Annotated in this window: 48 protein-coding genes and 1 pseudogene (2 of these 49 cut by a window edge); 24 read left to right on the top strand and 25 right to left on the bottom strand. The window is 74.3% G+C overall.

The window, feature by feature from the left end; translation table 11 throughout:
- From ABIC30_RS20110 to ABIC30_RS20100, 3 genes are all read left to right on the top strand, one after another.
- A protein-coding gene (locus tag ABIC30_RS20110; RefSeq protein ID WP_354456018.1) for a hypothetical protein crosses the window boundary here: on the top strand, nt 1-266 show its 3' portion. The gene continues 1 nt to the left of window position 1, outside the view; the window shows 266 of its 267 coding nt (coding positions 2-267); only part of the start codon is in view: it crosses the left edge, with 2 bases visible at nt 1-2; the stop codon is at nt 264-266.
- A 54-nt stretch (nt 267-320) separates the two neighbouring features.
- Nucleotides 321-977, top strand: coding sequence for a lysozyme inhibitor LprI family protein (locus ABIC30_RS20105; RefSeq protein ID WP_354456017.1), 657 nt, complete (start codon nt 321-323; stop codon nt 975-977).
- Between the two features lie 148 nt (nt 978-1,125).
- Entirely contained in the window at nt 1,126-1,656 is a 531-nt protein-coding gene (locus ABIC30_RS20100; RefSeq protein ID WP_354456016.1) for a lysozyme inhibitor LprI family protein, read from the top strand.
- A gap of 249 nt (nt 1,657-1,905) precedes the next feature.
- Here the strand turns inward: ABIC30_RS20100 and ABIC30_RS20095 are convergent.
- Nucleotides 1,906-3,156, bottom strand: a pseudogene (locus tag ABIC30_RS20095) (IS3 family transposase); the annotation flags it as partial.
- A 394-nt stretch (nt 3,157-3,550) separates the two neighbouring features.
- Here ABIC30_RS20095 and ABIC30_RS20090 point away from each other — a divergent pair.
- Complete coding sequence (locus ABIC30_RS20090; protein ID WP_091977381.1) at nt 3,551-4,651, top strand: adenylate/guanylate cyclase domain-containing protein; 1,101 nt, start codon at nt 3,551-3,553, stop codon at nt 4,649-4,651.
- 32 nt (nt 4,652-4,683) lie between these two features.
- Here the strand turns inward: ABIC30_RS20090 and ABIC30_RS20085 are convergent, their stop codons facing one another.
- The 11 genes from ABIC30_RS20085 to ABIC30_RS20035 form a co-directional block, all read right to left on the bottom strand.
- Complete coding sequence (locus tag ABIC30_RS20085) at nt 4,684-5,082, bottom strand: hypothetical protein (protein ID WP_091977383.1); 399 nt, start codon at nt 5,080-5,082, stop codon at nt 4,684-4,686.
- Nucleotides 5,079-5,819, bottom strand: a complete 741-nt coding sequence (locus ABIC30_RS20080; protein ID WP_091977385.1) for a hypothetical protein — start codon at nt 5,817-5,819, stop codon at nt 5,079-5,081. The genes ABIC30_RS20085 and ABIC30_RS20080 overlap by 4 nt, the downstream gene beginning before the upstream one ends.
- Nucleotides 5,816-7,666 (bottom strand): reverse transcriptase family protein, encoded by a 1,851-nt coding sequence (locus ABIC30_RS20075; RefSeq protein WP_354456015.1) that lies wholly within the window; start codon nt 7,664-7,666, stop codon nt 5,816-5,818. The genes ABIC30_RS20080 and ABIC30_RS20075 overlap by 4 nt, the downstream gene beginning before the upstream one ends.
- Before the next feature lie 310 nt (nt 7,667-7,976).
- Entirely contained in the window at nt 7,977-9,641 is a 1,665-nt protein-coding gene (locus tag ABIC30_RS20070) for an SWIM zinc finger family protein (protein ID WP_354456014.1), read from the bottom strand.
- Nucleotides 9,638-12,760, bottom strand: coding sequence for a hypothetical protein (locus ABIC30_RS20065; protein ID WP_354456013.1), 3,123 nt, complete (start codon nt 12,758-12,760; stop codon nt 9,638-9,640). The genes ABIC30_RS20070 and ABIC30_RS20065 overlap by 4 nt, the downstream gene beginning before the upstream one ends.
- Nucleotides 12,761-12,956: 196 nt before the next feature.
- Nucleotides 12,957-14,942: a YehQ family protein gene (locus ABIC30_RS20060; RefSeq protein ID WP_354456012.1), complete on the bottom strand. Its 1,986-nt coding sequence runs from the start codon at nt 14,940-14,942 to the stop codon at nt 12,957-12,959.
- 9 nt (nt 14,943-14,951) lie between these two features.
- On the bottom strand, nt 14,952-16,082 hold the full coding sequence (locus ABIC30_RS20055) for a VWA domain-containing protein (RefSeq protein WP_042671530.1): 1,131 nt from the start codon (nt 16,080-16,082) through the stop codon (nt 14,952-14,954).
- The gene (locus tag ABIC30_RS20050) at nt 16,079-19,924 is read right to left on the bottom strand and encodes a DUF4132 domain-containing protein (protein ID WP_354456011.1); all 3,846 of its coding nucleotides are present in this window, start codon (nt 19,922-19,924) and stop codon (nt 16,079-16,081) included. Before ABIC30_RS20050 ends, ABIC30_RS20055 begins: the two co-directional genes overlap by 4 nt.
- Nucleotides 19,925-19,938: 14 nt before the next feature.
- On the bottom strand, nt 19,939-23,835 hold the full coding sequence (locus ABIC30_RS20045; protein ID WP_354456010.1) for a DUF4132 domain-containing protein: 3,897 nt from the start codon (nt 23,833-23,835) through the stop codon (nt 19,939-19,941).
- 47 nt (nt 23,836-23,882) lie between these two features.
- Complete coding sequence (locus ABIC30_RS20040) at nt 23,883-26,138, bottom strand: DUF5682 family protein (RefSeq protein WP_354456009.1); 2,256 nt, start codon at nt 26,136-26,138, stop codon at nt 23,883-23,885.
- A gap of 53 nt (nt 26,139-26,191) precedes the next feature.
- Nucleotides 26,192-27,301, bottom strand: coding sequence for an ATP-binding protein (locus ABIC30_RS20035; RefSeq protein ID WP_020095097.1), 1,110 nt, complete (start codon nt 27,299-27,301; stop codon nt 26,192-26,194).
- A 614-nt stretch (nt 27,302-27,915) separates the two neighbouring features.
- On the opposite strand from ABIC30_RS20035, the gene ABIC30_RS20030 reads away from it, so the two are divergent.
- From ABIC30_RS20030 to ABIC30_RS20020, 3 genes are all read left to right on the top strand, one after another.
- Entirely contained in the window at nt 27,916-28,227 is a 312-nt protein-coding gene (locus tag ABIC30_RS20030; RefSeq protein WP_354456008.1) for a hypothetical protein, read from the top strand.
- A gap of 129 nt (nt 28,228-28,356) precedes the next feature.
- The gene (locus ABIC30_RS20025; RefSeq protein WP_354456007.1) at nt 28,357-28,569 is read left to right on the top strand and encodes a TOBE domain-containing protein; all 213 of its coding nucleotides are present in this window, start codon (nt 28,357-28,359) and stop codon (nt 28,567-28,569) included.
- A 94-nt stretch (nt 28,570-28,663) separates the two neighbouring features.
- Nucleotides 28,664-28,807, top strand: a complete 144-nt coding sequence (locus tag ABIC30_RS20020; RefSeq protein ID WP_354456006.1) for a hypothetical protein — start codon at nt 28,664-28,666, stop codon at nt 28,805-28,807.
- Nucleotides 28,808-28,848: 41 nt separating this feature from the next.
- On the opposite strand, the gene ABIC30_RS20015 is transcribed toward ABIC30_RS20020, so the two are convergent.
- From ABIC30_RS20015 to ABIC30_RS19995, 5 genes are all read right to left on the bottom strand, one after another.
- On the bottom strand, nt 28,849-32,088 hold the full coding sequence (locus ABIC30_RS20015; protein WP_354456005.1) for an efflux RND transporter permease subunit: 3,240 nt from the start codon (nt 32,086-32,088) through the stop codon (nt 28,849-28,851).
- An 11-nt stretch (nt 32,089-32,099) separates the two neighbouring features.
- The gene (locus ABIC30_RS20010) at nt 32,100-33,509 is read right to left on the bottom strand and encodes an efflux RND transporter periplasmic adaptor subunit (RefSeq protein ID WP_354456004.1); all 1,410 of its coding nucleotides are present in this window, start codon (nt 33,507-33,509) and stop codon (nt 32,100-32,102) included.
- A 134-nt stretch (nt 33,510-33,643) separates the two neighbouring features.
- Nucleotides 33,644-34,015 carry a hypothetical protein gene (locus tag ABIC30_RS20005; protein WP_020095104.1) on the bottom strand — a complete coding sequence of 124 codons (372 nt, stop codon included), beginning with the start codon at nt 34,013-34,015 and terminating at the stop codon, nt 33,644-33,646.
- A gap of 63 nt (nt 34,016-34,078) precedes the next feature.
- Nucleotides 34,079-35,119: an AraC-like ligand-binding domain-containing protein gene (locus ABIC30_RS20000; RefSeq protein ID WP_103985818.1), complete on the bottom strand. Its 1,041-nt coding sequence runs from the start codon at nt 35,117-35,119 to the stop codon at nt 34,079-34,081.
- A gap of 276 nt (nt 35,120-35,395) precedes the next feature.
- Entirely contained in the window at nt 35,396-35,575 is a 180-nt protein-coding gene (locus ABIC30_RS19995; RefSeq protein ID WP_354456003.1) for a hypothetical protein, read from the bottom strand.
- Nucleotides 35,576-35,783: 208 nt separating this feature from the next.
- Between ABIC30_RS19995 and ABIC30_RS19990 the strand changes: the two genes are divergently transcribed.
- The 4 genes from ABIC30_RS19990 to ABIC30_RS19975 all read left to right on the top strand — a co-directional run bounded on the left by ABIC30_RS19990 (nt 35,784) and on the right by ABIC30_RS19975 (nt 37,384).
- Entirely contained in the window at nt 35,784-35,960 is a 177-nt protein-coding gene (locus tag ABIC30_RS19990) for a hypothetical protein (RefSeq protein WP_020095107.1), read from the top strand.
- Nucleotides 35,961-35,996: 36 nt separating this feature from the next.
- A complete protein-coding gene (locus tag ABIC30_RS19985; protein ID WP_354456002.1) occupies nt 35,997-36,239 on the top strand; it encodes a hypothetical protein in 243 nt (80 codons plus the stop codon).
- 173 nt (nt 36,240-36,412) lie between these two features.
- Nucleotides 36,413-36,787, top strand: coding sequence for a hypothetical protein (locus ABIC30_RS19980; protein WP_042671492.1), 375 nt, complete (start codon nt 36,413-36,415; stop codon nt 36,785-36,787).
- 336 nt (nt 36,788-37,123) lie between these two features.
- The gene (locus ABIC30_RS19975) at nt 37,124-37,384 is read left to right on the top strand and encodes a hypothetical protein (RefSeq protein ID WP_205833558.1); all 261 of its coding nucleotides are present in this window, start codon (nt 37,124-37,126) and stop codon (nt 37,382-37,384) included.
- Nucleotides 37,385-37,403: 19 nt separating this feature from the next.
- Here ABIC30_RS19975 and ABIC30_RS19970 read toward each other — a convergent pair whose 3' ends face one another.
- Both ABIC30_RS19970 and ABIC30_RS19965 read right to left on the bottom strand, forming a co-directional pair.
- Nucleotides 37,404-37,583: a hypothetical protein gene (locus ABIC30_RS19970; protein ID WP_020095111.1), complete on the bottom strand. Its 180-nt coding sequence runs from the start codon at nt 37,581-37,583 to the stop codon at nt 37,404-37,406.
- Nucleotides 37,584-37,805: 222 nt separating this feature from the next.
- Nucleotides 37,806-38,288, bottom strand: coding sequence for a DUF2721 domain-containing protein (locus ABIC30_RS19965; RefSeq protein WP_020095112.1), 483 nt, complete (start codon nt 38,286-38,288; stop codon nt 37,806-37,808).
- A gap of 1,009 nt (nt 38,289-39,297) precedes the next feature.
- Here ABIC30_RS19965 and ABIC30_RS19960 point away from each other — a divergent pair.
- Nucleotides 39,298-40,128 (top strand): outer membrane protein, encoded by an 831-nt coding sequence (locus tag ABIC30_RS19960; protein ID WP_020095114.1) that lies wholly within the window; start codon nt 39,298-39,300, stop codon nt 40,126-40,128.
- 178 nt (nt 40,129-40,306) lie between these two features.
- Here ABIC30_RS19960 and ABIC30_RS19955 read toward each other — a convergent pair whose 3' ends face one another.
- Nucleotides 40,307-40,888: a hypothetical protein gene (locus tag ABIC30_RS19955; protein ID WP_205833559.1), complete on the bottom strand. Its 582-nt coding sequence runs from the start codon at nt 40,886-40,888 to the stop codon at nt 40,307-40,309.
- Nucleotides 40,889-41,080: 192 nt separating this feature from the next.
- On the opposite strand from ABIC30_RS19955, the gene ABIC30_RS19950 reads away from it, so the two are divergent.
- The 8 genes from ABIC30_RS19950 to ABIC30_RS19915 all read left to right on the top strand — a co-directional run bounded on the left by ABIC30_RS19950 (nt 41,081) and on the right by ABIC30_RS19915 (nt 45,862).
- Nucleotides 41,081-41,296, top strand: coding sequence for a hypothetical protein (locus ABIC30_RS19950; protein ID WP_170855188.1), 216 nt, complete (start codon nt 41,081-41,083; stop codon nt 41,294-41,296).
- 41 nt (nt 41,297-41,337) lie between these two features.
- Nucleotides 41,338-42,342, top strand: coding sequence for an SDR family oxidoreductase (locus ABIC30_RS19945; RefSeq protein ID WP_205833560.1), 1,005 nt, complete (start codon nt 41,338-41,340; stop codon nt 42,340-42,342).
- A 156-nt stretch (nt 42,343-42,498) separates the two neighbouring features.
- Nucleotides 42,499-42,765, top strand: coding sequence for a GCG_CRPN prefix-to-repeats domain-containing protein (locus ABIC30_RS19940; protein ID WP_042675167.1), 267 nt, complete (start codon nt 42,499-42,501; stop codon nt 42,763-42,765).
- 194 nt (nt 42,766-42,959) lie between these two features.
- Complete coding sequence (locus tag ABIC30_RS19935; RefSeq protein ID WP_246757390.1) at nt 42,960-43,187, top strand: hypothetical protein; 228 nt, start codon at nt 42,960-42,962, stop codon at nt 43,185-43,187.
- Nucleotides 43,188-43,352: 165 nt separating this feature from the next.
- On the top strand, nt 43,353-43,895 hold the full coding sequence (locus ABIC30_RS19930; RefSeq protein ID WP_020095120.1) for a sigma-70 family RNA polymerase sigma factor: 543 nt from the start codon (nt 43,353-43,355) through the stop codon (nt 43,893-43,895).
- Nucleotides 43,892-44,734, top strand: coding sequence for an anti-sigma factor family protein (locus tag ABIC30_RS19925; RefSeq protein ID WP_354456001.1), 843 nt, complete (start codon nt 43,892-43,894; stop codon nt 44,732-44,734). Before ABIC30_RS19930 ends, ABIC30_RS19925 begins: the two co-directional genes overlap by 4 nt.
- Nucleotides 44,735-44,804: 70 nt before the next feature.
- Nucleotides 44,805-45,497, top strand: coding sequence for a helix-turn-helix transcriptional regulator (locus ABIC30_RS19920; RefSeq protein ID WP_091681452.1), 693 nt, complete (start codon nt 44,805-44,807; stop codon nt 45,495-45,497).
- A gap of 137 nt (nt 45,498-45,634) precedes the next feature.
- On the top strand, nt 45,635-45,862 hold the full coding sequence (locus ABIC30_RS19915; protein WP_354456000.1) for a DUF1127 domain-containing protein: 228 nt from the start codon (nt 45,635-45,637) through the stop codon (nt 45,860-45,862).
- A 48-nt stretch (nt 45,863-45,910) separates the two neighbouring features.
- Here the strand turns inward: ABIC30_RS19915 and ABIC30_RS19910 are convergent, their stop codons facing one another.
- The gene (locus tag ABIC30_RS19910; protein ID WP_354455999.1) at nt 45,911-46,930 is read right to left on the bottom strand and encodes a zinc-dependent alcohol dehydrogenase family protein; all 1,020 of its coding nucleotides are present in this window, start codon (nt 46,928-46,930) and stop codon (nt 45,911-45,913) included.
- 215 nt (nt 46,931-47,145) lie between these two features.
- On the opposite strand from ABIC30_RS19910, the gene serA reads away from it, so the two are divergent.
- Entirely contained in the window at nt 47,146-48,366 is a 1,221-nt protein-coding gene (serA, locus tag ABIC30_RS19905; protein WP_082558002.1) for a phosphoglycerate dehydrogenase, read from the top strand.
- A 112-nt stretch (nt 48,367-48,478) separates the two neighbouring features.
- On the opposite strand, the gene ABIC30_RS19900 is transcribed toward serA, so the two are convergent.
- From ABIC30_RS19900 to cysE, 3 genes are all read right to left on the bottom strand, one after another.
- Nucleotides 48,479-50,473 carry a family 2A encapsulin nanocompartment cargo protein cysteine desulfurase gene (locus ABIC30_RS19900; protein ID WP_354455998.1) on the bottom strand — a complete coding sequence of 665 codons (1,995 nt, stop codon included), beginning with the start codon at nt 50,471-50,473 and terminating at the stop codon, nt 48,479-48,481.
- Nucleotides 50,460-51,857 (bottom strand): family 2B encapsulin nanocompartment shell protein, encoded by a 1,398-nt coding sequence (locus ABIC30_RS19895; protein WP_354455997.1) that lies wholly within the window; start codon nt 51,855-51,857, stop codon nt 50,460-50,462. The genes ABIC30_RS19900 and ABIC30_RS19895 overlap by 14 nt, the downstream gene beginning before the upstream one ends.
- A 429-nt stretch (nt 51,858-52,286) precedes the next feature.
- On the bottom strand, nt 52,287-53,159 hold the full coding sequence (gene cysE / locus ABIC30_RS19890) for a serine O-acetyltransferase (RefSeq protein ID WP_020095129.1): 873 nt from the start codon (nt 53,157-53,159) through the stop codon (nt 52,287-52,289).
- A gap of 640 nt (nt 53,160-53,799) precedes the next feature.
- On the opposite strand from cysE, the gene ABIC30_RS19885 reads away from it, so the two are divergent.
- The 3 genes from ABIC30_RS19885 to ABIC30_RS19875 all read left to right on the top strand — a co-directional run bounded on the left by ABIC30_RS19885 (nt 53,800) and on the right by ABIC30_RS19875 (nt 55,704).
- Complete coding sequence (locus ABIC30_RS19885) at nt 53,800-54,078, top strand: hypothetical protein (protein WP_020095131.1); 279 nt, start codon at nt 53,800-53,802, stop codon at nt 54,076-54,078.
- 55 nt (nt 54,079-54,133) lie between these two features.
- Entirely contained in the window at nt 54,134-55,384 is a 1,251-nt protein-coding gene (locus tag ABIC30_RS19880) for a hypothetical protein (RefSeq protein ID WP_354455996.1), read from the top strand.
- Nucleotides 55,385-55,482: 98 nt separating this feature from the next.
- Complete coding sequence (locus tag ABIC30_RS19875; protein ID WP_091681463.1) at nt 55,483-55,704, top strand: hypothetical protein; 222 nt, start codon at nt 55,483-55,485, stop codon at nt 55,702-55,704.
- A gap of 27 nt (nt 55,705-55,731) precedes the next feature.
- Here ABIC30_RS19875 and ABIC30_RS19870 read toward each other — a convergent pair whose 3' ends face one another.
- A protein-coding gene (locus ABIC30_RS19870) for an ABC transporter ATP-binding protein (protein ID WP_354455995.1) crosses the window boundary here: on the bottom strand, nt 55,732-55,837 show its 3' portion. Its footprint extends 695 nt past the window's final position; the window shows 106 of its 801 coding nt (coding positions 696-801); its start codon lies off the right edge, out of view; the stop codon is at nt 55,732-55,734.

Genomic DNA, 55,837 nt, shown 5'->3' with positions numbered 1-55,837 from the left:
TGAAGTCCATTGTTGTTGCCGCAGCCCTTTCGATCGCCTCGATCGGCGCAGCAAATGCGGGACCTATTATCGCCCTGGATAAGGAACTCACAACCTCCGATCAGCCCCTCGTGTCCAACGTCGCTTGGCTCAGCCGCTACGGCAAACTCTGCTATCACGGCACGAGGTGGATCCCCGCTTGCCATGCTACCAATCGGCCGGTTGGCTACATGAGAGGTCACTGGAACGCGACCCGTACTCGCTTCATTCCGGGGCGTTACTATTGAGGCTCCGGAAACCAAGTGATCCAACCTGCGCCTCATGTGAGGCGCGGTCCGGCCATGTGGCAATTGCAGCAATCGCAGCTCGTGCTTCGAGATCGCAAATTCTGCACGATCAACACACCTCAACATTACGGTCCGAAATCTGTGGTTTTTTGCAGTATTACAGTCAGATCAGGTAGCAGTATGAGCAAGGCCGCTCTTCGCACCCTTGCCGGTGCATTTGCTGGCGCAGTGGCCAGCGTGACTTTCGTGCCCATGGCCCTTGCAGCGCCAAGTGCGCCCGCCGCTGAGACATGTGACTCGGACGACCCAACCTCATGCCTGAGCCGCCATGGCGAAGCGGCTGGGAATATGTTGTCTAAGGCTTACGCCGACGCATCCAAAAAGGTCGCTCCGATGTGCTTAGAGGTGATCGGCCCGGCTATCGGCGATTGCTTGGAGCGTACTCGACGAGTCGCGGACAAGGAGCTCAATGAGACCTACGCCCGTGCGATGAAGTCGATAGGCAGCGACGATGACGCGGCCCGCAAATGGCGCGAAAGACTCAAGCTCGCACAACAGGCTTGGCTTCGATTTCGGGATGCCGACTGCGGCGATGTCATATCATTCGAGTGGATGGACGGTACAGGCGCCGGTCCAGCGGGATCAGCCTGTCTGGTCGCGCATACCATAGAGCGAGCAGCAGAACTTAAGCGGCGCTACGACCGCGAATAGATTTGTGGCGCGGACTTTGGGCCCCTCCTGGCCTTAAGGTCCCCGTTTCTCGCCCTCGATGAATTTAGTTTGAGATTGATATACACCCGCGCCGGATGAATTGGCGAATACGCTAAGGCAGCACCCGCAGAATATAAAGGCGTCGACGATGAAGGATCTCGCTCTCTCTATTGTTTTATCTGCCGGATTTCTTAGCGCGGCATACGCTGCGCCGAATGATACGGCGCCATCAGCCTCGAAAGAACCGCCGCCCTTGGCCTGCATGGATGACAATACAATAGACGCCTGTCTGAACCGTCATGGTGAGGATGCAGCGAAGGCGCTGTCGAAGGCCTACGTAGATGTTGCGGGCAAACTCGATGCTGCCTGTTCTGAGGTAATCAGCCCAGGGATGACCGCCTGCCTGGGTCGAGCCCAGGAAATCGCAGATAAGAAATTGAACGCGACTTACGCACGCGCCATGAAGGCGATCAGCAGCGAGGATAACGGTAAGAAGTGGCAGGAGGAGCTCAGACTTGCTCAACAGACTTGGATGCGCTTCCGCGATGCCGACTGCGGCGATCTCATCACCGATGAGTGGCATGGCGGTACAGGGACTTATCCAGCTATCGCCACCTGCTTACTCGGGCATACGGAAGCGCGAACCGCGGAGCTTAAGCGGCGCTATGACCGCTGGTAAACGCTAGCGTTCTTCTCCCGGTGATAGCTCTAGTGGTTTGAGTTAAAAGAGGTTTGACAGTTTAGTCGGGTGGGCGGATCGTTAGGTGCTTCCTGATGGAGGTGCGCCATGTTGCGTGGCTCAAAGGCCGTCTCTCTCGATCTCAGCGAGCAGGAGCAAGGTGAGATCCAGCGCCTGCTGCGGCGACACGAGACCGGGCAGGCGCTGGTTTCGCGCCTGCGTATCATCCTGGCCTGTTGTTGTTGCCCCCTAAAGACCGGACAGGGTCTCCTTGGTTGATCGGGTGATGAACTCGCGCGGCGAGCGGTAGCCCAGCGCGCGATGAGGATGAAGGTCGTTATAGTGCGCCAGCCAGACAGGAAGCTGGCGCAGCACGCTCTCGGCGTCCGGTAGTACCGAGACACGCACGTAGTCGCGTTTCAAGGTTCGCACGAACGCCTCGGCCATGCCGTTGCTCTGCGGGCTCTCCAGCGGCGTCGTTTTTGGCACCAAACCAAGGTCGCGGGCGAAGCGGCGCGTGTCGCGGGCTACGTAGCAACTGCCGTTGTCAGTCAGCCACTCGATCAGGCTCGGCAATTGGTTGACCGGCCCGAAGCGGTGTTCGACGGCGGCCACCATCAGGTCGCGGACGTCCTCGCCCGTGATGCCCGCCGTGGTCGCCACGTAGCTCATTGCCTCCCGATCGTAGCAGTCGAGCGCGAAGGCGACCCGCACACGCTCACCGTTCTCTGCCGCGATCTCCAGCCCGTCCGAGCAGCGGGCATGCCACCCGGTCGGAGACCGGGCGGGGACCCGCCCAGCGCGTGTTGCGCACGGCCACCGCCACCTTGCCCTCGTGGCGGCGCGTCTCGGCTCCGCCCGCATGTCGCTGGAGCAGGAGGCCGTGCACCTTCATGACCCGGTAGACCCGCTTGGCGTTCGGCGCAGGCCGCCCATCCCGCTCGGCCTGCCGGCGCAGAAGGGCATGGACGCGCCGATAGCCGTAGGTCGGCAGATCGGCGATGAGCGCCTGGATCGCGCCGAGCAACGCGGCGTCGGGTGCAGGCGGACGGCCCCGTCGGCGCATGGGCTTCCGGACGGTGGAGGCCTGCCTGGACGAGGCGAGGTGCGGGCGCGACACGCTCAATGCTGCGGCCACCGCGCTCACCGGCCGCCCCCGGCCACGAGGTCACGCGCGAGGTCAACTTTTTGGGGGCGGCGACCCGCTCCATCGCCTCGCGCAGGATCTCGGTCTCGAGCGTCTTCTTGCCCAGGAGCCGCTGCAGCTCACGGATCTGTGGCTCAGGCATCACGAAGCTCAGAGGCTGGCACCACCTCTTCACCGGCACCGGCGGCCGTGAACGCGCCGCGCTCCATCAGCCGACGCCACGTGAACAGCTGGTTGGCGTTCAGCCCGTGGCGGGGGGCGACGAGCGAGACGGACTGACCGGGCAGATAGGTCTCCTCGACGAGGCGCGCCTTCTCCTTTGTAGTCCAGTGCCGCCGGCGCTGGACGGAGGTGGTCCTGCAAGCGTTCCCCGGTCTTCAGGTCTCGGACCGAGGTCCTGAATATCCCGTCCTTGAGCACGATGCGCATCCGGCAGGCTCGTCCGTCCGAGGCCTTCCCTTCGTGGACTAGAACGTAGGCCTCTGCCCGGAAGACGGCGTAGAGGCTGCAGAAATGACGGTTGCCCCACGCCGTCCTCATACGGACATAGGCCTCCCCGCGGCCGTAGGGCACGATCTCCAGCGTGCTCTCGACGGCGCGAATCGCTCCGGATCGGTCACGGGCGACCGGCCAGCCCGAGGGCGCCGGCCCGACCCACCTGTCGCGGCGCCCCCCTCTCGCCTTCGCCCCCCGCCATCGCGTAGGTCCAATCGTGCCCACCGCCACGCTCGACCCCGCCGACCGCCCATGCTCCCACAGTACCGCTGGCTCTGGGCCCTGACCCTTCTCCTCGCCTCCGGCGGGGCGGGCCTCCTCTACAACCTGCTCTTCGTCGGCGGGGCCTCGATGCTCGCCGGCCTGGTCTACGCCCTGGCGGTGGGCGGGACGGTGCTGGCTTTCGTGCCCGGCCTGGCACTGTCGGGCGTCCAGACGCGGCTACGCCGCCTGCCGGCGCTGGTCTACATGCTGGCCGCCGAACTGCTCTACGTGGTGCTGATCACGCTCGGCTGCGCGCTCGGCGGCCTGGTCGTCTGGACCTTCGGCCTCACCGACGACAGCCTGTCCACGGCGGTGCGGATCACGCCACGGTTCCTCGCCTACTCGCTGGCCGTGTCGGCCCTGCTGGTCTTCGTCATGCGAATGCGCGACCTGATCGGCGGCGAGGTGTTCGTGAACTTCATGATCGGCCGCTATCACAAGCCGGTGCAGGAGGAGCGGATCTTCCTGTTCCTCGACGTGGTCGGCTCCACGGCCTTCGCGGAGACCCACGGCGACCTGCGTGCCCAGGAGTATCTCAGCACCGTGTTCGCGACGCTCGCCGAGCCGGTGCGGCGCAACGCCGGCTCCACGGACGACTTCATCGGCGACCTCGCGATGATCACGTGGCCGATGAAGCGCGGCCTCAAGGACGCGCGCTGCGTGACCTGCGTGTTCGCGGTGCTCGACCGGATCGAGGCCGACGCCGCGGCCTGGCAAGCCCGGTTCGGGACGGTCCCGCGGCTCCGGGCGGCGCTGCACGGCGGTCCGGTGGTCACGGCCGAAGTCGGGGTCGACCGCCACAAGATCGCGTATTTCGGCGACGCCGTGAACGTGACGGCGCGGATCGAGGCCCTGTGCCGCCCGCTGGGTGTCGACATCCTGATCTCGCAGGATCTCCTCGACCGGCTGGACCGGCTGCCCGACGGCGTCCGCGCCCGCGCGCTGGGGACGCACGCCCTGCGCGGCCGCGGCGCGCCCCTGGCGGTCGCCACCCTCGAGCGCGGCGCGGCGCCGGACCGGCTGATCCCGGAGCAGAGGCCGGCGCCGCCGGTGCTGGACCGCGCCGAGGCCGTCGCGGAACCGCGCTAGGCTCCCCATCTCGGCCGCGTGTCGGTCGCGTCTCAGCGGCGGCGGACCCAGCGCTCCCACCAGCGCTCCCACCCGTGCTCCCAGAGGCGCCGGCCTCGCGCGCTCGCCGCGCGCCACGGGGCTGCGGCCGGGCCGGCCCAGTCGGAGGTTGCCCCGAGCGCCGCCGGCAGGGTGGCGATGAGCGCCGCCGGCCCCTCGATGTCCCAGCCGATCACGCAGCAGCCGCAGCCGGTGCTGCGCACGCGGGTGAGCCGGCCGGCATGGGCCAGCATCCAGCGCTCGGCGGCGGCGACGTCGTCCCAGTCGCCCACGTCCACGCACAGGGAGGCGCGGGCGTGGCCCGGGGCCGGCGGCCCCTCGGGCTCCGGGTCGACCCGCCCGTAGAGGGCACGCAGGGCGTCGGAATCCGGTCCGGCGTCGCCGGCGCTCACGGCGCGCCCATCTCGGCCAGCTGCCGCTTGGCGAAGGTGCAGGCCGCGAAGTCCGGGTTGATCGCGCAGGCCATGTCGAACGCCGCCCGGGCCCGGGACGCCTCGGCGGCGACGCCCTCGCCGAGGCGATAGGCTTGGCCGAGCATGGCGCAGCCCCAGGCGCCGCGCCGGTCGCAATCGAGGCGGAAGCTCCGGGCGAGGCAGGCATCCGTGTCGGCGCGCGGCGCGTCGCGGAAGGGATCCTCCGCGTAGCCGCCGTTCCGGATCCCGGCCGCCCGGTTGGTGCAGCCCGCCGGGAACCCGCCCGCGCAGGCGAGGGCGTAGAGCCGCTCCTTGTCGAGGATGTCGGCGACGTCGAGGGAGTGGTGCTCCAGGGCGAGGGCGAGATCGAAGCAGGCCGGCGCGTTCGACCACCGGGTGCAGAGCGCGTAGCAGGAAGCGGGCTCGCGCGCGCAGCGGCGCTCGGTGGGCCGGCGGGGCGCGAACGCCCACCGCCAGAGCGGGCGCTCCCGCGCGAAGGTGTCGGCCGGGCAGGTGCCGAAGCTGCGCAGCAAGGCCGGGTCCTGCCGCAGCGGCGCCGCGATCTCCGCAGCCTCGGCCTTGTTGAAGACGGGTGCGGCGGGCGCCTCGTCGGCCCGGGACGCCCCCGGTCCGAGCGAGAGGACCGGGGCCAGGGCGAAGAGCGCGGCGAGGCTGGTCCGGAGGTGCCCGGCCGGGAGGCTCCGGGCCGGGCTCATCGGCGCCGTCGCCAGCGGCGCAGCAGGCGTCGCAGGCCGAGGAGCAGGGCCACCGCGAGGACCAGAAGCCCGAGCGCCGGGTGCAGCAGGGCGGCCGCCTGGAACAGGACGAAGATCCCCAGGACGACCTTCCAGGGCTTCATCGGGGCGTCGTCGGGCTCGGCGCCCGCGTCCGGCGCGGCCTCCGCGCGGGAGGCCGGTTCCGGGGCGCCGAGGCGCGGGCGCCCCGAGGCCGGCACGCCGCTGCGGCCCGGCATCGGCGCGGCCGCGCGGGCCGCGATCTCGGCCGCCTCCCGGGCGGCGGCCGCCTCGGCCTCGGCCAGGATCGGGTCCGGCTCGGGCGCGGGGCGGGGGGCCGGCACCCACCAGCGGGCGAGGGGCACCTCGCCCCGCGCGGACCGGGCGCGGAAGTCCGGCTGCCGGGGCGCCGTCGCCGGGGCCGAATGGCGGTCCGCGAGGGCGCGGGCCTGCGCGACAAGCGGCGCGCCTGTCTCCGGCGTGACCATCCGGACGAACTGGGCGAAGCCGACCGCGGCGCGGAGCACGCCCGCCTCGCCGGCCGCGCCCCAGCGGCGCCCGGCCGGCCCGTGCCGCTCGAGCCCGTGCAGGAGGGCGCGGAAGCGGCGCAGGGTCTCGCGGGGCACGCCAACCCCCTCGTTGACGGTGAGCCCGGTCACCTCCTGGTGCCGGCCGCGGCGCATCACGCGGGTCTTGTCCGGATGGACGGTGAAGCCCTCCCCGGCAACGATGGCGTGGACGTATTTGAGCAGCGCGCCGACCTTGCCGGCGGCCTCGCCGGAGGCCGAGAAGGTCAGGTCGTCGGCGTAGCGCGTGTAGGTGAAACCGAGGCTGCCGGCGAGGCCGGCGAGCCGGGCGTCGAGCCGGGTGCAGACGAGGTTGGTGAGCGCGGGGCTCGTCGGCGCGCCCTGCGGCAGCCGGCGCGGCCCCCGGGCGGCGTAGAGGCGGGCGCCGTCGATCTCGACCGCGTCCACGTCCGGCTCGGTGCAGAGCAGCGCCAGCACGGTCGCCACCGGCTCGGCGTAGCCCAGGCCCCGGAACTTCCCCTTGATCCGCCGGTAGTCGAGGCTCGGGAAGAAATCCTTGAGGTCGAGATTGACCACGACGTCCCGCCCGACATGGGCGGCGGCGTTGGTGACGATCGAGCGGCCGGGCACGAAGCCGTGGGCCGCCGCGTGCACGGGGACGCGGGCGAGGAGTGCGTCGAGGATCCAGTACTGCGCCCGCTTCAGGCGCGGCATCGGCGCCGAGATGCGGCGCAGGCCGCCGGCCTTCTTGGGGATGGTGAAGCGCCGGTAATGGCTCACCGCGCTGAGCGCCCGGTCGTAGGCGAGGAAGCGCAGCTCGCCGAGGCCGATCCCCATGGCCTCGGCCAGCGCCTTCGGGCTCGTCAGGGGCGGGAGACCGGGGGCGGGCCCCCGCCCCGGAGCGTCCGCGTGCGCGAGGCCGGCCGAGACGCCGTCGCCGAGATGGAGGATCTCCGCCTCCCGGCGCGCGTGCCATGCCTGCGCCCGCGCGTGGCGGTCGCGGGCGTTGCGCAGCCGCGTCTCGCGCCGCCGCTCCAGCGCCGCCTTCTTGCGGCGGCGATGCATCTCCTTGAGGGCGGCCTCCGGGTCGCGCCACGCCGCCTCCCGCCGGTGCAGGTCGGCGAGGGCGCGGGCGATCTCGCCGCGGCGGCGGATCAGGTCGTCCGGCGGGTTGGGCTGCGCTTCCCCGTCCGGCCAGAAGCCGAGCCGGATCATCTCCTCGAGGATGACCTCGTCCTTCGAGCTCTCGCGGATCCGGTCGTAGAGCTGCTGGCGGGTCAGGCTGCCGGGCTGCTGGCTCATCGGCGGCCTCCGGCACGGGCAGGAGGCGTGACGGGGGACGTCGGCCGGGATGCCTTCGTCAAGTCTCGGGACTGGCCCGGTCCACTCGACGCCGGCACGACCACCGGTGCGCGTTTGGGTTCAGCGAACCCAAACCGCGAACGCGCACCGGTGGTCAGTGCCGGCCCAGTGAAGAGCGGGCCAGTGACGCTTTGCCGGGCAGGGTGCAGGGACGGCGAATCGCCGCCCGAAATGCAAGGTCCGCCCCGGCCGACGCCCCTCGTCGCGGGGAGGATAGGCCAGGCGCGCGGCCGCATCAATCGGGTCCGTCTCACGCCTGCCACCGCACCGGCTTGCCCTCGACCTGGGCGTGGACGAGGCGGCGCACGGCCAGCATGTGCTCGCAGGGGCCCCGGGTCAGCCGGTTGTGGGTGTAGAACCCGCACTGGCAGCTGCCGCCGACCATGCGGTCGTCGGAATCGAGCTCCACCGCGGGCGTCAGGCTCCGGCCGTCGTCCAGCACGGTCCCGCTCAGGCGCCGCCTGTCGCCGGCCTGCTCGACGGGCCCGAGGGTGACCAGTCCGGCCGCCAGGAACCGGTCGGCCTTGGCCTCCTGCTCGGAGGCGAAGCGCAGGGCGCCCGGCGCCAGCGGCTCCCGGGTCAGCTCCCGCAGGCGGTAGACCCGCTTGTCGAGGTCGAACATGGCGCGGCCCGCCTGCACGTAGCCGCCGAGCGCCGCCTCCACGGTGGACCGGTCGAGGCCGGTCTCGGCGGCGAGTTGCCCGGTGTCGGCGGCGTGGTGGCGCCGGAGCGCCGCGAAGACCCGGGCGGCGGTGTCGGCGTCGACGTCGGCCCGGGGCGCGAGCAGGTCGAACTGCCCGGCCCGGGACCAGTCGTTGGCGGTCCAGCCCGACAGGCCGAGCGTGAAGCGCAGGCCGCCGAAATCCACCACCGCGAAGGCGGGGAGCCCGGTGCCGAGGAGGTGCAGCCGCACCGACCGGGCGAGCGGCAGGGTCCGGGCCAGGATCGCGAGCCGCCGCCGGCCCCATAGGCGGATCTCCGCCGTCTCGCCCCCGCGGTAGATCGAGCGCCGGAAGGTCAGCCGCTCGTTCCAGGGCTCGATCAGCACGCTGACCGGCCGGCCGGGCTCGAGCAGGAACCGCAGGGAGCGCGGGCCGTGGCGCTCCCGGCGCGCGGCGAGGCGGGTCAGGATCGCGTGCATGTCGACCGGGTGCAGGTCCACCACGTGGGCGGGCTGCGCCATGGCGCTCGACACCTGCAGGAAGCCCCGCATCCAGGAATCGGGCAGGTCGATCTTGTCCTCGCGATAGGCGGCCTCGCCGGAGGTCTGGACCGCGAAGCCGGTCGGGTCGATCGCCAGCTCGGTGTCGCGGTAGCTGCGGATCTTCTGGAACTCGTCGTAGAGGGCGTGGCTGTAGTCGATGTTGGTCGTGCCGCAGGCCATGTCGCCGATGCGCGCGAACGTGTCGTGGTCGCAGGACAGGCGCCCGTAGCTCGATTCGTCGAGGCTGAACGCCTCGAAGAAGATCTCGTCCGGATGGACCGTGATGACTGGGTCGAGCACGATCCAGGCGTCGAGGTTCTCCCGGTAGAGATAGTCGAAGTACCGCTTCCGCGCGTCGTAGAACGACCGCATCACCGCGTCGGAGCGGGCCGCGATGTCCCGGGACTCGGCGCGCAGCGCCTCGATCTCGGCGCGCAGGCTGTCCTTCTCGGCGAGGGCCTCGGCCAGGAGTTCCTGCTCGTGGGCCTGGAGCCACGCGAAGTAGGCGGTGCGGTCCTTCGGCTTGAAGCGCAGGTCCGACACGACGACGTGGTGCAGGGCGGAGATCGCCTCCCGGAACGGCAGGTGCCGCGCCACCGTCCCGGCGAAGTAGGTCGGCTCGCGCAGGGTGTCGGGGACGAAGCCGAGCCGGGTCGCGTCCGCATCCGAGACGGCCCGGCTCTCGCCGAGGTAGCGATGGACGAAGTTCATCGGGCCTCTTCCGAGACGGAGACGGGTCCCCGCGCCTCCGGCGGGCGCCGGACGAGGGGCACGGCGAGATCGGGATGCGCGTCGGCGACGTCGCGCAGGGCCAGGATCGCGGCGCTGCGGTCCCGGGCCGTGCCGCTCAGGGTCAGGTCGGCGAGGAGCGGCAGCAGCGCCTCGGCGCGGGCGCGGCTGCGCAGGGCCTCGGCCCGGAGGAAGGCGGCCATCCGGTCCTTGGCGACCCGGCCGCGCAGCACCTGCAGCATCACGATGCGGGCGAGGGGGATCAGCCGCGCGAAGGCCGCCTCGCTCGCCACGGCCTGCTCGGTGAGGAGTTCGGTGAGCAGGAGGTGCATCGACGGGGCGGGGTGCTCCAGGAGACGCAGGACCTGCGCCTCCGCGTCCTCGGGCCGGAGCCGGCTGCGCAGGAGATGGCGGGCGAGGGCCAGGACCTCCGGCTTGACACTGTCGGTGACGACGGCGAGCGCCTCGGGCGTCCAGGCGGTCTCCGGCCACGCGTCGAACAGGCCGCGGGCGAAGGCGAGGGTGTCGGGCCAGTCGCTCTCCACGAGGAGGACGGCCTCGGCCGCCGCGGCCTGGAACCGGGGCGGATCGGCCGCGAAGGCCGCCGTCGCCCAGTCCCGCACCGCCCGGTACGGGTGGCTGCCGAGGCGGGCGATCTGGCGGACGCTGAGGGCCTCGGGGCGCCGGTCGGGCAGGAGGGCGGCGCCGAGGCGGCGGGCGCCGTCGGCCCGCGCCTGGAGCAGGCGCCACAGGGTGCCGTCGTCGAGGGCGGCGCATTCCCCCGGCAGGGCCTCGCGCAGCAGGGCCACGGTGTCGGCCGCGTAGGCGTCGTCGGGCGCCGCGCGGAACAGGCTGCCGATCAGCTCCCGGGCGAGGCGGGGAGCGAGGCCCGGATCCGCCGCCGCGAGGCGCGCCACAAGGGGCCGGGCGGCTCGCCGGACGGCGCTGTCGGGCCCGCTGGCGAAGGCGACGATCCGGTCCGCGTAGAGCCCGAGCCGCGCGTCGTCGAGGCGCGCCAGCAGGACGAGGGCGGCGATCCGGATGTCCTCGGATTCCGCGCCGATCAGCGCGTCCCAGCTCTCCGGCGGCAGGCCGGCGGCCCCGGCCTCGGACTGCGCCAGGAGGGCGAGGCCGGCGGACCGGACCGCGGCGGACGGGTGGGCGATCAGGGCGGCGGCGGTCTCGGACGCGACCGGCAGGTCGCGGTCCGGCCACAGGAAGGGCAGGGCGGCGCGCAGGCCCCGGATCGCGGTCGTCGCGGCCGCGTCGGGCTCCGGCGGCATCGCCCGCAGCCACGCCACCAGCCGCGCCACCAGGGGCGCCGCGAGCCCGGTGGGCAGCGCCCGCGCCCCGGCGAGGCCGGGGAGGGCCGCCTGGACGTCCGGCTCCGGGCTCGTGAGCAGCGCGGCGGCGAGGTCGGGATCCGACCAGACGATCGGCGCCTCCGCCTCGAGGCGCCGCAGGGCCAGCGCCCGCGCCTCCGGCTCCGGGCTCGCGAGCAGCGCCGCCACCAGGGCGGCGAGTTCGGCAGGCTCGGCGATCCCGGCGGCGAGACGCGCCTGGGCGGTCCGGAACGCGAAGGTCCGCACGGCGTCGTGCGGGGAGGCCAGCAGGCGCCCGATCTCGCTGGCCGTCAGGGCCGCGCAGGCCCGCGGGTCCGCGCGCAGCACCCGCAGGCCCAGCCGCGCCACCGGCTCGATCCGCCCCTCCGCGGCGAGGCGGAGCGCCAGGTCCGGGCGGGCGCTCCAGAGGTCGGGGAAGGCCTCGTCGCGCCGGTCGGGATCGACGGCGCCGGTCTCCAGGAAAGTCAGCGAACCCGTCCGCGGCCGGGCCTCCGGGGCGTGGCGGTACAGGAGATGGCTCGCCGTCCAGTTGCGGCCGAGCGGTCCCCGCGCCCGCGCTTGCCGGCCCCAGGTCCCGTCCGGCTGCCGCCCCCAGGCGGTCCAGCGGGTCGGGGGATCGAGATCCTCCGGCCCGAGCGCCAGCAGGAAGCCCGCCGCCAGCGCCGCGAAGGCCGGGTCCCCGACGGCGCCGCGCTTGCGCAGGGCGCGCCAGATCCGCCGCTTCATGTAGGCGCGGGTGCCGGTGGACAGGCCGAGTCGCGCCTCCGGCCCCTGGCGCGCCGCGTCCACCGCGACGTAGCGCCGGAGGTCGGGGACGTAGGCGTGGCTCCGGCCGGCCTGATACATCGCCTGCGCGGTCTCGAAGCGCTGGGCGGTGGCGCCGAACAGGGCGGCATCGTCGGCCATCTCGGCGTGCTTGAAGAGGCGCCGCAGACCGATCAGGTAGGGCGGCCGCGCCGGCAGCCGGAGCAGGGCGGCGCAGAGCGTCGCGTGCAGGCCGGGCGCCGCCTGCGCCCGGCGGCCGAGCGCCACCAGGGCCGGCCCGACCCGGCCCGGATCGTGCCGGGCAAGGCCGTCCAGCGCCCCGCACAACCCGTCGACGTCGCCCGCCTCGGCCGGCCGGGCGACCATGCCGGGCAGGTCCGGCTCGGCCTCCGGCGGCCGGTAGGGCCCGGTGAGCGGGGCGGTGAGCGCGAAGCGGGCGAGGTCGCGGACCACGCTGCCGGGCGCCTCGGCGGCGATCGCCGCGAGCGCCGGACCGGCCTGTGCGCCCGCCGCCCGGGCGAGCGCCCAGACCAGGGCGTAGCTCGCCCGCGCCGGGCCGAGGCCCCGCGCCAGGGCGATCAGGTCCGGGGCGGTCGCGGCCAGCCGCAACTCGCCGATGCGCCAGAGCAGGCGGTCGCGGTCACGCTCGGCCCAGCTCTCGCGCAGGCAGGCGGAGAGCCGCGCCCGCAGCACGCCATCGCGCCCGTCGGGCGTCGCCTCGGGTGCGGCGGTCTCCGGGCCGTCGACCCGCCGGTAACCGCCGTTGATCTTGGAGACGACCACGCTGTCGAACACCCGGGCGGCCGCCTCGGCGGTCACGGGCTGGGGCGTCTTGGAGCCCTCGCGCAGGGTCGCGCCGCGCCGGCCGTAGCGCGTGTTGACGAAGTAGCGCTCGGGCGTCCCGAGGGCCTCGTTCTCGATCAGGTCGACGTCGTAGACCTTGTCGGAGGTGGCGTCCCGCAGGTGGAGGCGCGCCGCGCGGATGACCCTCATGCCACCGCGCCGGCCCGCGCAGCCGGGCAGGGATGCGTCGCGCGCGCGCGACGGTCGACGGGTCCTCGCATCCGGGCTCCTCGCGAAACGACCGGGACGGGCCGGCCGGCGAATCGCGGCGCCCGAAGCCGCGGCAACCTGCCCCAGCGGGACCGAGGGGGCAACCGCGCGCGCACGATTCCGTGATCGAGCCTCATCAGGCCTCTTCCGGCCCGGGATCGTCGCGCATGGCGGCGACCCAGAGGGCGGCCCGGGCGAAGGGCTCGGACTGCGCGCCCGGAGCCGCCAGGGTGGCGGAGAGGAAGGCGGAGAGCCGCGCGGCGGTGGCCGGATAGCCGGTCGCGGCGAGGCGTGCGACCAGGTCGGCCCCGCCGGCGCGGGCGCTGGCCGCGAAGGCCCGCCGCCCCGCATGGAGGGCGTTCGCCAGGAGCGCGGCCGCCTCGTCGAGGAGCGTGGCCGGCCCCAGGTCCGGCGCCGGCGGGATCGGGTGGCCGGCGCCGTCGGGGACGGCGAGGTCGGGCACGACGAGCCGGTCGACCGACACCGACCAGGGATCGCAGACCAGGGCGCCGTCCGCGATCCGCACCGGGCCGGCGACCTGCCGCACGGGTCCCCAGCGCCCCGCGCAGGCGCCCGCGAGGGCGTCCAGGGCGTGCGGCGCGGCGGGGTCGTAGGCGCGGGCGAGATGCAGCGTGCCGCCCGCACCCGGCAGCGCGACGGCGGCCTGCCACGTCTGGGCGCCGGGCGCCCAGGCCTGTCCCAGGACCGCCTCGACGGGGAAGACGTGGAAGGCCTCCAGCCGGTCGCGCGGGCGCAGGAAGACGGGCGGCCGGTCGGCGAGGCGGCGCAGGATCGACGGGACGTCCGGCGCCGCCAGGGGGGCCGGCAGGGCCACCAGGGCGTCCCGCGGCAGCAGCGCCGTGCGGCCCCGCGCGCCCTGGCCGAGGGCGAGGAGCCCGTCGGCCCGGCGCCGCGCGACGTTGGTCAGGATCTGGCCCTGGCCGGTGCCCGAGACGGACAGGCCCGGGCTCAGGAGACGCCCGGGCAGGCTGGCCGCGATATCCGCCTCGGCCTCGCCCGGCGCGAACGCGCGCTCCAGCGCCAGGAGCGCGCCGGTATCGGTGTCGGCCAGCGCCACCCGGGCGGTGGCGCCGCGCCCGCGGGCGAGGAGCCGGGCACCCAGGGAGACGAGGCGGGTCTTGCCCATGGCGGTCTCGTAGGGCTGGCCGAGGCCGAGGGCGGCCTCACCGCCCCGGACGCGGCCGAGGAGTTCGGTGGCGAGCGCCAGGACGACGGCCGCGTCGTAGGCGGCGTGGCGCGCGGCATAGGCCGCGACCTGCCCGTCGAGGTCCGCCTCCGCCAGCAGGAGCTGCGTGGCGCCCCGCCTCTCGGCCGCCCGCCGGAGCCGGACGAGGGCCGCGCCGTGCGCCTCCGGTCCGGACACGACCCCGGCCTCCAGCAGGCCGGCGACCACCCGGTCGGCGGCCTCCGCGAGGTCCGTCTCCGCCGGCTTCGCCTCCGCTCCGGCCGGGGCCGCGCCGCCGAGGCGGATCTCGGGGGCGCCCGCGGAATCCCGGAAGGCGCGGATCGCCAGGGCGACGTGGGCGCAGCCGCCCCCGGCTGCGCAGTCGCAGCGGGCGTAGCCGACAGCGTCGGGCACGAGGAAGCGCACGGTCGCGGTCGGGAGCCGCGCGGCCGGGATTGCGCCCCGCTCCAGCCCGACCGTGATCCCACCCGCCAGGAGGCGCCGCAGCTCCGCCGCCGCCGCGCCGCCGAGCCCCGCCTCGAGGGCCGCGCCGTCGAGGGTGCCGGGATCCCAGGCGACCGGCGCCGCGGCCGGCACCGCCGCACCCTCGGGATCTCCATCGCCGGCCCCATCGCCGGTCCCGTCGGCCGGCCCGTCCGCGACCGGGGCGGCTCGGTAGGCGACGACGAGGGCGACCCGGTGCCGGCACATCCCGCTCGCCGGGCAGGTGCAGCTGGCCTCGCCGGGAGGCCGGCCGGGGCCGAGCCGCGTGACCGTGCCGTCGGCGAAGCGCGCCTCGACGGTGCCGTCCCCGGCCTCCGCGAGGTCCGGCCCCTGGCCGGCGGCCACCTCGCGCAGCGCCCGCTTCACCAGCCCGGCATTGGCGAGCTGGATCAGGCCGTCATCCGTGAGGGCGCGGAGGTCGGGGCGGGCCATCGGCGCCGCTCAGGCCCGGATCGCGGCGGCGAGCCAGCCGGCGAGTTCGCCGGGCGTCATCGCGCCGATCTCGGCGCCGGCCGCCACGAGCCGCTGGGCCATCGCCCGGTCGTAGGCGGGCCGCGCCTCCGAATCGAGGGCCGCGAGGCCCAGCACGCGGGTCCGCTGGCCGGAGAGCGCCCGCACCTGCTCGACCAGGGCGGCCTCGCTCGCGCCCTCGTAGAAGTCGGAGACCAGGACCACGATCGCCCGCTCCGGCGCAGTGATCAGGCCGGCCGCGTAGCGCACGGCGCCCCCGATATCGGTGCCGCCGCCGAGCTGGACCTTCATGAGCATCTCGCAGGCGTCGTCGCAGTCGCGGGTCAGGTCCACCACCGCCGTGTCGAAGGCGACCAAGTGGGTGCGGATGCCGGGGAGCTTCCACAGGCAGGCGGCCATCACCGAGGCGTGGATCACCGAATCGAGCATCGACCCGCTCTGGTCGACGAGCAGGATCACCTGCCAGGGCCGCATCTGGCGCCGGTTCCGGGCGAAGAAGTGCAGCCGCTCGACGGTGATCCGCCGGCTCTCGGGATCGTAGTGGCGCAGGTTGTCGCGGATCGTCCGGTTCAGGTCGAGGTCGCGGGCGCCGGGCAGGCGGGTGTGGCGCCGCCGGTCGAGCACCCCCGAGAACGCCACCGCGAGGTCCCGGGCCAGCCGCTCCATCAGCTGCCGCACCACCTCCTGCACGAGCTTGCGGGCCATCACCAGCACGTCGGGCGCCATCAGGTGCTTGGTGCGCAGGACCGCCTTCAGCAGGGTCTCGTTCGGCTCGACCCGGGACAGCACCTCGGGGTTCGTGACCACGTCGTCGATGGCGTAGAGCTCGATCGCGTCGCGCTCCAGCCGCTCGATCGTCTCACGGGGGAAGAGCGTGTGGACCGCGTTGATCCAGCCCGGCACCGTCAGGGTCGAGCCCTCGCGGCCGCCCTGGCGGCGCTCCCCCCGCGACGCGCCCTCGGCGTCGCGGCCGTAGAGCCAGTCGAGCGCCTGATCCATGGCGGCCGCATCGCCCGAGAGGGCGCAGCCGGCCCCCGCGCAGGCGGAATCCGCCGCCTCGCCCAGGATGAGCCGCCAGCGCGTGACCGGGTCGAGGCTCACCGCAGCCGCGTCCCGGCGAGGAGGCTCGGTCCGCGCAGGAGCTCGCTCGCCGTCACCGGCGCGAGCTCGCCGAAGGTGCGCTGGCCCGGATCCGACCGGCTGCTCCAGGGCGAGCCGAGGGTCAGGTCGCCGAGGGTCTGCTCCCGGTCCTCGAACTCCACCGCGCCGGTGAACAGGCCCTCCGAGAAGGTCAGCGACGCCTGGCCGGCCGCGCCGCCCGGGAAGGTCACGGCGCGCTCGATCCACCACACCACCCCGGCATCCTGGGGCGCCCCGAGGGGCCAGCCCCGGGCGGCCATGCCGCGCAGGCGGGCGGCCTCCACGACGGTCCCGGCGAAGCGGCTCGTGGTCGATGCGGCGGCCTCGGCCTCCGTGAAGGCGTAGGTCTCGCGGGCGAGCTGCGGGAAGGGCTGGACGATCTCGTAGTCGCCGAACAGCGCCCCCCAGGCCGCCAGCGCCCCGGCGTCGAGTTGCAGGGGATGGACGAGGCCGATCAGGCCCGGGGCCGCCCCGGTCAGGTCGAGGTCGAGCGGCGCGTCGTCGGCATCCGTGAAGGTCAGGTCCTCGGCCACCCGGAAGGTCAGGCCCGGACCGGTCCGCGGGTCGGCATCCGCGAAGGTGGCCCAGACGAGGCGCTGGGCGAGGTGGCGCACGAGCGGGTGCGCGGCGAAGCAGGGGCCGAACACCGCCGGCTGGACCCGGCGGGCGCCGGCGAGCATCGCCTCCAGGCGGGCCACCTGCAGGCTCGCCACGGCCCGCGCGTCCTTCTTCAGGGCGCCCCAGCGGGCCACCGCCGCCGCGGCCTTGCCGGCCTCGTCGGCCTTGGCGGGCTTGGGCAGGTCCTTGAGCCTCTGGCCGGCGGCGTCCCGGACCCAGGGCTTGAGGGTCTCGTCGAACCCGACCCGGAACCCGCGGGGGCCGAAATCGAGGTCGAGGCCGCCGCGCTCGTCGAGGTCGAGGTCGGGGGCGAGCCGGTCGGCCAGTTCCTCGGGGGTGAGGCCGCGGGCCTCGGCGAGCTGGGCGATCTTCTGCCGGGCCTTCTCCTGGAGCCCCTTGAACTTCAGCTTCTCGGCGATGCCGTTGAGGTTCATCAGCGCGACGTCGGTGCCGATATCGACCAGCACGTCGAGTCCTGTGACCGCGCGGGCGTGGGCGGCCTCGCCGGGCCAGCGGCGGATCAGGCGGGTCAGGTCGCGGGCGGTGGCGTCGGTGCCGAACCAGCCCAGCGCGCGCAGGGCCCAGCCGTCCTTGGAGGGCGTCCCGGCGGCGATCCAGGCGGAGAACAGGTCCCACGCGAAGGCCGCGAGGCTCGCCTCGGTGCAGGCCTCGCGGACCATCGGCACGCCGGCATAGACGGCGTCCGGGTTGGTGAAGGACAGCATCTCGCAGAGGGTCAGGATCGCCGCGTCCGGCAGGGCGGTCCCGTCCCGCAGACGCGGCCGGGTCAGCATGGACGGCACGACCCAGGCGGGCGGCTTGCCGACCTTGGCGGGGACGCGGGCGAGGGGATCGCGGTCGAGCACCTGCGCGACCGCCTCGGTCACGTCCGGTGCCTGGTCCGCGTAGCGCGCGACCACGGAAGCGATGATGGCGCGGCCGTCTGCCCGGTCCTGCGCCAGCACGCGCAGGGCGTGCTCGCCGGCGTCGCGCAGCGCCCCGGGCCGGCCCACGGCGTCGGGCAAGAGGCGGGTGAGGGCGGTCTCGGGATGGCGGCGCAGCCAGGCCAGGGCCGGCTCGCGGGCCTTCTTGAGCTTCGTGAGGGCGCGGGCGGCGGGCCCGGCGAGGCGGGCATCGTCCACCGCCAGGACGGCCGGCAGGAGCCCGACCGGATCGGCCTCGACCAGCCCGACGAGGCCCGGCATCGCCCGCTCGCCGAACCGCGACAGCATCGCCCACACGATCTCCGGCCACTGCGAGACGTGGAAGCATCCCGCAACGACGCGCGACTGGGCCCAGAGGGCGAGCGCCAGGGGCTCGGGCTGCCGCTCCAGGCTGCCGACCAGCTGACGATAGGGCGAGTTCGCCCAGTAATGGCAGGCCTCGTCGATCTGGGCGATGCGGCCGGCGACCCAGGCGATCAGGGCCGGCGGATCGTCGCACGGCGGCTCGGAGAGCGGGGGCGGGATCCGGCTCCAGCCCTGCGTCGGATGGGAAAGCTCGGCGGCCGCCACGAAGGCCCGCAGCGCCTCCGGGCCGTCGAGGGTGACGGCGTTCCGCGCGCGCCAGTAGCTCGGCGCGACCTCGGGCACCGCGTGGGCGAACGGCGTCGGCAGCGGCGCGAGGGCGAGGACGAGGTCGTCCCGGGTCCGGGCCTTGGCCCGCCAGGGCGGGTCGCGCAGCACCCGCGGCCAGGCGGCGGGCTCCGCGAGGGGCACCGCGCGGGCTTCCGCCAGGGCGTCGAGGATGCCGGCCCCGCGCCCGCCCGACGCCGCGAGCCAGCCGCGGACCCGGTCGAGCCCGTGGGCGTCGAGCGCCCGGTTGACCCGGGCGCGCAGGGCGGGCTCGGACCGGCCGCCCGCGAGGGCCGCGAGGCAGCGGGGCAGGATCGCGGCGGGGTCCGCCTCCAGCGCCGCGTCGAGGGCGGCCGCGACGGGCTTCTCGTGGAGGTGGGGCAGCAGGGCCGGGAGCGCCCCGGCCTCCCCGGTCGACAGGATCGCCAGGGCGACCGTACGACGCTGCTCGTCAAGGGCGTAGTGCAGCAGCCAGTCGAGGGCCGGCAGGGCCGGCTGCCCGGCGGCGCAGGCCACCGCCAGCAGGGTCGCGGCCGCCTCGGCCGCGTCGAGGGCGCAGTAGACGAAGTAGAGGTGGTAGCTGCGCTTGGCGCGCCAGCGCGCGACCGCTTCCGGCGGCGCGTCGGCCAGCAGCGGCAGGTAGGCCGTATCGGCCGCGACGTCGATCCCCGCCGACGCGGCGGCCTCGACCACCGCGACGGGCTGGAGCGGGTGCGGGGCGGCCCGGTCGTCGGCCAGGATGAACGCGAAGGCGCAGGCCGCCGGCCAGTCGTGGTCCTCGGCGATCCGGGCGTTCAGGAGCGCGACCGCGGCGTCGTAATCGGCCTCCGGGGCGTGCACGAGGGCGGCCCGCAGGGCGAGGTGGAGCGGCTCGGCCCAGGACAGGCGCTGGTAGGCGCGCGGCGTCTTCGGGGTCGGGCGGCGGCGATCGGCCAGCCGGGCGACGGTCTCCGTCCCGCCCTCGGCCACGGCGTAGCGCAGGACCGCCTCCAGTGCCCCTCGAAGGACGGCGTCGCCGGTGGCGGCCCGGGACGGATTCCCCTGTCGGCGCGCCTCCGCGGCGTCGACCATCGCGTCCAGCCAGGCGGCGAGGCCGTCCCGGTCCGGCGGCGCTCCGGCGAGGCGCGCGGCCTCGGCATCGCCGAGCGCGGCTGCCAGCGGCGCCGCGATCGCCCGCCAGGCCTCCGCCGCGTCCGGGCGCGGACCGGGGCGCAGGCGGGTCGGCAGCGGCACCGCCGCGAAGACCGCGGCCGGGGCGGGGGGCGGGGCGGCCGCCGGCTCCGCGGCGGGCTCGACAACTGTCTCGCCGACCGGCCCGGACGCCTGCGCAGGGGCGGGCTTCGAGGTGGCGGCGGCGGTCGGTGCCGGGGTGGGGGCCGCAGCCGGCGCCGGGGCGAGAGCCGCGCCGTCGGCGCGGACGTAGCCCTTGGCGGTCTTCTCGCGGACGAGCTTGTCCTTCTCCTTCACGGCCGCGGCCGCGTCGGCGCAGGTCTTGTCCTTGCTCTGGCCCTGGGTACCGAGGCGCCCGAAGCGGACGGTGAGCGTCGGGCCGGAGACGCCGACCTCCCAGAACTTGGCCGCGCTGCCCTCGACCAGCTCGTAGCGTTCCATGGCCTGTCTCCCTCTCACGCGTCGCCGGCGGCGGCGAGCAGGCTCGGCGTCCGCAGGACCTCGCTCGCGGTCACCGGGTCGAGGTCGCCGAACCGGTGGGCCGCCGCGGCGCGCCAGCCGGTGTCGGACAGGGTCAGGGTCCGCAGCGTCTGGATCCCGTCGCCCTCCGGGCCGGGCCGGTGCCAGAACCCGTCCTCGAATCGGAGGACCGCGACGAGGCGGGTGCCGTCGGGCAGCGCGACCGGACGCTGCACCGCATGGACGTGCTCGCTCCCCGTGTCGGTCGACCAGCCCTGGGGCCGCAGCCCCCGCAGGCGGCGGCCGCCCACCCGGACCCCGTCGAAGCGGTGGGTCTCGGCGGCGCCCCGCTCGGCCTCGGTGAACGCGAAGGTCTCGCGGGCGATCTGCGGGAACGGCTGGGCGATCTCGTAATCGGCGAACAGGCCGCTCCAGGCGGTCCGTTCCTCCGGGTCGAGGTGGAGGGGGTGGACGAGGCCGACCACGCCCTCGGCCGCCGCGACGTCGAGGGCGAGGGCGTCGTCCGCGGCGTCGGTCGGCGAGAGATCCTCCGCGAGGCGGAAGACGTGCGCCGGCGGCGTCGCGGGCGCGGCGTCCGGGTAGAGCCCCCAGACGAGCCGCCCGGCGAGGTGGCGGATCAGCGGGTGGGCGGCGAAGAACGGCCAGAACACCCCGGGGGCGACGCGGCGCTGGGACGCCAGCATGGCCTCGAGCCGGGTGATCTGCAGGCCGGCCGCCGCCTCGGCGTCCTTGCGCAGGGCCGCCCAGTGCCGGGACGCCGCCTTGGCGGATTCGGGATCGTCCGCCTTGGTCGGGCGGGGCAGGGCGGCGAGCCGCCGGCCCTCGGCGTCGCGCAGGACGGGCTTCAGAGTCTCGTCGAAGCCGACCCGGAACCGGCGCTCCCCGAAGGACAGGTCGAGCCCGCCGCGCGCGTCAAGGCCGAGATCGGGGGAGAGCCGGTCGGCGAGGTCGACCTCGTCGAGGCCGCGGGCCTCGGCGGCGTCGACGATGGCGGCGCGGGCGGCCTCGCGCAGCTGCAGCAGCGGGCTCTTCTCGGCGATGGCGCTGAGGTTCATCAGCGCCACGTCGGTGCCGATCCCGGCGAGCACGGCGATGCCGGCCTTGCCGCGCGGCTTGAGGCCGGCCTGCCCCCAGGCGCGGATCTGCCGGGTGAGGTCGCGGGCGGCGTGGTCGCCCCCGATCAGGGCGAGCGCCTGCATCGCCCACTCTCCCGTCGACTTGGCGCCGGCGGCGATCCAGGACTGGAACAGCGCGACCGCGAAGGCGTCGAGGCTCTCCGGCGTGCAGGCGGCGCGGACCTGCGCGACGCCCGCGTAGGGCGCGAGCGGGTCGGAGAAGGCGAGCATCTCGCACAGGGCGGTGACGGCGGCGTCGTGCAGGGCGCCGCCGCTCCGCAGGACCGGGCGGGGCAGGGCGGCGGGGACCACCCAGTCGGGGAGCTTCGGCGGCTTGGACGGCACCTGCTCCAGCGGGTCGCTGTCGACGCCGGCGGCCACCGCTTCGGGCACGCCGGGATCCCGCTCCGCGTAGGCCGCGACGGCGGCGTCGAGGGCGGCGCGCCCCGCGGGTTCGGCGGCGAGGAAGCGCAGGGCCGCGTCGGCCGCGTCGCGGTCCGGGCCGGCGGGCCCGAGGGTCTCGGGCAGGAGCCGCAGCGCGGCGGTGCGGGGATGGGCGCGCAGCCACGCGGCCGCGGCCGGCCGCAGCTTGCGGGTGCGGTGGAAGGCCCGGGCGGCGACCGGGGCGAGGTCGGCGGCGTCCACCGGCTCGACCTCCGGCAGGAGCTGCGCCGGATCCGCCGCGACGAGGCGGACGAGGCCGGGCACGGCCCGCGCGCCGAAGCGCGACAGCATCACCGCGATGGTGCGCCGCCACGCGACGTAGTGGGCGCGCTGCGGCCCGGTCTTCTCCCACAGCATCAGCGCCAGGGGCTCGGGCTGCCACCCGACCATCCGGAACCAGGGCCCGTAGTTGAAGTAGAAGAAGCCGGTGAACGCGTCGCGGTCCAGGTCGAGCCGGCGGTCGAGCCAGGCCAGGGCGATGGCCGGATCCGCGTCGGCGGCGGGCACGGGCTCGGCCGGCGGCGGGATCGGCATGTCGTAGAGGGCCTCCGCCTCGGTGGCGCGGATCCGCGCCGCGAGGTCCGTCATGGACTCCACCAGCGTCCCGGCCTCGAAGTAGAAGGTGCTGCGGTCGAGGGCCTCGTCGGGGTCGAAGCCGTGCGCGAAGGGCGTCGGGATCGGCGCCACCGCCCGTTCCGACCGGGCGCGCGCGGCCCCGCGCCGCCGCCAGGGCGGGTCCCGGAGCACGGACGGCAGGGCCTCGGGGGCCGCCTGCGGCGCGCTGCCGGCGGCGAGCAGCCGGTCCAGGCGCCCCGCGCCCCGGCCGCCCTCGGCCGCCGCCCAGGCGCGGGCGGTCTCGTGCCCGTGGCGCGCGGCGAGGGTCACGGCCCTGGGGCCGTAGGCGGGCTCCCCCTTGCCCTGGAGCGCGCCCAGATAGGCCCGCAGCATCCAGTCGGGGAAGGCCGCGTCGGCGGCATCGAGGGCGTCGCGGACCAGCTTGGTGCCCACGAAGGGCAGGAGCGCGTCGAGGGCGTCGGCGGCGCGGGTCTCCAGCAGGGCCCGGGCGACGATCGTGCGCTCGGGGCCGACCGCCCCCTCCAGGAGCCAGACGAGGCCGGGGGTGGCCGGCTCGCCGGCCGCGTCGGCGACGGCGATCACGGTCGCGGCGGCCTCCTCGGCCCCGACATCGCAAGTCGCCAGCGTCGCCCGGTGATAGGGCGCGGCGTACCAGGGCGCGGCCTGCGCGGGCGGCAGGTCGACGATCAGCGGCAGGGCGACGTGGGAATTGCCGTAGGCCTTGGGATCGGGCGGGTCGCAGCGCGCCAGCACCGCGCGGGCGGAGAGGGCGTGGTCGGCGCCGGGCCGGTCGTCCGCGAAGATCACCGCGAGCCAGCGGGCGAGGGTGGGCTCCGGGTCCGAAGCGGCGAGCCGGAGGGCCGCGTCCAGGGCCTGCGCGTACGCCGCCTCGGGGGCGGCGACCAGGGCCGCCCGGAGACCCAAGGTGGTGGGGATGTCCCAGGCCGAGACCGGGAGCGAGCCGTAGCGGCCGGAGGGACGGGGCCGCAGCCGGTCGAGCAGGGCCACGAGCGTCCCCCCGGTGCCGGAGCGGGCCACGAGCCAGCGGGCGAGATGCGTGAACGCCGCCCGGGCCGCCGGCCCCTGCGGTCCGGGCTTGGCGCCCCAGGGGCGCTGGCTCAACGCCGGGCAGGCCGCCTCGAGTTGCTCCAGCCAAGCGCGGACCTCGTCCGGGTCGAGGGCCGGCGGCGCGCCGTCGAGCCGGGCGGCGAGGGCCTCGGCCGGCACGCGCGCCTCGTCCGGGGCGGCCGCCAGCAGCGGGCGGATCCGCGCCGCGAAGGCGGCCCAGTCGGCGGCGGCGTCGAGGGGCGCGCCGGGCCGGCTGCGGGCGGGCAGGGGCGTACCGGTGAAGATCGGGACGCGGCGCGCCTCCGCGCCGGCGGCGGGGGCGGGGGCGGGCGACGTCCCGGCGGCCCCGGTCTCGGCGGACCGGGCCTCGGCGACCTGAGCTTCGGCCGCCGGGGATGCGGCGGCGTTGCCCGTCGCCGCGGCGCCCGCTCCGGAGGCCGGATCCGGTCCGGCCGGCGCGGCCTCACCCGCCGGGCGATAGCCCTTGCCGGTCTTCTCCCGCACCAGCCGGTCGAGTTCGACCTGGGCCGCCTGCGCGCTCGGAAAGCTCTTCGTCTTGGACTGCCCCTGCGTGCCGATCCGGCCGAATCTCACGATGAGAACGCTGTCCTCGGCTCCGGCCTCCCAGAACTTCGCCGATGTTCCCGCCGTCAGCTCGTAACGCTGCATGCAGTCCTCTCCCCGTGGCGCGGCGGTAAAATTTTCCTTGTCGCGGCTCAGGTCAACCCGTGGCGGGCGAGCCGCGCGGCGACCCGCGCCTCGCGGGCCAGGGCCTCGGCCTGATCGGCCGGGCGGGCGCGCTGGCGCATCCAGGCCAGGGCCTCGACCTCGGCCCGGGCCTCGCCGAGGCCGCTCCGGCGCAGGATCGCGACGGCGATGCGCTCGCGCTCCCGGGGCGGGAACCACGCGAAGGCCATCCGCAGGGACGGCAGCGCGCGCAGGAAGTCGTCGTCGCCCCAGGCGGCCACCAGACCCTCGACGGAGGCGAGGGTCGCGTCGGCGGCGATCTCCTCGCGGGCGAGGGCGAACAGGCCGGCGAGGAAGTCGCCGAGCGTCGCGGGCAGGCCGAAGCGGCGCAGCCAGGCCAGGGCGGCCTCCGGGTCCGATCCGGCCGCGCCGCAGGCGACCCGGAAGCCGAGCGCCGCCCCCGCGAGGGCCGGCGGCGTCTCCGGATCGGCGAGGCGGCGGCCGAGCATGGCGGAGAACGGGGCGCGCAGGTCGTCGAGGCCCGGGATCTCCGCGCCGACCTCGCGGAACAGGTCGCGGCAGGCGAGGACCAGCGGGACCGCGCCGAGCCCCGCGCGGGGGTCCCGGACGGCCTCGACGACGAAGAGCGCCCGGGTCGCCAGGACGGCGCAGAGGCGGGCCAGGGCCGGCCGCGCCGGCGCGAAGGCGTCGCCGAACCGGTACAGCCGCACGATCCCGGCCCCGGCGGCGCCCAGGGCGGCAGCGTCGTGCGCTGCCGCGATGCCCGCGCTCAGGCGGGCGAGCAGTTCGCCCTTCAGGGTGAGGCCGGCGAACAGCGCGTCGGACAGGGCTCCGGCGAGGATTCCGAGGGAATCGGGCGCCGCCTCGACCCGGGCGGTGATCCGGGCGGAGGCGGCCATCTCCAGGGTCCCGCCCCAGAGCGAGGCCTCGATCAGGGCGCCGAGCCAGTGCGGGTGGCGCACGAGCGTGAAGCGCTCCCGCGGCAGGCCGGGCCCGGCGCGGTCCGGGCCCTCGCGGGCGATCCCCGGCAACCCGAGCAGGACCAGCCGGTGGAGCAGGTTCGCCCGCGCCCGGTCACCGGGCTCGGCCCAGTCGAGGTCGACGCTGCGGCGGGCCGGCCCCGGCTCGAGGTCGGCGGCGCGCAGGCGCTCGGCGACGTCGGCCACGAGGGGCGGCTGCCGGGTGCCGGGGGCGAGGCGTCCCTCGCGCGGGCCGGTGAGCGCCCGCAGCATCGCGGCGAGCGCCGGGTGGCCGGGCGCGGCGCGGCCGGCCGCCCAGGCGGGCGGGCGGTCGAGGGCGTCCTTCACCAGGGCCGCGAGGGCCGCGTCGATCAGGTCGGCGCGCAGGATCGCGGGATGGGCGCGCAGCCGGGCGAGGGCCTCGGCGTGGACCCGCCAGGCGACGCGGTCGGCGGTGGAGACGACCTGCCCGGCCTCGCGCAGGGCCGCGGTGATCGCCGTCATCGCCCAGTCGGCCGCGGGGGCGAGGCCCGACTCGGCCACGCGCTCGTAGTAGCCCGGCGCCGGCATGCCGGCCGCGTAGCCCGAGAACCGGTCGAGCCGGAGATAGGCGTAGGGCACCACGTAGCTGCCGGTGCGCAGGTCCGGCTCCGGCGGCGCCGGCTCGGGCCGGGTCCCGTCCGCCCGCGCGGCGTGGCGCCGGACGGCGTCCGCGTGCCAGCCGCCGCAGACGAGGACGACCGGCCGGCCGCCGGCCGCCCGCAGGGCGTGGGCCGCGTAGGCGCCCATGAAGCGCTCGCGGGCCTCCTCGGCGGGATCGTCCGTGCCGGGCGGGCGCAGCAGGGCGAAGTAGCGGTCGAGCCGGGCCGGCAGCTCTGCCTCGGGCGCCGCCTCGGCGAGGACGTCCCAGAGGGCGTCCTGGTCGGCGACGCCGAGGGCGGCGGCCAGCGCCCGCTCGGCCGCCTCGGCGCGCGCCCCGTGCGGGTCGGCGTAGCGGTTGGCGCGGCGCCCGAAGGCCGGGTCCCAGGCCGGCAGGTCGCAGAACAGCATCTCGGCACCGACCGCCCGGCCCGCCTCCAGGGCCTGCCATTCCGGCGAGAAGGCGCAGAACGGCGTGTAGGAGGCGGCGCTGCCCGCCGCGTCGGCCCGGAACGAGAAGATCGCCACCGGCAGGTCGTGGCCGAGGGCGAGGTCGGGCAGGTGCGGGTTGAAGTCGACCGGCCCCTCGATCAGCACGCAGGCCGGCCGCAGCGCCGCGATCGTGCGCCGGACGAGCCCGGCGCAGGCCGGGGAATGGTGGCGCACGCCGATGACGGTCAGGCGGCCGGGATCCGGCGCGGGACCACTTATTGCGGGGTTCATTGCGGGGTGAGGAGGTGCCGCGCCGCGTAGAACTCCCGCCACGCCGCGCCGGAGCGGCGGCTGACGCGCTGGTCGAGGTAGCGGCGCAGGCGGGCGAGGTCCTCGGCGTCGTCCTTTGCGGCGGTGCCGGCGAGGCAGGCGACGATGTCCTCCGGCCGGCCGGCATCGCCGCGCAGGAAATGGCCCTTCACGCCGATGGCGTGGGCGACGCTGACCGCCTCCGCGGTGCTCATCACGGACGAGAGCCGCTCCATGCCGGTGCCCTCGGTGTCCACGGCCTCGCGCAGCTCCCGGAAGCAGGTCACGAGGAGTTCGAGCACCTCCGGATCCGGGGCGCGGGGCACGCCGGAGCGGGCCAGCAGGGCGGTGGCCTCGCGCTGCACCAGGGCGAGCTCGGCGTCGAGATCGGCGATCGGGAAGACGGTCTCGAAGCCGAACCGGCGCTTGAGGGCCGCCGACATCTCGTTGACGCCCCGGTCGCGGGTATTGGCCGTGGCGATCAGGTTGAACCCCTCCCGGGCGTAGACCATCCCGTCCGCGCCGGTGAGTTCGGGCACCGCGAGCACCCGGTCGGACAGGACCGAGAGAAGGCTGTCCTGCACCTCCAGCGGGCAGCGGGTCAGCTCCTCGAAGCGGACGATCCGCCCCTCGCTGAGGCCGGTATGGAGGGCGCCCGGCACCAGGGCGCGCGGGCTCGGCCCCTCGGCGACGAGCAGCGCGTAGTTCCAGCCGTAGCGGATCTGGTCCTCGGTCAGCGACGCGCCACCCTGGATCGTCAGGGTCGAGCGCCCGCTGATCGCGGCGGCGAGGAGCTCCGAGAGCAGGCTCTTGGCGGTCCCGGGCTCGCCGATCAGCAGCAGGGCGCGGGAGGTCGCCAGGGTGACCATGGCCCGCTCCACGAGCGCCGGGGCGCAGACCACCTTGGCGGGCGTCGCGCCGTCGCCGCAGATGAAGCGCCGGACGGCCTGGAGCGAGAGCTGCCAGCCCGGCGGCCGCGGCGCCGGATCCTCGGCGCGCAGGCGCGCGAGTTCCGCGGCGTGGACGTCCTCGGCCGGGGGTCTCTGACGCGCCTCGCGATCACCGCCCGCCCGCACCGCCTTCGCCATGCACCCGTCCCCTGCCGTCGCGCCGACCCTGTCGGCGACTCCTGCGATCGGCAGAGCATGCCCCGGCACGCGCGGGTTTCTCAAGCGTCTCCGCGCATCTCCAAGCATCGGCCACCGGGCCGGGGATCCGGCACCGCCCGGGGCGCGACGGATCGGGCGTAGTCCCGAAGAAAGCCTACATCGACACCAAGCACAGCATCAGGATCGCGATCTCGAAGACGATCCAGCTGCCGAAGACGACGACCAGCTCCCAGTCGGTTCTCTCTCTGGTCTTGGCCAAAGCGTACATGTTCGACCTCCTCGCGGAGCCCGATAGGCCGCAAGCGAATTCAGTCACCACGATGGAATGCAACGCGTCCGAATATTCAAACAGATTCTGCGACGGAATGCAATTGTGCCGGGCGGCTCAACTCCGTACATAAATCAATACATTGCCTCGCGGAACGGGCTCGCGCCCCGTCTTCGATGCAGAAATATCGCATCGCAGCAAGTATTGTCCCGCAACCCCGGCGCCCGCGCCGGTCCGGTCGCGGCGGCGTGAACGGGATCCGTCCGGCCGCGTTGCCCCGGTACGTCCGGAGAGGCGGCCTGGGGAAGCGCTTGAGGATTCGCACATGAAGACGCTGATCAGCCTGACCATCGCCGGCCTCCTGGCGACAGGCGCGGCCGCCACGGCCGCGGAGAATACCGGGACCCGCATGCAGGGTTCGCCCAACGCGGCCGGCTACACGGGCCAGGGCGCGACGGGCCAGGGCGCGACGGGCAAAGGCGAGACGGGCAAAGGCGAGACGACGGGCACGACGACCGGATCTCCGGGCTCGGAGATGCCGAAGCAGGACGGCCGGATGAAGGGGCCGCCGAACGCGGCCGGATTCCAGCCCGGCGGCAGCGATGGCGGCTCGGCCGGAGCCTCCGGCCGTCGCTGATCCGGCCCTGCCCGGGGCCGCTGCCCGGCGGTCTCCAGGCCGGGGACCCGGCGTCGTGATTGATGCCGAGGCCCCGGCCGCGATAGGCCTGGACGGCGGCCGGACGGGCCGCGCAACCCGGAAGGTCCCATGAAACACGGTGCGCGCAACGACATCCCCGCCACGGTGACGGCGATCAAGCGCGGGGACGTGATGGCCCAGGTCGAGGTGGAACTGGTCGGCACCGCCTACCGCATGGCCTCGGTCATGACGGTCGACTCGCTGGAGGAGCTGGGCCTCCGAGAGGGCGACACCGTCCACGTGCTCGCCAAGGCGGTGAACGTGCTGCTGGTGAAGCCGTAGCGGCCTGCGCTGCGGTCATCCCACCGTCATCCCGTCGTCATCGGGCAGGCCTAGGGCGGCGCCTCCCGCCCACCCGACCGGCTGCGCCCACCCGATGGATTGGTTCGACCTGCCCGAAGACCCCCAGCCGCCGTCGGCCGCCGACGCGAGCCGGATGCGGCTCTACATCGCCGCGGGGCTGATCGGCATCGGGGCCCTCGGGATGGTCGGCGGGATGCTGCACATCCTCCCCGCCTGACCTTCCGCCTCAGGGCCGCCGCGGCCGAGGCGGGGGAGCCGTCAGGCGGCGCGATCCGCCACCGGCTCCGCCTTGGGCGCGGGGCGCTCGGCCGGACCGGCGCGCCCGAACCGCGCGTAGAGCGCCGGCAGCACCACCAGGGTCAGCAGGGTCGCGCTGATCAGGCCGCCGATCACCACGGTGGCCAGCGGCCGCTGCACCTCGGCCCCGGTGCCGGTGGCGAGCGCCATCGGCACGAAACCCAGGGAGGCGACCAGCGCGGTCATCGCCACCGGCCGCAGCCGGGTGAGGGCGCCCTCGCGGATCGCCGCCCGCAGCGGCCGGCCCGCGGCGACGAGCTGCTTGATGAAGGTCAGCATCACGAGGCCGTTGAGCACCGCCACCCCCGAGAGCGCGATGAACCCGACCGCGGCCGGCACCGAGAGCGGCATCTCCCGCAGCCACAGGGCCGCGATGCCGCCGGTGAGCGCCAGCGGCACCGCGCTGAACACCAGGAGCGCGTCCCGCGCGCTGCCCAGCGCCGAGGTGAGCAGCAGGAAGATCAGGAAGAAGCACACCGGCACCACCACGGTGAGCCGCGCCTGAGCCGAGGCGAGGTTCTCGAACTGGCCGCCCCAGGTGACGTACGAGCCCGCCGGCAGGGTCACCTGCGCGGCGACCTTCGCCTGCGCCTCCGCCACCAGCGAGCCGATGTCGCGCCCGCGGACATTGGCGGTGACCACGACGCGGCGCCGGCCGTTCTCGCGGCTGATCTGGTTCGGCCCCTCGCTCACCGAGAACTGCGCCACCTGCCGCAGGAGCACGGAGGCGGCCTTGCCGTTCGCGCCCGGGGGCAGGGGGACCGGCAGGTTCTCCAGGGCCTCCCGGTCCTCGCGGACCTGATCGGTCAGGCGCACGACGATCGGCACGCGCCGGTCGCCCTCGAACACGACCCCGGCGTCCCGACCGCCCATGGCGGCGCCGATCACGTCCTGGATCGCCCCGGTGCTGAGGCCGAGCCGGGCCGCCTCGGTCCGGTCGATCCTGATCTCGAAGACCGGCAGGCCGGTGATCTGCTCGACCTTCACGTCGTCGGCGCCCGGGATCCCGCGCAGGATCGCGGCGATCCTGTTGGCGGTCTCCAGCATCGGCTCGAAGGCGTCGCCGAACACCTTCACGGCGAGGTCGCCCCGTGTCCCGGCGAGCAGCTCGTTGAAGCGCAGCTGGATCGGCTGGGAGAACTCGTAGACGTTGCCGGCGAGCTCGCTCAAGGACGCCTCGATCCGCTCCTGCAGCTCGGCCTTCGACAGGCCCGGGTCGGGCCAGTCCGCCTGCGGCTTGAGCATCACGAAGGTGTCGGAGGAATTCGGCGGCATCGGGTCGGTGGCGACCTCGGCGGTGCCGGTCTTCGAGAACACGTAGGCGACCTGCGGGAACTTGGCGATCGCCCGCTCCACCTTGAGCTGCATCGCCTGCGACTGGGTGAGGGAGGTGGACGGGATCCGTGTGGCGTTGAGGGCGATGCTCTTCTCGTCGAGCTGCGGGATGAACTCGGTCCCGAGCCGGGTGGCGAGCAGCCCTGCGCCCACGAGGAGGAGCAGCGCCGTCCCGACGAACGGGGCGGGCGCCCGGATCGCCGCCGCGAGGACGGGCCGGTAGAGCGCCTTCAGGCCCCGGACGAGGGGGTTCTCGGCCTCGGTGACCCGGCCGGTCAGCGCGATGGCGATCAGGGCCGGCACGAAGGTCAGCGACAGCACGAAGGCCGCCGCCAGGGCGAGGATGACGGTCAGCGCCATCGGCTGGAACATCTTGCCCTCGACCCCCGTGAAGGTCAGGAGCGGGACGTAGACCAGCATGATGATCGCCTGCCCGTAGAGGGACGGCGCGATCATCTCCTCGGCCGAGTCCCGCACCGTCTCCAGGCGCTCCTCCAGCACGAGCGGCCGCCCGAGGGCGTGCTGCCGCTCGGCGAGGTGGCGCAGCGCGTTCTCGGTGATGATCACCGCCCCGTCGACGATGAGCCCGAAATCCAGCGCCCCGAGGCTCATCAGGTTCGCCGAGATCCTCCCCTCGACCATGCCGGTCACGGTCATCAGCATGGCGGCCGGGATGACCAGCGCGGCGATCAGCGCCGCCCGGATGTTGCCGAGCAGCAGGAACAGGACGACGATCACGAGGGCCGCGCCCTCGGAGAGGTTCCTGCCCACCGTGCGGATCGTGGCCTCGACGAGCTGCGTCCGGTCGAGGACGGTCTGGACGACGATGCCGGGGGGCAGGGCCCGCCGGATCTGATCCATGCGGGCATCGACGGCGGCCGCCACCGTGCGGCTGTTCTCGCCGATCCGCATCAGGGCGGTGCCGATGACGGTCTCCTGCCCGTTCTCGCTCGCCGAGCCGGTGCGCAGGTCGCGCCCGATCCGCACCGTGGCGACGTCGCGGATCCGCACCGGCACGCCGCCGCGGCTCGCCACGACGACGTCGGCGATCGCCTCCGGGCTCTCCAGGCGGCCGGCGGCGCGCACGACGTAGCTCTCGCCGTTATCCTCCAGGTAGCGGGCGCCCTGGTTCGCGTTGTTGGCCTGGAGCGCACGGGCGACGTCCGCGAAGGACAGGTCGAGGGCGGTGAGCTTCGTGGGGTCCGGCTGGACGTGGTACTGCTTCTCGAAGCCGCCGATCCCGTCGACGCCGGCGACGCCCGGGACGGACTTGATCTGCGGCCGCACGATCCAGTCCTGCACCGTGCGCAGGTAGGCGACCTGCTCCAGCTCCGTCCTGAGCGCCTGGCCCTCCGGGGTCCGGTAGCTCCCGTCCGTCTGCCAGCCCGGCCGGCCCGCCGGCACGGCCGCGCGCTCAGGCAGCGGCGCGTACTGGACCGACCACATGTAGATCTCGCCGAGGCCCGTGGAGATCGGGCCCATCCGCGGCTCGACCCCGGAGGGCAGGTCCTCCCGCACCTGGGCGATGCGCTCGGCGACCTGCTGGCGGGCGAAGTAGATGTCGAGGGACTCGGCGAAGACCGCGGTGATCTGCGAGAAGCCGTTGCGCGAGAGCGAGCGGGTGTACTCGAGGCCCTTGATACCGGCGAGTGCCGTCTCGACCGGGTAGGTGACCTGCCGCTCGACGTCGGCCGGCGACAGGGACGGGGCCAGGGTGTTGATCTGGACCTGGTTGTTGGTGATGTCGGGCACGGCGTCGATGGGCAGCCGCGTGAGCGCGGCGGCGCCGAAGGCCGAGGCCAGCAGCACGAGGAGCAGCACCAGCCAGCGCTGGCGGACCGAGACGGCGAGGATGCGGCTGATCATCGTCCGTCTCCTCAGTGGGCGTGGCCGGCGTCGGCCTTGCCGAGCTCGGCCTTCAGCAGGAACGCGTTGCCGACCGCGATCTCGGCGCCGGGCTCGAGCCCGGCGGTGACCTCGTAGGCCTCGTCGTCGGAGCGGCCGAGGGTGACCGGCCGCTTCTCGAACCCCTCGGCCGTGCGCGCGAAGACGACACTCCGGCCCTCGACGGTCTGGACCGCCGCCTTGGGGATCCGGACCGGGACCGAATCCTGCGCGATCTCGACCTCGGCGGTCACGAAGGTGCCGGGCCGCCACGCGAAGTCGGGGTTCGGCAGGGCGACCACCACCCGGGCCGAGCGCGTGTCGGGGTTGAGGAAGGGGCTGACGAAGATCACGCGGCCCTCCGCCCGGCGCTCCGTCTCGCCCGTCCGGCCGGGCGTGACCGTCACGCGGGCGCCTTCCCGGACCTGGGCGAGGTCCACGGTCGGCACCGACAGCTCGATCCAGACCGTGGAGAGGTCCGCCACCGTGTAGAGGTCGGCCGGATCGCCCTCCTTGCCGACCGCCGTGCCGACATCGACCTTGCGCTCGACGATGCGGCCGGCGAGGGGCGACCGCAGGGGGTAGCGGCGCAGGGTCGACTGGTTCGGGGTGGCCTCGTCGCGCTTCTGGGCGGCCGCCACCTCGGCGGCGTCGAGGCCGAGCGCCGACAGCTTCTGGCGGGCGAGGTCGACCCGGAGCCGGTTCTCCAGATAGGCGGCCCGGGCGGTCTCGAACGCGGCCTCGGAGGCGCTGCGCGAGGCGAGCAGCTTCTGCTGGCGCTCGAAGTTGATCGTCTGCAGCTCGGCCTGGACCTGGGCAGTTAGGTACTCGCTCTTGGCGTCGGCGACCTCGCGGCTGTCGAGGATGGCGACGACCTCGTTCGCCTGCACGGCGTCGCCGAGGCGCTTGCGCATCTCGGCCACGGTCCCGACCACCCGGGCCGGGACCCGGGCGATCCGGTCGGTGTCGGGCGTGATCGTGCCGGGGACGAGGAGGTGGCGCGCCAGCGTGCCGCCCTCCACTCTGCGCGTGACGATGTCCTGGCCGGCGACCTGATCGGGCCGCATCCGGATCGTGCCCGCCTCGTGAGGCTCGTCGGCGCCGTGCGCGTCGCCGTGCGCGTCGCCGTGCTCGTTGCCGTGCGCGTGGTCGTGCGCGTGGTCGTGGTCGTGGCCGGCGTGATCGCCGCCCGCGTGCGGGTCGGGCGCGGCTTTGGGCCGGTCCGGTGCGGCAGCCGCGTAGCGCTGATCGTGGTCGTCGGCCGGGGCTCGGGCGAGCCCGACGGACGCGAGGGTCTGCCGGAGACGGTCGGGCAGGGTCGGGGCGCCGGGGGCGGCGGCGCCGAGGGCGAAGCCGGCGGCCAGGAGTGCCGCGGCGGCGGCCAAGGACAGGATGATGCGCATGGGGAAGCTGCTCGGCCGGGAGGGCGGGGTGCCGCGCGCGGCGGTCCCGGAGGGTCCCGTTCAGGTGTCGCGTGGGGGTGAACCCGGAGCCGGTTCGGCAGCCGGGCGGAGCGCCGCCCGCGGGCGGCGTCAGCTCACGCGCGCGGAGGCCGCGGCAGGCGGTCGGGACTGACGGAGGGGCGGCCCTGGGCGAGGGCGCCCGGCAGCACCCGGCCCGGAGCGGCCGGGGGCGCGATCTCGGTCGCCTCCAGGCGGGCCGCCTGATGGCAGCCGCAATGGAGGTGCTCCGAGAGGCCGGGATCGACGGTCGCGGGCGCCGCCGGCGCGTCGAGGGCCGGGCCCTGGCCCCGGTCGTGGTGGCCGCCCGCGTGGAAGGCGAGATCCGCCGCGAGGCCGACGCCCGGAGCGGCGACGGTCAGCGCCAGGACGAGCGCGAGCGCGCGGGCGGCGAGCGCCCACCAGCCCCGCGCCCCGGCCGGGCGCCTATGCCGAACCCCGAAGGTCATCGCGGCCCTTATGATCCATCCGAGGCCGGGGGCACAAGGTCCGGGGTGCCGGCCCCGGACCCCTCAGGCCGCCAGCTTGAGGACCCACTGGTAGAAGTCGGCCCAGGTCTCGGCCTGGGCCGGCGGCTCCGCGGCCGGGGACCGGTCGGGCTCGGCCGCGGCCCGGTCGCGGACGTCCCGGGGGGCGCAGCCGAACTCCGCGCGGAAGGCCTGGGTGAAATGCGCGGGGCTCTCGAAGCGCCAGCGATACGCCACCTCGGAGATGCGGGTGAAGCGCCCGTCGCCGGTGGCGAGGTCGCGGTAGGCGCGGGCGAGCCGGCGCTGCCGGACGTAGCCGGAGACCCCCCCGAGGGGGACGAACAGCCGGTAGAGGGCGCTCCGCGAAACGCCGAACCGCCGCCCGATCGTCTCGGCGGACAGGTCCGCGGAGGCCAGCTCGGCCTCGATGAAGCGCCGGATCGCGACGAGCAGAGGCGCCCGCTCGGGCGGCTGCGTGCCCCCTCCGTCCTCCGGCAGGCCCAGGGTCGCCGCGCCGAGCAGCGCGGCCGTGGCCTCGGCCGCCGCCGCGGCCTCCGGCTCCGAGAACCCGGTCGCGTGCGCGCTCAGGGAGTGCAGGTGGTCGCTGAGCATCCGGCCGAACGGGGTCGCGCCCCGGATCACCGAGCCGTGCAGGGCGTCGAGGCCGCTCTGCCGGGATCCGAAGAGCGGGCGCGGCAGCACCACCGTGATGGCCTCGTAGTCCGTGGACGCGGCGGAGAGCGGCTGCGACAGGTCGAACAGGCAGATGTCGCCGGGGGCGCAGTCCCGCTCCCGGCCGCCGATCGTGACCCGGGACTGACCGGAGACGCGCATGTGGGCGACGATGTGGTCGACGCCCATCCGGGCGGTCAGGGCCCGCGCGCGCACGAACCGGAGCCCGGAAGCGCGGGCGCTGCAGACGATCGCGGTGCCGAGGTGACGGACCCGGGACTGCCCGCGGAAATCGGGCAGGTCCTCCCGGCGGATCGTGAAATCCCAGAACGGCGCGACGGCGTCGCGCCAGTCGTCGGCCTGACGATGACCCGGGCTCTCGCCCCTGAGCTGCAGGATCGGTTTCGGTCGCATCGCCCGTGTTAGTCCTGACCGAGCGCGGCCCGGTCACGCCGACAATATGGCGATTCTGTCTGCCCAGAAAAGTGGCACTCCGTTCCAATCACCGGACTCCGCGCCGTGCCCCGTCCCGGCGCGCTCGGCGAGAGGCCGGCGAGAGGCCGGCAAGGGGCCGGCAAGGGGCCGGCAAGGGGCCGTGAAACAGAACGTCCCGCAGGCCGGGTGGCCGCGGGACGGTGAGTTGCACGGTTGTGAGGATCGAGGGCTTCGACCCTTATGGTTAACCGGCGGTTACCGGCCGCTCGGGGCCGCGCCGCTGCCGGTGGCGCCGTTGCCGGTGCTGTTGTCGCCCGCGGGGGCGCCGGGAGACGAGGTGTTGCCGTTGGGCGTGCTCTGCGCGGCGACCATCCCGGCGCTGCCGGCAACAAGGGCGAGGGCGAGCAGGGCGGACTGAACGGTGCGGCTGGTCATGGCTGTCCTTGGATCCCGAGCGGGGTCTCGACGCGGGTCGTCGCCGTGCCGGCTTGTGCCGGCGTCGGCTGGAGAACCGCACCCCGGCGGCGCCCGTTCCCGCCGGGGCCGGGCCGGCGCGAATCGGCCGCAGCGCGCCCGCCACGGTTCGTCGGGAACACCCGCGAGTCCCCCCGGCTTGTCCGAGGGTCGAGACCGGGAGCGTGGCGTGAAGGTGTTCCGGATCATGCAGGCGGCGACGGGCGCGATTCTCTGGAGCGGTGCGGCGCTCGATCCGATGGCCGCCCTCGACGCGATGGCGCGCGCCGCCGGCTTCCGCGACCGCACGCGGATCCCGAACCATCTGCGGGCTGGCGGCCTCCACGTCGAGGAACTGCAGGCCTGATCCCGCCGCGCCGGCGGACGAGTCCGGAGGGAGACCATGACCAAGCTGTTCATCGCGCAGGTGCGCGACGCGGGCGGCGAGCGGCCGCTCGTGACGGTCCGGGCCGAGGCCGAGGGCGAGGCGCGCCTGTTCCTGGCGGCCGCCTATCCGGACGCCGAGATCGCCCACGTCGCCGAGCCCGGCGACTGGACGAGCGACGCCGATACCGGATCCCGGGCCGGGGACATCCGCGAGCATCCCGGCGTCGCGTGGCAGGCCCCGTCCAGCCTGGCGGGCTGAGGCGCGTCCGCCGGGCCGCGGTGCCCGTCCCGGCCACTGGGGCCGGTGCGTACCGGGAGAACCTGAGGAGAACTTGGAGAGAACCTGGGAATAGCCTGGGGAGAATCCGGCGGCGCCGACAATTCAAGCGATCCCGTTCACGCGTCCCTAGGGCTCCGCACCGACGGTGGTGCATGCGTTCCGCCGATCCGACACCGCGCCTGTTCGCGGCCGCGGCCGCCCTCACCGGCACCGGGATCCTGATGTGCCGGACCGAGCCGTCCTGGGACGGGATCCTGATCGGCCTGTTCTGCCTCGGGCTCTGGGCCCTCGGCACCTTCGGCACCCTCGCGGCACGGCCTGGCCGACCGGTGCGTTCCGCGCCGCGGATGCGGCCCATCGTGCTGGAGGCGGTCGTCGTCGAGACGCCCCGGTTCCCGCCGGAGCTGCTGCCCGCGCCCCGGCCCCCCGCGGCCCGGGACCGTGCCCTGGCGGGCCCCTCCCGCCTGCCGGAGCTCCCGTCGCACCGGCAGCGCGTGGTCGAGCGCTACACCCGCAGGCGCGGTTGAGCGCGGCGAGGTGGCCGACCACACCGCGAGCGCGTCGCGACGGCCGACCGGCGCGACGCCCTCGTGGGCGATCCGGAGACGATCCCGGACGCCGACGACGCGGCGGGTGAGGCGGCCTGGCGGAGCCAGGGCGGCGTCCGACCGCCGGGCAATGCCCGTCCGCGCGGGATGTTGGGGGCGAGCGCGAGAGGCACCGCGCGGGATCGCCCGCGGGCCGGACCGATCTGCTATGGATCGCGCTCGACGCGTCGTACCGAGAGAGGCCGGCGCCCGGGATCCTTGCGCCACGCCGTTCCGGCGGCGCGCGGATCCCGTGATCGGACGGGAGATCGCCACATGGCCACGCCCGAGACCCAGGCGCCCTACCGGCTGCAGTGCATGATCCACCGGGAAAGCGCCGGCGGCATCATCATCCACGACGAGCAGATTCCCGGGCCCCTCGTGGAGGCGGCGGTCGCCGCCGCCAAGGCCCGCTTCGCGGAGCTGCGCGCCGGCCGCGCGGGCTCGGCGGCCCTGCGGGATTCCGCCGGGCGGGTGGTCTGGTCGACCCGGCAGGACGCCGCGACGCCCGGCACCGAGGGATCGGCAGCCCGGTAGGCTTCGGACCGACGCGCCGTCAGGTGAGGTGGCGCGGCTCCAGATCGATCACGGGGCCGCCCACGTCGAAGAACTCGTCCTCGTACGGGAGCGCCTCGTCCAGCTCCTCGGCTTCGCGCCGCCCGAACGGGATGACCGCGGACAGGATCCCGAGGCAGAGCGCGCCGGCGACGAAGGCAATCAGGATCGCGATGCTCATGACGGAACACTCGGGCGTCGCCGGCGGCGGAGTCGGGCCACCGCGAGACTAAGGCCCGGCTCGCGCACGCCGCAACCGAAATCACCGCCCGTTCGCTCCGGATCGCCCAGCCCGCACGGCGGGCGCGGCCGCAGCGCGCGGCACGGGCTCGCCCCGCGATCTCCGGAAGACCGGGAGGCCGCCCCCGGTCGCGGAGCGCGTCCGGGCGATCCGGGACGGGCCTCACCGCGGCGTCGAAACCTGATCCTGCTGCCGGTCGACCGCGTCGCGGACGCCGCGGCCGGCCATGAGGATCTCGGTCATGAACGCCGCGATCGCCGCCACGGTGCAGACCAGCGCCGCTCCGAAGCAGGCGAACAGGACGGACGCGGTCGCCGCGTCGCGCAGCGCGCCGACGAACAGCGTGAGCACGGCCAGACCGATCAGGCCGCCCGCCAGCGAGGCCAGGACCACCGCCACGTCCAGCACGAAGGAGCGCCGCCGCAGGAAGGTCAGCCGGCGGGCGAGGCGGCCGGCCTCGGCTTCCGTCGCCCGGGCGGCCTCCGCCGAGAGGCTGTCGACCTTGTCGGAGATCCGGCCGAGGCGGGTCGAGAACACGTTGAGCAGCGTCGCCAGCGCCGAGAGCAGGAAGGCGGGCGCGAGCGCCACTTGGATGATGTGGGCGATGCTGTCGGGCTCGGTCGCGCTGAGGGAGAAGCCGAACATCGGCGGGCTACGCGGGCGGACGCGTCGCGCCCCGCCTCCGCCGGCCGCCGGGACGGACGGCGGCGCGGCTCCGGACCGGGCGGATCACCACAGGAGGCCCTCCGCCTGCAGCCCGGCCACGAGCAGGCACAGCGCCGAGAGGAACGCCACCGCGAGATACGGGGCCGGCGTGTCGGTCATCGAGGCCTCCCGGCCGGCGCGGGGCCGGCATCCTCGATCCCGGTCCGGGCCCGGAGGGCCGGCATCGAAGGCAGCGCGACGGGGTGCATGCGCGTCTCCTGAAATCTCCACCGACGACGAGGCCGGCAGATAGGGCCTGCGGCGCGCCGGAAAAGCCGCGGCCGCCGCGCCGCCCCGGCGCGGCGGCGCCTTCTCCACAGGCCGGGAGACCGGCGCCGCGCCGCCGCCGATCCCCCGCGAGATCTGCCGGTTCCGAGGAGATCGATCCGGCCGCGGCCGCGCGCCAAGACCCGGGGATGCGCGATCAAGACTCGGGCCAGTCGGGCGGCCGGTTTCATCTGTGCAGATCCGCGGCCCGACGCGCGAGTGGTGCCCGCACAGAGGCGCGATGGCGTCCGAAAGCCCCGCAATACGGGACGGGATCGCGCGAGATCTGCGGCGCCGCCCGCACTCGCGCGCCCGGGGATGCGCGGGCACCACCCGTAAATTAATGTTAACCGCTCGCGGGATCGCGATCGGGCTTGCGGGCCGCCGACCGGTAGGATTTATTAAACCTCGAAGCTTCCTGGTTGGTCCTGGGAACGTTCACCGACAAACTGAAGCCCCGTCCGCTCGAGCGCGACGGGGCATTTTGTTTTTGGAAACATTCGGATACCGAAGTTCTTCTCGGGCTAGACCAGTCGATTTCGCGATGTGCTCCAGCGCACCCGGCTGTTTCGGGGTCAAAGACCCGATTCCGAGCTGTTGCAGCGATGCACTATCGCCCCGGCACGTCCTGGCGTTCTGTCCGCCCCGCACACATCCCGCCCAACGGGAGACAGAGGACCAGATGATCAAGAAGCTTCTGCTCGCGAGCGCCGCTACGGCTCTCCTGACCGGCGCCGCCTCGGCCGCCGACCTGCCGCGCCGCGCCGCCCCGCCGCCGGTGTTCACCCCCGTCCCGGTCTTCACCTGGACCGGCGCCTACTTCGGTATCAACGCCGGCTACGCCTTCGACGCCAGCAGCAACAACACCAACAGCTTCGGCGTGCCCGCCCCCTACGGCAACGGCACAACCGCCTTCTTCAGCCAGCGCAACCAGGAAGGCTTCACCGGCGGTGGCCAGGTTGGCTACAACTTCCAGTTCACCCCGGGCTCCGGCATCGTCGTCGGTGTCGAGGCCGACGCCCAGTACCTCGACTTCGGCCGCAGCCGGAACAACGCCTTCCTCGTCGGTCCGCTGGCCCCCGGCTACTACGTCACCGACCCGCGCGGCCTCTCCAGCCTCGACTTCTTCGGCACCGTCCGCGGCCGCATCGGCTACGCCTTCGACCGCGTCCTCGTGTACGGCACCGGCGGCTTCGCCTACGGCTCGGGCAGCGCCGACCGCTCCTTCGGCGGCTTCGCCGGCAACGACAGCTTCCGCACCGGCTACGCGGTCGGCGGCGGCATCGAGTACGCCCTGCCCACCGACTCGTTCCTGAACTTCTTCCGCTCGAACGCCGTGACGCTCAAGGTCGAAGGCCTGTACGTCAACCTCGACCGCAACACCCGCAACCAGGGTGCGTTCGTCATCAACGCTGCCAACAACTTCCCGGTGGTGTACAACAACATCGGCCGCCGCGACGACGAGTTCGCCGTGATCCGCGCCGGCCTGAACTACAAGTTCGGCTCGTACTAAGATCCATCCGCGCGCCGTCCCGGTCACCGGGACGGCGCGCGGGCCTCTGGACAGGCCGCATCCCCTCTCGACCTGAGCATCCCCAGCCCGATCAAACTGGCCGCTTGAGCCGAGGAGCGTCCCGGGAGCCATTCCCGGGACGTCTTGCGTCGGGGGCGAGGGCCCGCCGCGGCGCGCCTCAGGCGTGGACCGCGTGCTCCAGCTGCGCCTTCGACATCCGCGACCGGCCGGGCACGTTCTGCGCCCGGGCCTTGCGCATCAGCGCGGCCTTGGTCGTTTCCACCTTGCCGGACGCCTTGCCGGCAGACTTGCCGGTCGCCTTGCCGGACGTCTTGCCTTTTCCGGACGCCTTGGTGGACTTGCCGTCCTCGCGCGCCGCGGCGGCCTTCTCGGCGGCGGCCTTCGGCTGCTTCGAGAACTGCTTGCCCTTCCGGGTATCGGCGCGCTTCTTAGCCGTGCTGGCGGCGTATTCCGTGTCGGTCAGGCTCTCGCGGGCCTTCTTGGGCAGGTAGCGCTCGCCGGTCTTGCCGCTCTCTTTGCCAGACTTCGTGCCCCACTCCTCGTCGGTCCATTGCTGGAGATGGTTGTCGGCCGACTTCTTGCCGGCGTAGCCGCCGCCTTCCTTCTTGTATTCGGCGGTCGCGATCTGCGCCTTGCGCGCCGACCACTGGCCGGGCTTCCCGCCCTTCTCGGACTTCGTGACCTGTGTCTTGACCTTGTCCCACAGTTTCGGGTCGGTCTTCTTGGCGGTTCCTGACATCGGCGCCTCGTGAAAAAGATTTGGCAGACAACACGGGCCCCGCGGCCGTGTTCCTGCGGCGCGTTCGCCCGACCCGCACCCTCCCGCATCTCCGCCCGCGCAGCGTCCGCCGTCGTGGCCGGGGCCGCCGGATACGCCGGCCGCCTGACGGGTTGGCCCTCAGGGCATCAGGCCCATCGCGAGGGATGCAGCATGGCGGACACGCCGGACGACACCCAGGCCGAGCGGATGCCGCACGGCGAGCCGGAGCGCGCGGGCCTGGCCGACAGCCCCCGCGACACCGCAACCGGCACGGTCAGGCCGCAGGACGGCCCGATGGAGCGGGCCGGCACCGAGAAGGAGGAGGCGCGCCGGGGCGGGACCAGCCTCGGCGCGGAGCGCGACCGGCCGGGCGGAGGCCGGGGCTGAGCGCCGCCATCGAGACAGCACGCGAGAGAGGAAGACGCAGCATGCAGATCCGGCACAAGCCCCTGCGCGAGCAGGTGATCGTCATCACCGGCGCCTCCAGCGGGATCGGCCTCGCCACGGCCCGGACGGCCGCCCGCCGCGGCGCCCGCGTCGTGCTGGCGGCCCGGAACGGCGCCGCCCTCGACGACATCGTCCGCGACATCCAGGAGCGCGGCGGCGAGGCCCGGGCCGTCGTGACCGACGTGTCCCGCCGCGAGGATGTCGAGGCGCTGGCCGCAGAGACCGTGCGCGCCTACGGCGGCTTCGACACCTGGGTCAACAATGCCGGTCTCTCGATCTTCGGCCGCCTCGAGGAGGTTTCGGACGAAGACCATCGCCGGCTGTTCGACGTCAATTTCTGGGGGATCGTCTACGGCTCGACGGTGGCGCTGCAGCACCTGAAGCGGACCGGCGGCGCGCTGATCAACCTGGGCTCCGTCGCCTCCGACCTCGCCTTGCCGATCCAGGGCATGTACTCCGCCTCCAAGCACGCGATCAAAGGCTTCACGGACGCGCTCCGGATGGAGCTCCAAGAGGAGGGCGCCCCGGTCTCGGTGACGCTCATCAAGCCGGCCTCGATCGACACGCCGTTCCCGGAGCATGCCCGGAACTACATGGCGCAGGCGCCCAAGCTGCCGCCGCCGGTCTACGACCCTGCCGACGTCGCCGACGCGATCCTGTACGCCGCGGAGCACGGGCCCCGCGACCTCTACGTCGGCGGCGGCGGCAAGCTGATGAGCGCGCTGCGCAAGCGGGTCCCCGCGGCGACCGACTGGATGGGCGCCCAGGTGATGTCGCGGAGCCAGACGGCGGGCGCGGCCGGCAAGCGGCGGGACGGCGCCCTCCACGCGGCCGGCCGCGACGGGGCCGTGCGGGGCGGCTCGCCCCACCACGTCATGCGCAGCGCCTACACCCGGGCCTCGATCAACCCGGTCCTGACCGGGATCCTGCTGGCGGGGGCCACCGCGGCCGCGGCCTCGCTGCTCGGCCGCGCCGACCGCCGCTAGAGCCCCGCCGCGGCGCCCGCCCCCGCGCGGGCGCCGGCCGGACTGTTTGTTTCTAGACGATGATGGCGGAGGTCAGCCGACATTCAGGGCCGATGACCATTCTGACCGGGTCTTGCGCCGGGCCGACCGGCGCGGAACCGAACAGAAGGTCTGATGATGATGCACGTGAAGATGATCGCGGCCGCCGCGGCTGTCGTCGGCGGCCTCGGCCTGGCCTCCGCCGGCGCGGCGCCCCTGGCGCCCGCCGGCGCCGATACGCTCACCGGCCCCGCCGCGGTCAGCACCGTGGCGTTCGGCTGCGGCCCTGGCTGGGCGCCCGGCCCGTACGGGCGCTGCCGGCCGATGTACCGGCGGCCGCGCTTCTACGGCCCGCGCTGCTTCTTCCGTCCGACCCCGTGGGGACCGCGGCGCGTCTGCCGCTAAGGTCGCGCAGGCACGCGTCCCGACGCGCGGGTCCGGCGCCGAACCGTGACCCGACCCGCGGGTTGATCCAGGGGCAGGCCCCGTCTCCGAGGAGGCGGGGCCTGCCCCTTTCCCGTTGGCGGTGATGCGGGCCGGCAGCGCCGGGGATGCCACGACCGGGACCGCGGACGGTCCCGCTCCGGTTGGACATGGCCATGGCCCAGGATCAGAGCGGCGGCGCGAACCCCTCGGCGGCTGAACGGGCGGCGGCCGAGCGCGTCGCCCGCAAGCGCCTCGGTCCGGACGGCTGCCCGGAACCGGCACCCGACCGGCGATCGCCGTCCGGACAGGACCGCGGGAGCGAGGCCGCGGCGCCGGACCGCCGGGCGCCTCCGGAGCGGCCGGTCGCGACGCGCCACCGGCCCGAGAGGCTTCCCGAGTAGCGCCCCGAGTAGCGCCCCGAACATTCGCGTGCCCGGACGCGGGAATAAAGCCTGCCGCCGCCCGGTTCCCGATTGTGTGGCACAAGGCTGCAGGCAGGAGCACGAGGGCAGGGACCCCATGGCTTCGCAGGCTCTCGACGGGGCGGGCCCGGCCCGGCCGCCGACATGACGACCCTGGCGCGCGCGCGCTTCAGCCAGCTCGTTCTCCCGCGCCTCGACGAGGGCTACCGGCTCGCGCACTGGCTCACCGGCAACGCCACCGACGCCGAGGACGTGATGCAGGAGGCGTGTCTGCGCGCCTACCGGGCGATCGAGGGGTTCGCCGAGGGCAATGCCCGGGCGTGGTTCCTGACCATCGTCCGCAACACCGGCTATTCCTGGCTGCAGCGACACCGGCCGCGGGCGGTGGTCTTCGCCGACGACCTCGCCCCCGAGGCCCGCGCCGAGCTGGAGATCGGGGGCGCCCTGACCGAGGTCCCGGAGACGCCCGAGGCGACCCTCATCGCCCGCGACGACGCGGGGCAGCTCGCCCGGGCGGTCGAGGCCCTGCCGGTGGCCTTCCGCGAGGCGCTGGTCCTGCGCGAGTACCACGGCCTCAGCTACCGGGAGATCGCCACGGTGACGGGGGTCCCGATCGGGACCGTGATGTCGCGCCTCGGCCGCGCGCGGCAGCACCTGCTTGCACGGCTCGCGAAGGACGGGCGATGACCGACGACGAGACCCTCCTGCTCCTCAGCGCCTACGCGGACGGCGAGCTGTCGCCCGGCGAAGTTCTGGCCATGGAGCGCCGTCTCGCGGCGGATCCCGACGCGCGGGCCCTGGCGGAACGCCTCCGCGACCTCTCGGCCACCCTGCGCGGGCCCCTCGCGGGGCCGCCCGCCCCGGAATCCCTGCGGGCGCGCGTGATCGAGCAGATCGGCTTCACCGACCCGCCCCCGTCGCGCGGCCGCCTCGGAGACCCGCTCGGGACCCGGCTCGGGTCCTGGGTCGGGACCTGGGTCGAGGCCTGGCTCGAATCCTGGCGCAGATCCCGGCAGGCGCTGGCCGCGACGCTGCTCGTCGGCCTCGTCGGCGGGGCCGCGCTCGGCGGCGGGATCGTCTATCTCGACCGCCCCGACAGCGCCCCGGATACCGGCGCGGCCGTGCTCGCCGGCCATCTCCGCGGCCTCGCGGCGCCCCAGCCCTTCGACGTCGCCTCCTCGGACCGGCACGTGGTGAAGCCCTGGTTCAACGGCCGGACCACCCTCGCGCCCGAGGCCCCCGACCTGTCCGACCAGGGCTTCCCGCTGGTCGGCGGCCGGGTCGACATCGTCGGCGGCACCCCCGTTCCGACCCTGGTCTATCGCCGCGACCGGCACGTCATCAGCGTCACGGTGGTCCCCGCCGCCGACGGCCCCGGCGCCGGCGAGGAGCGGCTCGACGGGTCCACGATCGAGCGCTGGCGCCTCGGCGACCTCACCTACTGGGCGGTCTCGGACCTCAACCGGCGCGACCTGCGCGCCTTCGCCGACCTGTTTCAGTCCCGGACCGGGGGCCCGCCGGGATAAGGCGGGAATAAGGGACGCCAGTTTCGGGTTATTACTGATATCGTGATGTCGATCCGGCGAGGATCCCAGCGTGATCAGTCAATCCCACCTGCACACCCGCAGAGCCGAAACGATATCCGGGATCGGCTCCGCCCAGGAGCGGCGGGTTCAGGCCGGCGGCACCCCGGCCTTCCCGGACCCGACCCTCGTGGAGGCGGCGCTCCATCTCCTGGCGGAGCATCTCGAGCAGGGGCTGGCGGTGACCGACCGGTACGGGCGGGCCCATTTCCTGAACCGCGCGGCGCAGGCCTTCGTCGCGCGCGGCCTCCTGTGCCTGGAGCACGGCGGCCTGCGCGGCGCGACGCCCGAGGACAGCGCGGCGCTGCGCCGGGTCATCGCCCGCTGCGCCGCGGGCCATCGCGGCGGCTCGGTGCGATTGGAGGGCGCGGGCGGGACGCTCCTGGTCGCCGCCTCGGCGATTCCCGGGACGCTCGGCCCGATCGGCGAGGGCGCGGTTCTCCTGCGTCTCACCGACCCCGGGACCCCGCGCCTGCCGGATCCCGGCATTCTCCAGGACCAGTTCGGCTTCACGCCCGCGGAGGCGGCCCTGGCCGTCGACATCCTGGCCGGGAACGACCTCGCGGCGAGCGCGACGCGCCGCCGGATCACCCGGAACACGGCGCGCGTGCACCTGCGCCACCTGTTCGAGAAGACGGGGACGCGCCGCCAGGCCGAGCTGGTGCGCCTGCTCCTGCTCTGCCCGCAGCCGATCGCGGACGCCTAGCGCACTCCGGCAAAAATATTCGCGCCGCGCGCCACCCTTAATCCGAACGGAGGATGCGCATAGTCCGCATTAAAGCGACGCTGCTCCGGCCGATCGTGGACAAACCACGGATCTTTCGGCGCAACGGAGGCTGGATCATGATCCTCTCGTTCCTGAAATCTGCCCGGAAGAGCCGTGTCGCGGCGCGAAATCTTCGCATTCTCTCGGCCCTCGACGACGAGATGCTGAGCGACATCGGCCTCGACCGGCGCACACTCCGCACGTTCTGCGAGAACGGCTGCGCGCACGTGCCGCCGCCGCCGAGCCAGGCCGAGACGCCCCGGGCCCTGATGATACCCGACGGGCTCGGGATCGCCTTCCGCTGAACGCCCGCCGCACCGCCCGCCGCACCGCCTCGGGCCCGGCCGGACCGCTCAGATCTCGACGCAGATCTTGCCGAAGTGACGGTTGCTCTCCTGGTGGCGGAACGCCGCGACGAGGTCGTCGAGGGGGAAGCGGCGGTCGATGACCGGCCGCAGCCCGCAGGCGTCGATGCCGCGGATCATCTCGATCTGGTGGCGCCGGCTGCCGACCAGCACGCCCTGCAGCCGGATCTGCTTCAGGAGCGCCGGCACCAGCGGCAGCTCGCCCGCGACCCCCGAGAGGATGCCGATCACCGAGACGTGGCCGGCGACCCGCGCGGCGGCCATGGACTGCTCCAGCGTCGCCGGGCCGCCGACGTCGAGGACGTGGTCGACGCCGCGCCCGTCGGTCAGGCGCCGGGCGGTCTCGCCCCAGGCCGGGTCGGTGCGGTAGTTGATGACGTGGTCGACGCCGAGACCGCGCAGGCGCTCCAGCTTGGCGTCGCTGGAGGAGGTGGCGATCACCGTGGCCCCCGCCGCCTTGGCGAATTGCAGGCCGAACAGCGACACGCCGCCGGTGCCCTGCACCAGCACCACGTCGCCGCTCTTCAGGCCGGCATCGGCGTGCAGCGCCCGCCACGCGGTGAGCGCGGCGGTGGTGAGCGTCGCCGCCTCGGCGTGGTCCCAACCCTGCGGGGCGCGGGTGAAGGCGGTGGCGGGCGCGGTGACGCCCCCGCGCGCGTAGCCGTCGACCCCGTCGCCCGGCACGGTGGCGAAGCCCTCGACGCGCGGCGTGCCCTCCAGCCAGGTCGGGAAGAACGTGCTGACCACCCGGTCGCCCACGGCGAACTCGGTCACGCCCGGCCCCACGGCCTCGACCTCTCCGGCCCCGTCGGACATCGGGATGCGCGGCTCGCTCGGGCCCCACATCCCGCTGACCACCGCGTAGTCGTGGTAGTTGAGGGAGCTCGCCCGCAGGCGGACGGTGATCGCGCCGGGCCCGGGCTCCGGCACAGGCCGCTCGCCGAAGGTCACCTTGTCGAAGCCGCCGCCGGGCTGGACGATGACGGCCCGGGCTGTCGATCCGGTCATGGTGCACCTGTCGCTCCGCGGCCTCGGCCGCCGGGAGGCGGACACTGGCAGGCTCGGCGCGCCGCGTCGAGACGACGGGGCCGGGCCGTCCGCCGCGGGGCGGGCGGCCCGCGCCGCGCGCCCGCAACCCCTTCCTTCCCGCGCCGCCCTTGCCGCTGCGCCGCGCCGGCGCCAAGGTCGCGGATCGCAGCCCGTCCGTGGAGGGAGGACAGACCGTGTCGACCGAGCGCGTCGTTCTGACCGAAAGCATAGCGCCGACAGCGTCCAGGATCTTCACCCAGGCCGGGATCGGCGCCATCCGGCAGCTGTCGCGCGCGGTCAGCCCCGGGGACGCCGGCGAACTGGCCGACGTCACCGTCCTCGGCATCCGCTCGCGCACGCAGGTCACCGCCGCGCTTCTCGACGCCCTGCCCGACCTCGCCGCCATCGGCTGCTTCAGCGTCGGGACCAACCAGGTCGACCTCGAGACGGCGCGCGCCCGCGGCCTGCCGGTGTTCAACGCGCCGTTCTCGAACACGCGCAGCGTCGCCGAACTGACGATCGGCGAGATCGTGATGCTGCTCCGGCGCATCGTGCCGCGCTCGGTCGCGGCCCATGAAGGCGGCTGGGACAAGTCGGCCACCGGCGCCTTCGAGGTGCGCGGCAAGACGCTCGGCATCGTCGGCTACGGCAATATCGGCGCGCAGCTCTCGAACCTCGCCGAGGCGATGGGCATGCGCGTCATCTTCTACGACCTCACCGACAAGCTGCGCCACGGGAACACCGAGCCGGCCGAGAGCTTCGAGGCCCTGCTCGCCGTGAGCGACGTGGTCAGCCTGCACGTCCCGGAGACGCCGCTGACCCACGGGCTGATGGGCGCGGAGCGGATCCGCGCGATGAAGCCGGGCGCCTACCTGATCAACAACAGCCGCGGCACGGTCGTGGACCTGGACGCCCTGGCGGCGGCTCTGCGCGACGGTCACCTCGCCGGGGCCGCGATCGACGTCTTCCCGGTGGAGCCGACCTCCAACGCGGAGCGCTTCGTCTCGCCCCTGCAGGGGCTGCCGAACGTGATCCTCACCCCCCATGTCGGCGGCTCGACCGAGGAGGCCCAGGACCGCATCGGCGCGGAGGTGGCCCGCAAGCTGGTCGACTACGTCCAGACCGGCTCGACGCTCGGCGCCGTGAACTTCCCGCAGGTCCAGCTGCCGCCGCGCCTGTCCGGCGCGCGGTTCCTCCACGTGCACCGGAACGTGCCCGGCGTGCTCGGGCAGATCAACGCGATCTTCTCGGGCCGGTCGCTCAACATCGACGCGCAGTACCTGCAGACGGACGGCGAGTTCGGCTACGTCGTGGTGGACGCGTCCGTGCCGCCGGGCGAGGCGGACGCGGTGCTCCGCGCGCTGCGGGCCATCGACGGCACGGTGCGGACGCGGCATCTCCGGCCGGCGGCGTGAGGATCCGCGCGCCGCGCCGGACGTCGGCGACGGGTCGCGCGGATCCTCACGCCCGCAGGCCAGGGTTCGGCGGACACGACGCCCCCGCGCCCGCCGGCCGGCGACGCGCCGGTCACGGTCGCGGCAGGGTGTGCAGCGCCCGCAGGAAGGCGTCGACCTCCGCGCGGGTGTTGTAGAAGGCCAGCGAGGCCCGCACCGACTGGTCGACCCCGAACCGGCGCAGGGCCGGCAGGGCGCAGTGATGGCCCGAGCGCACCGCGATGCCGTGCGCGTCGAGGTGGTGGGCGACCGCCGCGTTCGTCTGCCCCTCGATCACGAAGGACATCACGCTCGCCTTCTCCCGGGCCGTGCCGATCAGGCGCAGGCCCTTCACGTCGGCGAGCCCGCCCTGCGCGTAGCCCAGGAGGTCGTGCTCGTAGGCGGCGATCGCCGGCATGCAGATACCCGCGAGGTAGTCGAGAGCCGCCCCGAGACCGACCGCACCGGCAATGTCGGGCGTGCCGGCCTCGAACTTCTCGGGCGCGCCCTTGTAGACGGTCTTCGCGAAGGTGACGTCCTCGATCATGTGGCCGCCGCCTTGCCAGGGCGGCATCGCCTCCAGCAGGTGCGTCTTGCCGTAGAGCGCGCCGATGCCCGTCGGCCCGAACACCTTGTGGCCCGAGAAGACCAGGAAGTCCGCGTCGAGGGATTGGACGTCCAGCGGCATGTGCGGCGCGGATTGCGCCGCGTCGACCAGCACCGGCACCCCGTAGGCGTGGGCGAGCTGGATGATCTCCCGCACCGGGTTCACGGTGCCGAGCGCGTTGGCCACCTGCGTCACCGAGACGATCTTGGTGCGGCCCGACAGCAGCGCCGCGTACTGCTCGAAGATGATCTCGCCCCGGTCGTTGACCGGGATCACCCGGAGCGTCGCCCCGGTCTGCTGGGCCAGCAGCTGCCAGGGCACGATGTTGGCGTGGTGCTCGATGGTCGAGACGATGATCTCGTCGCCCGGGCCGACATGCGCCCGGCCGTAGGAATTGGCGACGAGGTTGATCGCCTCCGTGGTGCCGCGCAGGAAGACGATGTCGTCCTTCGACGGCGCGTTGAGGAAGCGGCGCACCGCCTCGCGGCCGCCCTCGAACAGGTCGGTGGCGCGCGCCGCCAGGGTGTGGGCGGCCCGGTGGATGTTCGAGTTGTGCCGGGCGTAGAACTCCGAGGTCGCGTCGATCACAGCCTGCGGCTTGTGGGTGGTGGCGGCGTTGTCGAGCCAGACCAGCGGGTGGCCGTTGACGCTCTGGTGCAGGGCCGGGAAGTCCCGGCGGACATGCTCCACGTCGAAGGGCGCCGCCACCGGGCTCGACCCCTGCGCGGCCAAGCGCGGCGCCGGGCCCGGGTCGCGGGCCGGCTCCACCCGGGGGCTCGCCGGCGCCCTGCGGGCCGGCCCGGGGCCGAGGTTCAGGAAGTAGTAGTCGGACGGCGGTGCCTCGGGCGCCCGGGACAGATGGCCGGTCCGGGCGAAGCGCTCCTGCGCCGCATCGCGGCCGACTTTCGACGGGTCGGCCGGCACGAGAGCCGGGGCGAGGGCGTGCGCGAAGGCGTTGGCGCGCGGGTGGTCCGCGGCGATCTGCCGGTGCAGCTCCGGACCGCCGGGCAGGGCGGCCGCCAGCGCCGGGGCGCTGGCGAAGGAGAAATCGGGCAGCACGGGGCGCGGGCTCGCCGGGTGGACCGGCGGGATCGCAGCCACGTCTGCGAAGGCCGGGCTCGCGGGTGCGAGGTTCGGCAGGGTCGGCCCGTAGAGACCCGGCAGGCAGACCGGCGGCGCCCCGAAGGAGCGCGCCGCCAGCGCGGAGGCGTCGGGCGGCAGGCCGGCGGGCTGGCCGCCCGCTGGGGCGGAAGGGACGCCCAGGGGCGCACTCGGCAGCGGCGCGCCGCCCGGGCCCTGGGGCAGGCTCTCGAGGGCCTGCGGGACCTGGGGGCCGGCGGGGAGCGCCGGCGCGAAGGGCCGGCTCGCGGCCTGACCCTGCCCGTAGATCTCCCGGGCGAGGCGTCCGACCAGATCCGCGTGGGCCAGCTCGCCCGGGCTCGCCCCGGGCAGCCCGAGGGCGACAGCCTCAGGCGTAGTCATGGTAGTTGCCCAGCAGCACGTTATCGAGGCGGGCGATCGCGTCCTCGACCAGCACAGCGGCCGAGAAGTAGCGGGTCACGAGGTGCGAGGCGATCGAGTGGTCGTTGGTGCCCATGTAGCGCACCGACAGGCCGGGCTCGATCTCGCCGGTCACGCCCGACTTCTGCAGGCCGACCACGCCCTGCTCGCCCTCGCCGACGCGCAGCAGCAGGATCGAGGTGGTCTCGGCCCCGGTCACCGGGTCGAGGTCGATCGGCAGCTTGTCGCTCGGCACCAGCGGCACGCCGCGCCACGTGATGAACGGCGCGCCGAACAGGTGGACGACGACCGGCGGCACGCCGCGGCGGGTCGCCTCCCGGCCGAAGGCCGCGATGGCGCGGGGATGGGCCACGAAGAAGGCGGGCTTCTTCCAGACCAGGGTCAGCAGCTCGTCGAGGTCGTCCGGGGTGGGCGGGCCGCCGCGGGTGGGGATGCGCTGGCGCGGGCCGACCTCGCCGAGAAGGCCGAACTGCGCGTTGTTCAGAAGCTCCCACTCCTCGCGCTCCTTCACGGCGTCGACCGTGAGGCGGATCTGCTCGCGGAGCTGGTCGATCTCGTTGGAGTAGAGATCGGTGACGCGGGTATGGGTGTTGAGGATCGTCTGGATGGTCGAGAGGTGGTACTCGCGCGGATCGACCTCGTAGTCGACGAAGGTCGTCGGCAGGCGCGGCTCGCCGGTATGGACCGCCAGCAGCTCGATCCCCTGCTCGCCGTAGGAGTTGGTGTGACCTTTGAGGCGGTCGCGCTCCTCGCGGTACTGCGCGATCTTGGCGCGGATCTCCTCGCTCTCCACCGCGGCGGCGTCGAGGGTCAGGAGGGTCACGGCCGACAGGGCCTTCACGGCCGGGGCGGGCGCGCGCTCACCGGCGAGGCCCGCATCGCCGAAATAGTCGCCCTTCGTGGCGAGCCCCTGGCGCAGGCGACCCTTGTAGGGGCCCGACAGGGTCAGCTCGACGGTGCCGTCGGCCACCACCGTGAGGCTGCGGCCGGCGGAGCCCTCCTCGTGGATCACCGTTCCGGCCTTGTGCCGGCTCTCGGTGAACTTGGCCGCCAGCGCCGCCAGCTCGGCATCGCCCAGCCGGCTGAACAGCGGCACGGCCCGCAGGGAGGCGGGACGGATCACCTTGCCGTCCCCCTTGTCCTCGGCGACGAGATCGATCCGGCAGGGGCGGGCCAGCACGACGGCGCGGCGGTTGACGCGGTAGACCCCGCCCGCCACGTCCACGAAGGGCAGGAGCCGGAGCAGCCAGCGCGGCGTGTTGGCCGCGTTCTGGACCGAGGTGACGGTCGCCGTCGCAAGATTGCGTGCCGCCGTGGCGCTCACGCTCAGACCCGGTCCACTCATCGTTCGTCCTCACTCCATCCAGGATTTCAGGCGCGCCGCGCCGATCCGCGCGGCGGCGGTGCGCCCCGCAGCCTGTGCGGGGCGGACACAAGTCGTTCCGATCAGAACGCGACGACGATCGCTACTTGAGCGGCCGCACCGTCAATCAAATTATGTATTCTCTAGCAGTCCGACAGCCATCGTCGAACACTTTTCCGGGACGACTTCATCGTTGTTCCGGCGATGTCTGGATAAAGTCTGATTCGCCCAAGGGTCAACGGAATGATGTCCCTATTTTTCATCGATTCGTAGAAATGGATCCCGTGGTATGCACGACGAACAGGACACGACCGTCCTCAGACAGGCATGTCAGAGAACTTAATTCTACGGAGTCGCGCCCGGCGGCGGCGCCCGGACGACTTTGTTGTCAGGAAAAATCTTTCGCGCGTCTCAGATGCCGTCCCCGTAGCCGAAGGACTGGTCCATGCTGAGCGCCGGCTCCTCGTCGACGGGCAGGCGCGAGACGACCCGGGCCGGCACACCCGCCACAGTCGTGTGGGGCGGCACGTCCTGCAGCACCACCGCGGCGGCCGCGACCTTGGCGCCCGCCCCGACGCGGATGTTGCCCAGCACCTTGGCGCCGACGCTGAGCAGCACCCCGCGCTCGATCTTGGGATGCCGGTCGCCGCTCTCCTTGCCGTTGCCCCCGAGCGTCACCGACTGGAGGATCGAGACGTCGTCGGCGATCACCGTGGTCTCGCCGATCACCACGCCGGTGGCGTGGTCGATGAACACCCCCGAACCGATCCGGGCCGCCGGGTGGATGTCGCAGCCGAACACCTCGGAGATCCGGCTCTGGACGTGCAGCGCCAGGGTCGCCCGGCCCCGGTGCCAGAGCCAGTGGCCGACCCGGTACGCCTCGAGCGCGGCGAGTCCCTTGTAGAACAGGAACGGGTCGAGGTAGCGGCGGCAGGTCGGGTCGCGCTCGCGGATCGCCACGAGGTCGCGCACCGCGTGGGCGCCGGCCTGCGGGTCGGCCTCGAAGGCCGAGAGGCACAGGTCGCGCATCGACAGGCGAGCGAGGTCGCCGTCCCCGAGCCGGTGGGCGAGGCGGTAGGCGAGGGCCTGTGCCAGCGAGCGCTGGTCGAGGATCGTCGCCTGGATGATCCCCGCATAGAGGGGCTCCTCGATCAGGGCCGCCTCGGCCTCGGCGCGCAGGGCGGCCCAGACTTCGGCCTCCGCGGTGCTGCGGCTCGTGATGCGCAGGGGCGGCTGGACCACGGCCATCGTGGCGCCCGCGGCGGGCAGGGCAGCGTGATGCATCGGTCGTCGCCGATCACGGCAGGGGGCGGAACGGGCCGGGCCGGCCGCGCTCCAGGGCGTTGTGCCCCTGGACCGTCACGCCCACATTGGCCGGGGCGTCGCCCCGCATCATCGTCCCCGAGGCCATGGTGTCGTCTCCCTCGAACCGGTCGCGGTGGCTGCCCGATTCCGCCGCCGGCGGCGCCGGCGAGAAGTCTCTTCCGGATGCCCCGGCCCGGCGGAGAAGGTTTCGGCCGCACGAGCGCGTTGTCGGAGCATTGTTTCGCTAAGTCATTGCTATAGAATGATATTCAGGCATCGCGCCGGCTTTGGCAAGTCCCGGGAGCCGGCCGTCGCCGACCGGCACCGGCGATCGATCGCGGCCGCGATCCGGGCATATCTCCGCCGACCCCGTGCTTCTGCTCCGGCTCGCGGCTTCGACGAACAACCTGCGCTGCAAGTCCTCGCCAATTTGGCAGCACATTCTCGGGCCCGGCGTCTACATTGACGGTGTCGACATACAGTCGATGCGAAGCCAAACGGAGGTTTGCCGTGATCACCAGCAAGGAACGGTTCGCCCGGATGACTGCGCCGTGTCTGCCGTGTTGCCGCGTCCAAGAGGAGGAGAGCGCACGACATCAGACACGCGAGGCGACCACCGATGCTGACCTATGACACGACCCGGAACACCCGTCCCGACCTGAGCCCCGAACCGGCCGCCGCCCTCGGCCGGGCCCTGTCCCGGAGCGTCCGCTCCCATCCCTCCCACGAACGCGCCGCCCTCGCGAGCGCCCTCGACGACGGCCTGATGCCCGACGAGGTCGCGCAGATCCTCGCCGGCCGCCCGGTGGCCGAGGCCTTCCCGATCCGCTGGGGCGAGAGCCCGGAAGCCTACGCGTCCCGGGCCGTGTCCGAGATGTTCGTCGCCTACCTCCAGTAGGCGCGTCGCTGCCGGCCGCGCCGGCCTCTCCGACCACGAACGATGGAAACCTGCCATGTCGGTCTTCCCCCGCGGGTGGAGGCGCCGGACGGGGACGGCCGCCTGCGCGCTCGCCCTGGCGCTCGCCCTGGCGCTCGGTGCCGCCGGCCCGGCCGCGGCCGGACACCCGCCGAAGGGCCGCGGCGCAGCCGGCGTGCCGGACGTCCCGGCCCGGCTCACGGTCGGGCCGGGCGGACGGGACCTGAGGCTCGCGGGCGATCTCGCGGCCGGGGTCGCCGCGCGGGTCCGGGCCATCCTCGCCGCGCACCCGCGGATCGCCCGGATCCATCTCACGAGCGACGGCGGCCTCGTGGAGGAGGGGGCGGCGATCGGGGCGCTCGTGGCGGCCCGCGGCCTCGCCACCTACGTCCCCGACGCCTGCGCCTCGGCCTGCACGCTGATCTTCGTCCGCGGCCGGACGCGCTACCTCGCGACCGGCGGCCGGCTCGGCTTCCACGCCCCCTACGAGATCGGGGCGCGGGGCCGGATGCGCCCGGTGGATTCCGCGCCGGAGCGGGCGGCCTACCGGGCCGCCGGCCTGCCGGCGGCCTTCGTGACGCGGGCGCTGGCGGTACCCCCGGCCGGGATCTGGATCCCGACGGACGGGGAGCTGCGCGCGGCCGGCATCGTCACCGAGGTCGTCGGACCGGACCGCTTCCCCGATTCCACCCTGGACGCGGATCCGAGCGCGGCCGGGGCGCGGGCCGCGATCCTGCGGAACCTGCCGATCCTGCGCCAAGCCGAGGCGGCGGGGCTCGACCCGATCGCCCGGTGGTACCGGGACGGCTACGCCTCCGGCCGGCCGGAGGCGGAGGCCGCCGCGGGGTTGAGGCGGATGGCCGCCGGCTACCTGCAGCGGCGCTTCCGGGCGGCCGGCGACGCCGTCGTCCGCGCCCTGGGCCAGCGGATCCTGGCGACGCTGGAGCGGGCCGGCGCGGGGGACGCGGCGGCCTGCGGCCTCCTCGCGGCCGGCGACCTCGTGGCGCTCGACGCGCGGCTGCGGGCCGAGCGGCCCGCGTTGCACGGGCTCGCCCCGCTCCTCGCCCGGACACGGGCCGCGCGGCCGGACGGGGCGGCCGCGCCCGCCGCGGACCCGGGCACCGCGCGGTCGATGGCCGCAGCGGCGACCCCCTCGGGCGACTGCGCCGCCCGGATCGCCGCGACGCGGCGCGCCCTCGACCTTCCGGCCCGCGAATCGGCCGCCGCGCTGCGGGCCCTGTTCCTCGCGGAGCCGCAGCGGATCCTGGCGAGCCGCGACGGGCCGTAGCGGCCCGCCGACCCTCGACACGCCGCGCCGGCGCCTATCTTCGCACCCGCGGCACGCCCCGGACGGGCGCCGGCCGCGGGGAGACGGGGGTTCGACGGATGCCGGATTATCGCCTGCGCGGGGCGGTCCGTGGCGAGGATGGCGAGATCGGCGCGCCGCGCGTCGACGAGGTGCTCACGGCCGCGGACGCGAAGGAGGCGGTGCGCCTCGCCAACAGCCGCTCGCTGACGATCGAGGACGACGCGGTGAACGCCCTGTGGCTGGTCGACGCCCACGGTACCCTGCTCTGGTCCCTGCGCCGGGCCGACCGGGACTCCTGACGCGAGGCCTGACGCGGGCCGGCACCGTCAGCCCGATGCGCGGCGGCCCGTCTCCGGCAGCGCGGCGGCCCCGGCATCGTCGGCGCCCCCGAGATACAGGGACCGGACGTCGTCCCGCGCCCGCAGGGACGCG

Source organism: Methylobacterium sp. 1030, from assembly GCF_040544715.1.
Lineage (GTDB): Bacteria > Pseudomonadota > Alphaproteobacteria > Rhizobiales > Beijerinckiaceae > Methylobacterium.
The sequence above is the reverse complement of the archived record's forward strand: the minus strand, read 5'-3'. Positions and strand labels throughout refer to the sequence as shown.

What these genes read in the sequence shown, in the direction of transcription:
- ABIC30_RS19995 (WP_354456003.1), bottom strand. Translation starts at nt 35,575, where the DNA reads ATGACCAGCCGCACCGTTCAGTCCGCCCTGCTCGCCCTCGCCCTTGTT.
- ABIC30_RS20075 (WP_354456015.1), bottom strand. Translation starts at nt 7,666, where the DNA reads ATGAGCCAGCAGCCCGGCAGCCTGACCCGCCAGCAGCTCTACGACCGG.
- ABIC30_RS19970 (WP_020095111.1), bottom strand. Translation starts at nt 37,583, where the DNA reads ATGAGCATCGCGATCCTGATTGCCTTCGTCGCCGGCGCGCTCTGCCTC.
- ABIC30_RS19910 (WP_354455999.1), bottom strand. Translation starts at nt 46,930, where the DNA reads ATGACCGGATCGACAGCCCGGGCCGTCATCGTCCAGCCCGGCGGCGGC.
- ABIC30_RS19980 (WP_042671492.1), top strand. Translation starts at nt 36,413, where the DNA reads ATGCGTTCCGCCGATCCGACACCGCGCCTGTTCGCGGCCGCGGCCGCC.
- ABIC30_RS19945 (WP_205833560.1), top strand. Translation starts at nt 41,338, where the DNA reads ATGCAGATCCGGCACAAGCCCCTGCGCGAGCAGGTGATCGTCATCACC.
- ABIC30_RS19885 (WP_020095131.1), top strand. Translation starts at nt 53,800, where the DNA reads ATGCTGACCTATGACACGACCCGGAACACCCGTCCCGACCTGAGCCCC.
- ABIC30_RS20060 (WP_354456012.1), bottom strand. Translation starts at nt 14,942, where the DNA reads ATGGCCCGCCCCGACCTCCGCGCCCTCACGGATGACGGCCTGATCCAG.
- ABIC30_RS19940 (WP_042675167.1), top strand. Translation starts at nt 42,499, where the DNA reads ATGATGCACGTGAAGATGATCGCGGCCGCCGCGGCTGTCGTCGGCGGC.
- ABIC30_RS19915 (WP_354456000.1), top strand. Translation starts at nt 45,635, where the DNA reads ATGATCCTCTCGTTCCTGAAATCTGCCCGGAAGAGCCGTGTCGCGGCG.
- ABIC30_RS20030 (WP_354456008.1), top strand. Translation starts at nt 27,916, where the DNA reads ATGAAGACGCTGATCAGCCTGACCATCGCCGGCCTCCTGGCGACAGGC.
- ABIC30_RS20105 (WP_354456017.1), top strand. Translation starts at nt 321, where the DNA reads ATGTGGCAATTGCAGCAATCGCAGCTCGTGCTTCGAGATCGCAAATTC.
- cysE (WP_020095129.1), bottom strand. Translation starts at nt 53,159, where the DNA reads ATGCATCACGCTGCCCTGCCCGCCGCGGGCGCCACGATGGCCGTGGTC.
- ABIC30_RS20020 (WP_354456006.1), top strand. Translation starts at nt 28,664, where the DNA reads ATGGATTGGTTCGACCTGCCCGAAGACCCCCAGCCGCCGTCGGCCGCC.
- ABIC30_RS20045 (WP_354456010.1), bottom strand. Translation starts at nt 23,835, where the DNA reads ATGCAGCGTTACGAGCTGACGGCGGGAACATCGGCGAAGTTCTGGGAG.
- ABIC30_RS19895 (WP_354455997.1), bottom strand. Translation starts at nt 51,857, where the DNA reads ATGAGTGGACCGGGTCTGAGCGTGAGCGCCACGGCGGCACGCAATCTT.
- ABIC30_RS19930 (WP_020095120.1), top strand. Translation starts at nt 43,353, where the DNA reads ATGACGACCCTGGCGCGCGCGCGCTTCAGCCAGCTCGTTCTCCCGCGC.
- ABIC30_RS19960 (WP_020095114.1), top strand. Translation starts at nt 39,298, where the DNA reads ATGATCAAGAAGCTTCTGCTCGCGAGCGCCGCTACGGCTCTCCTGACC.
- ABIC30_RS19950 (WP_170855188.1), top strand. Translation starts at nt 41,081, where the DNA reads ATGGCGGACACGCCGGACGACACCCAGGCCGAGCGGATGCCGCACGGC.
- ABIC30_RS19875 (WP_091681463.1), top strand. Translation starts at nt 55,483, where the DNA reads ATGCCGGATTATCGCCTGCGCGGGGCGGTCCGTGGCGAGGATGGCGAG.
- ABIC30_RS20000 (WP_103985818.1), bottom strand. Translation starts at nt 35,119, where the DNA reads ATGCGACCGAAACCGATCCTGCAGCTCAGGGGCGAGAGCCCGGGTCAT.
- ABIC30_RS20010 (WP_354456004.1), bottom strand. Translation starts at nt 33,509, where the DNA reads ATGCGCATCATCCTGTCCTTGGCCGCCGCCGCGGCACTCCTGGCCGCC.
- ABIC30_RS20100 (WP_354456016.1), top strand. Translation starts at nt 1,126, where the DNA reads ATGAAGGATCTCGCTCTCTCTATTGTTTTATCTGCCGGATTTCTTAGC.
- ABIC30_RS19955 (WP_205833559.1), bottom strand. Translation starts at nt 40,888, where the DNA reads ATGTCAGGAACCGCCAAGAAGACCGACCCGAAACTGTGGGACAAGGTC.
- ABIC30_RS20015 (WP_354456005.1), bottom strand. Translation starts at nt 32,088, where the DNA reads ATGATCAGCCGCATCCTCGCCGTCTCGGTCCGCCAGCGCTGGCTGGTG.
- ABIC30_RS20080 (WP_091977385.1), bottom strand. Translation starts at nt 5,819, where the DNA reads ATGAGCCCGGCCCGGAGCCTCCCGGCCGGGCACCTCCGGACCAGCCTC.
- ABIC30_RS20050 (WP_354456011.1), bottom strand. Translation starts at nt 19,924, where the DNA reads ATGGAACGCTACGAGCTGGTCGAGGGCAGCGCGGCCAAGTTCTGGGAG.
- ABIC30_RS19975 (WP_205833558.1), top strand. Translation starts at nt 37,124, where the DNA reads ATGGCCACGCCCGAGACCCAGGCGCCCTACCGGCTGCAGTGCATGATC.
- ABIC30_RS19900 (WP_354455998.1), bottom strand. Translation starts at nt 50,473, where the DNA reads ATGACTACGCCTGAGGCTGTCGCCCTCGGGCTGCCCGGGGCGAGCCCG.
- ABIC30_RS19935 (WP_246757390.1), top strand. Translation starts at nt 42,960, where the DNA reads ATGGCCCAGGATCAGAGCGGCGGCGCGAACCCCTCGGCGGCTGAACGG.
- ABIC30_RS20090 (WP_091977381.1), top strand. Translation starts at nt 3,551, where the DNA reads ATGCTCCCACAGTACCGCTGGCTCTGGGCCCTGACCCTTCTCCTCGCC.
- ABIC30_RS20065 (WP_354456013.1), bottom strand. Translation starts at nt 12,760, where the DNA reads ATGAGGGTCATCCGCGCGGCGCGCCTCCACCTGCGGGACGCCACCTCC.
- ABIC30_RS20035 (WP_020095097.1), bottom strand. Translation starts at nt 27,301, where the DNA reads ATGGCGAAGGCGGTGCGGGCGGGCGGTGATCGCGAGGCGCGTCAGAGA.
- ABIC30_RS19880 (WP_354455996.1), top strand. Translation starts at nt 54,134, where the DNA reads ATGTCGGTCTTCCCCCGCGGGTGGAGGCGCCGGACGGGGACGGCCGCC.
- ABIC30_RS19925 (WP_354456001.1), top strand. Translation starts at nt 43,892, where the DNA reads ATGACCGACGACGAGACCCTCCTGCTCCTCAGCGCCTACGCGGACGGC.
- ABIC30_RS20005 (WP_020095104.1), bottom strand. Translation starts at nt 34,015, where the DNA reads ATGACCTTCGGGGTTCGGCATAGGCGCCCGGCCGGGGCGCGGGGCTGG.
- ABIC30_RS20070 (WP_354456014.1), bottom strand. Translation starts at nt 9,641, where the DNA reads ATGAACTTCGTCCATCGCTACCTCGGCGAGAGCCGGGCCGTCTCGGAT.
- ABIC30_RS19985 (WP_354456002.1), top strand. Translation starts at nt 35,997, where the DNA reads ATGACCAAGCTGTTCATCGCGCAGGTGCGCGACGCGGGCGGCGAGCGG.
- ABIC30_RS19965 (WP_020095112.1), bottom strand. Translation starts at nt 38,288, where the DNA reads ATGTTCGGCTTCTCCCTCAGCGCGACCGAGCCCGACAGCATCGCCCAC.
- ABIC30_RS20025 (WP_354456007.1), top strand. Translation starts at nt 28,357, where the DNA reads ATGAAACACGGTGCGCGCAACGACATCCCCGCCACGGTGACGGCGATC.